The sequence below is a fragment of the Caballeronia sp. NCF2 genome (assembly GCF_023631205.1).
GTDB lineage: Bacteria > Pseudomonadota > Gammaproteobacteria > Burkholderiales > Burkholderiaceae > Caballeronia > Caballeronia zhejiangensis.
Map to the genome: position 1 here is coordinate 1 of NZ_JALQDN010000016.1, position 41,282 is coordinate 41,282.

The 41,282-nt window shown below is 64.7% G+C and carries 42 protein-coding genes; 22 read left to right on the forward strand and 20 right to left on the reverse strand.

All coding sequences use genetic code 11. From position 1 onward, the window contains the following. Positions 1–315 precede the first annotated feature (315 nt). Positions 316–1,701 (forward strand): glycosyltransferase family 9 protein, encoded by a 1,386-nt coding sequence (locus NCS02_RS07560; protein ID WP_250522964.1) that lies wholly within the window; start codon positions 316–318, stop codon positions 1,699–1,701. Positions 1,702–1,705: 4 nt separating this feature from the next. Here NCS02_RS07560 and NCS02_RS07565 read toward each other — a convergent pair whose 3' ends face one another. Together NCS02_RS07565 and NCS02_RS07570 are read right to left on the reverse strand one after the other, a co-directional pair. After that, positions 1,706–2,212 carry a CBS domain-containing protein gene (locus tag NCS02_RS07565; protein ID WP_008349614.1) on the reverse strand — a complete coding sequence of 169 codons (507 nt, stop codon included), beginning with the start codon at positions 2,210–2,212 and terminating at the stop codon, positions 1,706–1,708. Positions 2,213–2,273: 61 nt separating this feature from the next. Then, positions 2,274–2,585, reverse strand: a complete 312-nt coding sequence (locus tag NCS02_RS07570) for a TFIIB-type zinc ribbon-containing protein (protein WP_008349612.1) — start codon at positions 2,583–2,585, stop codon at positions 2,274–2,276. A 244-nt stretch (positions 2,586–2,829) separates the two neighbouring features. Between NCS02_RS07570 and NCS02_RS07575 the strand changes: the two genes are divergently transcribed. From NCS02_RS07575 to NCS02_RS07585, 3 genes are all read left to right on the forward strand, one after another. Continuing rightward, positions 2,830–3,528, forward strand: coding sequence for a carbonic anhydrase (locus NCS02_RS07575; RefSeq protein ID WP_008349610.1), 699 nt, complete (start codon positions 2,830–2,832; stop codon positions 3,526–3,528). An 84-nt stretch (positions 3,529–3,612) separates the two neighbouring features. Continuing rightward, entirely contained in the window at positions 3,613–3,837 is a 225-nt protein-coding gene (locus NCS02_RS07580) for an FmdB family zinc ribbon protein (protein WP_250518200.1), read from the forward strand. 203 nt (positions 3,838–4,040) lie between these two features. Further along, the gene (locus NCS02_RS07585; protein ID WP_008349606.1) at positions 4,041–4,316 is read left to right on the forward strand and encodes a DUF1488 family protein; all 276 of its coding nucleotides are present in this window, start codon (positions 4,041–4,043) and stop codon (positions 4,314–4,316) included. 39 nt (positions 4,317–4,355) lie between these two features. Here the strand turns inward: NCS02_RS07585 and NCS02_RS07590 are convergent, their stop codons facing one another. Both NCS02_RS07590 and NCS02_RS07595 read right to left on the reverse strand, forming a co-directional pair. After that, positions 4,356–4,811 (reverse strand): response regulator, encoded by a 456-nt coding sequence (locus tag NCS02_RS07590; RefSeq protein ID WP_008349604.1) that lies wholly within the window; start codon positions 4,809–4,811, stop codon positions 4,356–4,358. Positions 4,812–4,879: 68 nt separating this feature from the next. Continuing rightward, entirely contained in the window at positions 4,880–5,362 is a 483-nt protein-coding gene (locus NCS02_RS07595) for an ElaB/YgaM/YqjD family protein (protein ID WP_250434724.1), read from the reverse strand. 323 nt (positions 5,363–5,685) lie between these two features. On the opposite strand from NCS02_RS07595, the gene NCS02_RS07600 reads away from it, so the two are divergent. Further along, a complete protein-coding gene (locus NCS02_RS07600; protein ID WP_175983158.1) occupies positions 5,686–6,633 on the forward strand; it encodes a DMT family transporter in 948 nt (315 codons plus the stop codon). A gap of 4 nt (positions 6,634–6,637) precedes the next feature. On the opposite strand, the gene NCS02_RS07605 is transcribed toward NCS02_RS07600, so the two are convergent. The 3 genes from NCS02_RS07605 to NCS02_RS07615 all read right to left on the reverse strand — a co-directional run bounded on the left by NCS02_RS07605 (position 6,638) and on the right by NCS02_RS07615 (position 7,872). Next, complete coding sequence (locus NCS02_RS07605; protein WP_250518201.1) at positions 6,638–7,171, reverse strand: cupin domain-containing protein; 534 nt, start codon at positions 7,169–7,171, stop codon at positions 6,638–6,640. 68 nt (positions 7,172–7,239) lie between these two features. Next, positions 7,240–7,491: a hypothetical protein gene (locus tag NCS02_RS07610; RefSeq protein ID WP_250522965.1), complete on the reverse strand. Its 252-nt coding sequence runs from the start codon at positions 7,489–7,491 to the stop codon at positions 7,240–7,242. A 30-nt stretch (positions 7,492–7,521) separates the two neighbouring features. Beyond that, positions 7,522–7,872, reverse strand: a complete 351-nt coding sequence (locus tag NCS02_RS07615; protein WP_250518202.1) for a hypothetical protein — start codon at positions 7,870–7,872, stop codon at positions 7,522–7,524. A gap of 235 nt (positions 7,873–8,107) precedes the next feature. Between NCS02_RS07615 and NCS02_RS07620 the strand changes: the two genes are divergently transcribed. From NCS02_RS07620 to NCS02_RS07650, 7 genes are all read left to right on the forward strand, one after another. Next, entirely contained in the window at positions 8,108–9,025 is a 918-nt protein-coding gene (locus NCS02_RS07620) for a LysR family transcriptional regulator (protein ID WP_008349593.1), read from the forward strand. Between the two features lie 166 nt (positions 9,026–9,191). Then, a complete protein-coding gene (locus tag NCS02_RS07625) occupies positions 9,192–11,495 on the forward strand; it encodes a two-partner secretion domain-containing protein (RefSeq protein WP_250518203.1) in 2,304 nt (767 codons plus the stop codon). An 11-nt stretch (positions 11,496–11,506) separates the two neighbouring features. After that, the gene (locus NCS02_RS07630) at positions 11,507–13,234 is read left to right on the forward strand and encodes a ShlB/FhaC/HecB family hemolysin secretion/activation protein (protein ID WP_250522966.1); all 1,728 of its coding nucleotides are present in this window, start codon (positions 11,507–11,509) and stop codon (positions 13,232–13,234) included. An 8-nt stretch (positions 13,235–13,242) separates the two neighbouring features. Next, positions 13,243–13,890, forward strand: coding sequence for a FecR family protein (locus NCS02_RS07635; protein WP_250518205.1), 648 nt, complete (start codon positions 13,243–13,245; stop codon positions 13,888–13,890). Between the two features lie 10 nt (positions 13,891–13,900). Then, the gene (locus tag NCS02_RS07640; RefSeq protein ID WP_160297415.1) at positions 13,901–14,047 is read left to right on the forward strand and encodes a hypothetical protein; all 147 of its coding nucleotides are present in this window, start codon (positions 13,901–13,903) and stop codon (positions 14,045–14,047) included. After that, the gene (locus tag NCS02_RS07645; protein WP_250518206.1) at positions 14,044–16,272 is read left to right on the forward strand and encodes a CHASE2 domain-containing protein; all 2,229 of its coding nucleotides are present in this window, start codon (positions 14,044–14,046) and stop codon (positions 16,270–16,272) included. The genes NCS02_RS07640 and NCS02_RS07645 overlap by 4 nt, the downstream gene beginning before the upstream one ends. A 6-nt stretch (positions 16,273–16,278) precedes the next feature. Next, the gene (locus NCS02_RS07650; RefSeq protein ID WP_008349584.1) at positions 16,279–17,064 is read left to right on the forward strand and encodes a 3',5'-cyclic-nucleotide phosphodiesterase; all 786 of its coding nucleotides are present in this window, start codon (positions 16,279–16,281) and stop codon (positions 17,062–17,064) included. Between the two features lie 3 nt (positions 17,065–17,067). Here the strand turns inward: NCS02_RS07650 and tehA are convergent, their stop codons facing one another. The 3 genes from tehA to NCS02_RS07665 all read right to left on the reverse strand — a co-directional run bounded on the left by tehA (position 17,068) and on the right by NCS02_RS07665 (position 18,757). Further along, positions 17,068–18,102: a dicarboxylate transporter/tellurite-resistance protein TehA gene (tehA, locus tag NCS02_RS07655; RefSeq protein ID WP_250434733.1), complete on the reverse strand. Its 1,035-nt coding sequence runs from the start codon at positions 18,100–18,102 to the stop codon at positions 17,068–17,070. A gap of 98 nt (positions 18,103–18,200) precedes the next feature. Continuing rightward, the gene (locus NCS02_RS07660; RefSeq protein ID WP_250518207.1) at positions 18,201–18,470 is read right to left on the reverse strand and encodes a hypothetical protein; all 270 of its coding nucleotides are present in this window, start codon (positions 18,468–18,470) and stop codon (positions 18,201–18,203) included. A gap of 143 nt (positions 18,471–18,613) precedes the next feature. After that, complete coding sequence (locus NCS02_RS07665; protein ID WP_250518208.1) at positions 18,614–18,757, reverse strand: alpha/beta fold hydrolase; 144 nt, start codon at positions 18,755–18,757, stop codon at positions 18,614–18,616. A gap of 115 nt (positions 18,758–18,872) precedes the next feature. Here NCS02_RS07665 and NCS02_RS07670 point away from each other — a divergent pair, with 115 nt between their 5' ends. Continuing rightward, positions 18,873–19,193, forward strand: a complete 321-nt coding sequence (locus tag NCS02_RS07670) for a hypothetical protein (protein WP_034474202.1) — start codon at positions 18,873–18,875, stop codon at positions 19,191–19,193. Positions 19,194–19,197: 4 nt separating this feature from the next. On the opposite strand, the gene NCS02_RS07675 is transcribed toward NCS02_RS07670, so the two are convergent. Beyond that, positions 19,198–20,679, reverse strand: coding sequence for an NCS1 family nucleobase:cation symporter-1 (locus NCS02_RS07675; RefSeq protein WP_033537166.1), 1,482 nt, complete (start codon positions 20,677–20,679; stop codon positions 19,198–19,200). Between the two features lie 162 nt (positions 20,680–20,841). On the opposite strand from NCS02_RS07675, the gene NCS02_RS07680 reads away from it, so the two are divergent. The 5 genes from NCS02_RS07680 (at position 20,842) to NCS02_RS07700 (ending at position 25,308) form a co-directional block, all read left to right on the forward strand. Then, positions 20,842–21,012, forward strand: a complete 171-nt coding sequence (locus NCS02_RS07680) for a hypothetical protein (RefSeq protein ID WP_160172930.1) — start codon at positions 20,842–20,844, stop codon at positions 21,010–21,012. Between the two features lie 77 nt (positions 21,013–21,089). Further along, positions 21,090–22,001 (forward strand): YihY/virulence factor BrkB family protein, encoded by a 912-nt coding sequence (locus NCS02_RS07685; protein WP_008349578.1) that lies wholly within the window; start codon positions 21,090–21,092, stop codon positions 21,999–22,001. Positions 22,002–22,068: 67 nt separating this feature from the next. Next, positions 22,069–22,941, forward strand: coding sequence for a DMT family transporter (locus tag NCS02_RS07690; RefSeq protein WP_250439766.1), 873 nt, complete (start codon positions 22,069–22,071; stop codon positions 22,939–22,941). A 494-nt stretch (positions 22,942–23,435) separates the two neighbouring features. After that, positions 23,436–24,197, forward strand: a complete 762-nt coding sequence (locus tag NCS02_RS07695; RefSeq protein ID WP_250522967.1) for a hypothetical protein — start codon at positions 23,436–23,438, stop codon at positions 24,195–24,197. Positions 24,198–24,231: 34 nt separating this feature from the next. Then, positions 24,232–25,308, forward strand: coding sequence for a GGDEF domain-containing protein (locus tag NCS02_RS07700; protein WP_034474195.1), 1,077 nt, complete (start codon positions 24,232–24,234; stop codon positions 25,306–25,308). A 9-nt stretch (positions 25,309–25,317) separates the two neighbouring features. Here the strand turns inward: NCS02_RS07700 and NCS02_RS07705 are convergent, their stop codons facing one another. Next, entirely contained in the window at positions 25,318–26,229 is a 912-nt protein-coding gene (locus NCS02_RS07705; RefSeq protein WP_033537178.1) for a recombination-associated protein RdgC, read from the reverse strand. Positions 26,230–26,282: 53 nt separating this feature from the next. Beyond that, the gene (locus tag NCS02_RS07710; protein ID WP_250518210.1) at positions 26,283–27,221 is read right to left on the reverse strand and encodes a DMT family transporter; all 939 of its coding nucleotides are present in this window, start codon (positions 27,219–27,221) and stop codon (positions 26,283–26,285) included. Between the two features lie 112 nt (positions 27,222–27,333). On the opposite strand from NCS02_RS07710, the gene NCS02_RS07715 reads away from it, so the two are divergent. Then, entirely contained in the window at positions 27,334–27,804 is a 471-nt protein-coding gene (locus tag NCS02_RS07715; RefSeq protein WP_250518211.1) for an Lrp/AsnC family transcriptional regulator, read from the forward strand. Between the two features lie 86 nt (positions 27,805–27,890). Further along, positions 27,891–28,211, forward strand: coding sequence for a hypothetical protein (locus NCS02_RS07720; protein WP_008349571.1), 321 nt, complete (start codon positions 27,891–27,893; stop codon positions 28,209–28,211). Positions 28,212–28,320: 109 nt separating this feature from the next. On the opposite strand, the gene NCS02_RS07725 is transcribed toward NCS02_RS07720, so the two are convergent. Further along, positions 28,321–28,476 (reverse strand): hypothetical protein, encoded by a 156-nt coding sequence (locus NCS02_RS07725; RefSeq protein WP_167354197.1) that lies wholly within the window; start codon positions 28,474–28,476, stop codon positions 28,321–28,323. Positions 28,477–28,663: 187 nt separating this feature from the next. Here NCS02_RS07725 and NCS02_RS07730 point away from each other — a divergent pair, with 187 nt between their 5' ends. Both NCS02_RS07730 and NCS02_RS07735 read left to right on the forward strand, forming a co-directional pair. Beyond that, positions 28,664–30,058 carry a selenium-binding family protein gene (locus NCS02_RS07730; RefSeq protein WP_034474191.1) on the forward strand — a complete coding sequence of 465 codons (1,395 nt, stop codon included), beginning with the start codon at positions 28,664–28,666 and terminating at the stop codon, positions 30,056–30,058. 20 nt (positions 30,059–30,078) lie between these two features. Beyond that, on the forward strand, positions 30,079–30,702 hold the full coding sequence (locus tag NCS02_RS07735) for a hypothetical protein (RefSeq protein WP_250518212.1): 624 nt from the start codon (positions 30,079–30,081) through the stop codon (positions 30,700–30,702). Positions 30,703–30,783: 81 nt separating this feature from the next. Here the strand turns inward: NCS02_RS07735 and NCS02_RS07740 are convergent, their stop codons facing one another. The 6 genes from NCS02_RS07740 to pcaF form a co-directional block, all read right to left on the reverse strand. Then, positions 30,784–32,283, reverse strand: a complete 1,500-nt coding sequence (locus tag NCS02_RS07740) for an efflux transporter outer membrane subunit (RefSeq protein ID WP_250518213.1) — start codon at positions 32,281–32,283, stop codon at positions 30,784–30,786. Continuing rightward, a complete protein-coding gene (locus tag NCS02_RS07745) occupies positions 32,283–33,491 on the reverse strand; it encodes an efflux RND transporter periplasmic adaptor subunit (protein ID WP_008349563.1) in 1,209 nt (402 codons plus the stop codon). Before NCS02_RS07745 ends, NCS02_RS07740 begins: the two co-directional genes overlap by 1 nt. Before the next feature lie 27 nt (positions 33,492–33,518). Beyond that, on the reverse strand, positions 33,519–36,707 hold the full coding sequence (locus NCS02_RS07750; protein ID WP_250519523.1) for an efflux RND transporter permease subunit: 3,189 nt from the start codon (positions 36,705–36,707) through the stop codon (positions 33,519–33,521). Between the two features lie 254 nt (positions 36,708–36,961). Continuing rightward, a complete protein-coding gene (gene paaK, locus NCS02_RS07755; RefSeq protein ID WP_008349558.1) occupies positions 36,962–38,302 on the reverse strand; it encodes a phenylacetate--CoA ligase PaaK in 1,341 nt (446 codons plus the stop codon). Positions 38,303–38,335: 33 nt separating this feature from the next. Continuing rightward, complete coding sequence (locus NCS02_RS07760; protein ID WP_250522968.1) at positions 38,336–39,850, reverse strand: 3-hydroxyacyl-CoA dehydrogenase; 1,515 nt, start codon at positions 39,848–39,850, stop codon at positions 38,336–38,338. Positions 39,851–39,863: 13 nt separating this feature from the next. Next, positions 39,864–41,066 (reverse strand): 3-oxoadipyl-CoA thiolase, encoded by a 1,203-nt coding sequence (gene pcaF, locus NCS02_RS07765; RefSeq protein WP_250518215.1) that lies wholly within the window; start codon positions 41,064–41,066, stop codon positions 39,864–39,866. Positions 41,067–41,282: the final 216 nt, after the last annotated feature.

The following is a 41,282-nucleotide window of genomic DNA, read 5'->3' on the forward strand; positions in this document are numbered from 1 at the left end:
CGTGAGAGCAAAATCCTTGGATAGATACGACATCTGTATTTAGCCGGTGGTACGACATTTCAATTTTGCTTTGACATTTGATGTTACGCCGAATTGGAATGTCGTGTTTCGGTCATCGCGCCGGGACCGACTCGAGCGAGTTTCCCCGCCGGCACGCCACCTATAATCGAACGAGACGCGCCGCTATTTTTCAAAAATTGTCGGATTATCAACGCATTAATCAAGAATCCGAAATTTTTGTGAAAAGGCTTGCCGCCTGCGCGCCCGACGCTTCGGCGCACGCAATAATGCCGCCACCTGACTCGGCAAGCTCCCATGATCGACAGTTACCAACAGTTCCATTCCAGCCTGTATGCAGGCGAAATCGAGGCATGTTTCCGTTTTCTCGATGGTCGCTTCGCCGCCGACGGACACACCTCGGAGTACCTGCACGCGCGCGCGCTCGCGCATCTGCGAGGGGGCGATTTTCTGCGCGCCGTCGATATCGGCTGCGAGCTCACGCGCCGATCGAACACCTTCGGCTTCCAGCTTCACAGCCTGTGCGACGCGTGCGCGCATCTCGGATTGAAGGAAGTCGCGCTCAGCATGATCGAGTACGTGGGATGCAAGCCCGATGTCGCACCGATCTTCGCATTCCTGTGGCGCGTCTACGGCTGGCATTATCTCGGCTGCGACGACCGGGTTCTGGAACTGAGCGCGCAAGACGTCGACGAACATTCCGCCTATGTGCTCGGACATCATCAGGGACGCAGCGCGATGCGCCTGAACGGCATCGCGAGCGGCGTCGAACTGTTGCATCGCTATTGGTCATCGCACGAAGCGCGCCGCGTGCTGTTTCCCGATGTCGATATCGAGCATTACTGGTGCGGACAGCGGGTCCTGCCGGCGCATCTGACGATGACGTCGATCGCGTCGGGCCACGGCGATCAAGTGAACTGGGTGCGCTACGCCGGCGCGCTTCAGGCGCTGGGCGTGCAGATCGCCTACGCCGACGGCTCGGACCGGAACTATCGCTTCGCGATGCCCGACGCCGAATCCGCCCGAGACGCCGAAGCCATGCGCGCGGCCGGCTTCGCCGTCGCAACGGACGGCGCGCTGTGGACCGATCCTTTCGCGCTCTTTACCGCGCTTTTCCCGGTGCTTGGTTATGCGTCGTCGGCACGCTATATCGAGCCCGCCGATCCTTGCGCCGCCGATGCAATCGTCGATGAGATCCGCCAGCGCGCGCAGGGCCGGCGCTGCGTCGGCATTTTCTGGTCGTCGTGCGAATCGGCGAACAATTTCGCCAGCCGCAGCCTCGCCCTGCCTGATCTCGTCCCGCTTTTCGACAGCACGCCCGACATCCACTGGGTCGTCATGCAGCGCGGCTTCGAGCGCAAGCGCTGGCTGAACGCCCCGCGTTCGAACGACCTCGACCGCTTCACCACCCTCGCCTCCGACGTCACGCTAACGCAAAGCGTGAGCATCATCGACAGGCTCGATGCGTTCGTCGGCAATGATGGCGCGCTGTCGCACATCGCGGGGGCGCTCGGCAAGCCGTGCTACTTGTTTCTCAATCAGGTCGCGGAATGGCGTTACAAGCGCGATCCGCATGTCACGCCCTGGTATGCCTCGATGCGCCTGGTTCGCGCCCGCGGCCTCGGCGACTGGAACGATGTCGTGCGCAACCTGCAGGCGCTTCTGACGGCGCAAGCGCGCTGACGCGCTACACGATACGCAGTGCGAGTGTCTGCGGAATCTCGCTACGCCGCGTGAGCGCGCACGTCGGTGCATCGTGGCGCGGGCCGCGCACATAGCTTTCGAGCTGGTCGATGGCGAACTGCTGCTCTTCGATCAGATGCCGCACCATATCGCCGATCGAAATCATCCCGACGAGCCGGCCGCCCTCGATCACCGGCAGATGGCGAATCCGCTGCCGCGTCATTAGCGTCATGCATTCGTCGGCGCTCGTTCCGAGGCTGACCGACATCACCGGCGCGGTCATGATCTCGCATACGGTGGTCGTCCGCGAGACTTTGTCCTGCAGGATCACCTTGCGCGCATAGTCGCGTTCGGTGACGATGCCGCACACCGCGTCGCCCACCACGACGACGAGCGCGCCCACTTCCGCCCGCGACATCAGCGCGATCGCTTCGTACACGCTCGCTTCCGCGTCGATGGTGTGAACCGTCGTGTCGCGCTTTGCCTTCAGGACTTGCTTCACCGTTGACATTTGCCGTTCTCCTTGCTGTTTTTGCCGCCGAATTACTGCCGATGCGCGTGACGCTCGCCGATCAGTCGAAGTCGAACAGATCGCCGAGAAAGGATTTTTTGCGCCGCGCATGTTCGCGCTTGCCGCGCGAATCGCCGTAGTGGTAACCGTCCTGCCGATGCGTGCGGCGCTCGCGATCGTGTCCGCGCTCGTCCCATTCGTCGCGCCCGGACGCTTGCGCCTCCGCGAGCGACGCCTGCGCCGCGCGCCGGATGATCTGATCGAGCTCGCCGCGGTCGAGCCACACGCCGCGACAGTGCGGGCAATAGTCGATTTCGATGCCCTCGCGCACGGTCATCAGTAGTTCGGTCGCGGGACATACCGGGCATTTCATGTCGGTTCCTTTCTGATTGCTTTCAATGAAAACAATCTAGCGGAATGGTACGCGTCGAAAAATAGGAGATTTTGAGCGCGTCACTTCGAGAAAACCGAACCGGATGACGCCCTCGCACCGAATTGGTGCGCCCGTGAAGGTCTTGAATCGGAGCGACTTGCGATCCATCTCAAAACCCCGCAAGCTTTCGCCTTGACGTGACGCGCACGCACGCGCGTCGGAACCGCACAACAAAGGCGACACCATGTCCGACAAATCGATGAGCGAAGAACGCCACGGCGCCGAAACCGGCGACCTGCTGTACCTGCTGCAAGGCGCCGACGACTTCAGCCGTTTCGTGTTCCCCGACAGCGAAGCGCTGTTCAAGAGCCTCGCGCGCCAGCAGGCGCCGCATACGCTCTTCATTACCTGCGCGGACTCGCGCGTATCGCCGGAAATGATCACGCAGACGCGCCCCGGCGAGCTTTTCGTGTGCCGCAACATCGGCAACATCGTGCCGGCTTATGGCGAGATGCTCGGCGGCGTGTCGGCGGTGGTGGAATTCGCGGTGCTCGCGCTCAACGTCCGGCAGATCGTGATTTGCGGCCACTCGGATTGCGGCGCGATGAAAGGTCTCGCGTCAGGCGCGGCCATCGCCGATGAAATGCCGACGGTTCACGCATGGCTGCGCAACGCCGAAGCCGCGCGCAGCGTCGTGATGGCGCGCAAGCTGGAAGAAGAACGCATCGTCCAGGCGATGGTCGAGGAGAACATCCGCCTGCAACTGACGCATCTGCGCACGCATCCGGCGGTCGCGGGGCGGCTCGCGCTCGGCAAGCTGCAGGTGCAGGGCTGGGTGTACGACATCGGGCGCGGCAAGGTGTCGATCTACGACGAGGCCGACAGCAAGTTCGAGTCGCTCGAAGAAGCGCGTCTGCGCCTGTTGCGCAAGGACGGGCGTTGACATCGGCACGCCCGGCTTCGCGGCGAGGCGTTGCATAGCGCTTGCTACCGTGATCGATGCCCTCTTTCTCCGAGTGAAAACGTCATGCCTGTCTACGATTACCAATGCGCGGATTGCGGCGCGTTCGAAGCCGTCCGCCGCATCGCCGAGCGCGACGATCCCGCGGCCTGTCCACAATGCGGCGCGACCGCTGCGCGCGTGACGATCGGCGCGCCGAGCGTGGGCGGTTCGAGCGCATCCGCCGGCGCCGCCGAAGAAGCCGGCAGTTACGGCATGAGGCATCGCGGCGGCTGCCTCTGCTGCGGATAGGGCGCTTTGTACCGCGCGGGCACGGTCATTGCAAAGTCACCTCCCGTACGCCCCGCGCAGCGCGGGCGTATCATGCAAGACGACGGTGCGCGGCGCGCAAGGCCGCACGCAGTCGTAGGCATCGACATCGCGAGCGCGTCGTTGCAAGTCTCGCGATGATCGCGCTCAACCGTGTTCCGAACGAAAAACAGGAGGTGATAAGGATGACGATAGAGTTCAGCGGGCGCCGTCATGTCGTGGCGGCAGCGCGTGTCGCGTTCGAGGCGAAGGTGGACGGCCGCGAGGTGTGGTGCAGCATTTCCCTCGATGCGCTCAACGATCACTTCGGCAATAGCGGGACGTCGTCGCACGATCTCCTCTCCGCGTTCGAAGGCGGACGCGTGCAAATCGAAGACGCCGCCCGGCGCGCGCTCGAGCGCAACGGCGGCCAGTCGGTCGAACTGGAAACCAACGATTTCAAGGCATCGCGAGCGGTTTAGGTCTCAAGCGGCGGGCGGCGGCGCAGTGCACCGCCCGCATCAGTGGACGTAGAAACACTTCAATACGTCGAACATCCACCAGACCGGGCACGGCGTTCTGCAAAAGCCGTCGTAGCCCGCGGCGTGCAATGCATCGCGCGGATCCTGCTTGGCATCGGCGGCGAGCGCAATCAGCAACTCCACTTCGCCCTCCGTCCGATCGACGGTCAGCGCTTCGCGCAGCGTGCGCGCCGGCGCGTGGTCGTGCGCGTCGCCGATGAGCGTATCCACGAACAACACCTGCGGCCGCCAGTTGCGGATGAATTGCGACGCGGCCGCCGCATCGCCGATCTGCACGGCCTCGAAACCGCGCATCGCGAGGAGCAGCGCGAACGAATCGCCGACGTTCGATTCCGAATGCACGATCAAGACGCGCCGCGGACTGGCGAGCGCCATCGTCAGCGGATTCCAGATTTCGCACCGGTCGGTGCAGAGGTCGTACGATCGTTCTTCCATGTCGGTCCGGCACGGCGATAAGCCTCTGCCGATATCAGCAACCCAGCAAGGTTGAGGCCCGCCGCGCTTCAGCGTGCGGCCAGCAGACCGACGATGAGCCCGCCGACCGCCGCCAGCGCAATCGATTTCCAGGGATTGTCGTGCACGTAATCGTCCGTGCCCTCCTTAGCCTGCCTGTACTGCGTCGCGATGACGTCCTGCGCGCCCGCCAGCACGTCGCGCGCGCGCCGCGGCATCGGTCGCGACGGATGGTACTGACTGCCCTGTCCTGCGGCGTGCGTCGCGGCGGGCTGCGCGAGCACCGTCGGACTGTCGCCGCCTTCGAGCACATCGCCGTGCACGTGATACGGCGAATACCTTGCGGGCTTGTGCGCCTCGCCCGGCGTGAGCGGCGTCACGCTCGCGGCCTGTCCGTGCGCCATGCCGGGCGCGAGCGCCGCGTCCATCGCGCTCGCGACCGTGCGGCGCGAGAGCGGCGGATCGGCCGGATCGCCCCGGTCGCCGTTTTGCATCGACTGAATCGTGGATGCGTTGCCGTTTGCATTGTCCATGGCTTCTCTCCCGTTGACTGCGTCCATCGCGCTGCAAGAACCATCGTCCATCTTTCGATCATGCAAGAGTCGCACCGATCGGGCCTGCCAGCAACCTCGGCGTCGGCGGTCGGTCGAGCCGCGCGGCGCTTGGCAATTTTTCTCACATAACGGTGAGAAATGCTCGTTTGCGGCGGCATCGGCGCGCGCCTACGATGCGGGATTCCGGGAGCTGGGCGAGCGGGTGAATCGCGCCGCATCGTTCGTTTCACGCCGCGCCGAAACGTCGGCACGACGCACGCCGATACGATGGTTTCGCTCCCGACTTCTATCGCCAAGCCGCCATGAATCCCGTCAATCTCGCTCAACTATTCGTTCTCGCCGCGCTCTGGGGCGGCTCGTTCCTGTTCATCCGCGTCGGCGTGACCGATCTCGGCGTCGCGCCGCTGATGGCGTTGCGCGTGGGCATCGGCGCGCTGTTTCTGCTTCTGATGCTCGCGCTGCGCGGCAAGGCGCGGCCAGCCTTCTCGACGATGCGCGAACGCGCGTGGCCGCTCCTCGTCGTCGGCGTCCTCAATTCCGCCGCGCCGTTTTGTCTCTTCGCGTATGCCGAGCTGACGCTGTCGGCGGGCGTCACGTCGGTCATCAACGCGACGACGCCGCTCTGGGGCGCGATCGTCGCGTATCTGTGGTTGAGCGACCGGCTGACGCGCATGCGCGTGGCGGGACTTGCGATCGGCTTCGCGGGCGTGCTCGCGCTCGTCTGGGATCAGATGTTCGCGCACGACGCGAGCGCCGCCGCCTCCCCGATGGCGACCGCGCTGGCCGCACTCGCCGCGCTCGCCGCATCGGCTTCTTACGGCGTCGCCGCGAGTTACACGAAAAAGCATCTGATGGGCGTCGATTCGCTGACGGTCGCCGCCGGCACGATGAGCGCGGCGACGATCGTGCTTCTGCCCTTCGCGCTCTTTTTCTGGCCGGCCGGCGCCGTATCGTTGCACGCGTGGGGCGCGGTGCTCGGGCTGGGCGTCGCGTGCACGGGCCTCGCCTACATGATGTTCTTCCATCTGATCGCGGTCGCCGGGCCGGCACGCGCGATCACCGTCACGTTCCTGATTCCGATCTTCGGGATTCTGTGGGGCGCGCTCTTTCTCGCCGAGCGCGTGTCGATGGGCATGGCGGCCGCCTGCGCGATCGTGCTGGTCGGCACGGCACTCGCCACGGGCGTGATCAAGCGCGTGCCGCTCGTCGGCGCGCGCCGGTCTCAATGCGTGAAGGAAAGCAAAGCGTGATCGGCTAATGCCAGTGACGCGCGAGCGGCCCGTCCTCTCCGGCGACGGGATCGCTGCGCGGGAACGGCAGTTCTTCCATCGCGATGCGTTCCTGCTCGCTGATCGCTTCGCGGCGGATATCCCATTGCTGCCCCGGCGGATAAGCCCCGACGACCTGAAAGCGCCGTCCGGCCGTCAGCAGGCAATGGCCGGTGCCGGCAGGCAGGACGAGCGCGTCGCCGGCGCTGACCGCGATCACGCGGCCATGCGGGCCGCCGAGAATCAGTTCGGCGTCGCCCGATGCGACGCCGAGCGCCTCATGCGCGGTCGAATGGAAATGGTGATAGTCGAAGACACTGTCGCGCCACTGCGGCGGCCAGCCGTTCTGCGCGAAAAGCGATTCGAAGCGCTCGGCGCAATCGGTGGCTTTCGGGTCGATCGCGCCGCGCCACACCAGGACGGGCAGCCGCGTGTTATTTGGCACCCAGCCGTTCGGCGGCAGCATGAAATGCTCGCAGCGGGCGTGTTGCGACAGCAAGCTTGCAGTTTGCTCGGTCATGTTGCGCTTTCTCCGAAAGAGTCAGAGAAATCGCAGCAACGCACGTTCCAGTCGGAATGGACCGCGCGTCAGCGGCCGTGCCAGTGACCGCCGCCGCCGCTCGAGAAGCCGATGCCGAGCGACACCGATGGCGCCGCGTAGTAGGCCGGTCCATACGCATAGCCATAGGCAGGCGCGTAGCCATAAGCGGGCGCGGGCGCATAGCCATAAGGCGGCGCATAAACGCAGCCGCCGAGCCCCGCCGCCGCCACGAGCGCGACGGGCACGATCAGCGAGCGCGCGAGGCGCGACCGGGTTCGAGTTCGAGTTGAATTTTTCATGATGATGCCCCGTTGCCGCCGGCTTCCGGCTTACCAGTGCCGATAGCCGTAATAGCCGCCGTGATGCGCGTACCAGTCGCGGCGTCCCCAGTAGCGATAGCCATCCCAGTAGCGGTCGCCGTGCCAACCCACGACGATCGCCGGCGCGGGCGCAACCATGACCGGCGCGGGCTGATAGGCGAGGGGCGGAGGCGGCGGCGCGTACATGGGCGGCGGAGGCGGCGCATAGACGGGCGCGGGCGCGACGTACACCGGCGCTGCATAAACCGGCGCAACCGGAACCCCGAGATTGATGCCCAGGCTCACGCCCGCCACGGCGGCTTCGCAAGCGAGTCCCGCCGACAACGCGATACCGAACCCGACCAAGCCCTTGATGTTCATTTCGTCCTCGTCTGAGAAGGCCGACAAGCAGACCGCGATGCGATCCTGGATTCATATGCAGCCATGAATCCATCGTAGCCGCGCCGCGGGCGGGCTGCGTTACAACGCCTGTAACAGATGTGAATCCTGAAACGAATGTGCGAAAAGCCGATGCGACGCCGCTTCGCCCGCGCAGGTTGCGCGCTGTTGCGCCGACGTGGGATAGTTCCGGCTTCGTCAAACGGATGCCTGGACGATGGACTTGTTGCGGAGCATGAGAATCTTTGCGCGCGTGGCTGAAGCGGCCAGCTTCACCGTCGCGGCGCAGCAGATGGACATCACGACGGCGCAGGCCTCGCGCGCGGTCACCGAACTCGAAACGCATCTGCGCACGCGGCTTCTGAATCGCACGACGCGCCGCGTCGCCCTCACCGATGCCGGCAACCGTTATCTCACGCGCTGCAAGGAAGTGCTCGAACTCGTCGATCTCTCCGAGGCCGAGGCGAGCAACGCCCAGGTGTCGCCGACGGGCGTGCTGCGCATGCATGCCCCGATCACCTTCGGCCAGCACTACGTGGTGCCCGCGCTCACGCGCTATCTCGAGCAGCATCCGCAGGTGCGCGTCGAGCTTACGCTTTCGCAACATATCCCCGACATGCTCGACGAAGGCTTCGACGTCTTCCTGCAAGTCACCACGTCCGCACTGCCCGACTCCGCGCTCGTCTCCACGAAAATCTGCTCGATGCCGAGCGTGCTGTGCGCGTCGCCGGGCTATCTCAAACGGGCGGGCACGCCCCAGCGCATCGACGATCTGAAGAACCACGCGTGCCTGCAACTCGTGACGACGTTTTTCCCCGTCGACCGATGGGTCTTCGAAGGCCCGCGCGGCCACGTCGAAGTGGAGCTCGACCCGGGCCGCCTGCGCGTCAATTCCGCCGATGCGCTCGCGGTCGCGCTGTCGAACGGTCTCGGCATCGCGCCGCTGCCGATGCTCGCCGCGCTGCCGTGGCTCGACAGCGGCGCGCTCGTGCGCGTGCTGCCCGAGTGCGAACTTCAGACAATGACCATCTACGCGATGTACGCGTCCCGCCAGTATCTCGATGCGAAGATCCGCACGTGGGTCACGTTCCTGCGCGAGTTCGTCGAAGAGACGCTCGCGAGCCAGGCCGCGTGATCGTCGGATAAAACGCCGCGTTCCTAATACGAATGGCGAAGAAGAGCGCGTATGCGAAGGTTCTCTAAACGCGTAGTTGCAAGCATGCTTCGGAACACTAAACTGCTTGATGGTGCGCCTGCATCTCGTCACGACGATGCGCCGCAACAGAAAGGAGTCGGCCGACATGAACAAGACTCTGCGCGCGAGCACCGCGTTCCCCGCGCGATGGCTCTGCATCGCCACGCTCATCGTCATGGCGTGCATGTCCGCGCGCGCGGAACCGAGCGGCGCGCGCGTCGTCGCCGGTTCCGGCTCGGTGACGAGCGCGGGCGCCAGCACGATCATTCAGCAGAATAGCGGCCGCCTCGCCATCGACTGGAATTCGTTCAGCACGCGCCCTGGCGAAGCGGTCACGTTCAATCAGCCGGGCGCGAATTCGATCGCGCTGAACCGCGTCGTCGGACCGCGCCCGACGGCCTTCTTCGGCAAGCTCGACGCGAACGGCCAGGTGTTCATCGTCAATCCGAACGGCGTGATCTTCGGGCCGGGCGCGCAGGTGAACGTCGGTGGATTGCTGGCATCGACGCTCAATCTGTCGACAAGCGATTTCATGAGCGGCCACTACACCTTTTCGGGCGACGGGCGCTGGCATCGGCATCATCATCATCACGAGGACGGTGCGGCGGTCGTCAATCTCGGCACGCTCACGAGCGCGCCCGGCGGTTATGTCGCGCTGATCGGCGCGCGCGCGATCAACGCCGGCACGATCGACTCGCCCGGCGGTTTCGCGGCGCTCGCGGCGGGCGAGCGCATCGCGGTCACGCTCGGCGATCACAGCATGATCGGCTTGTCGGTGGAGCGCGGCGCGTTGCGTGCGCTCGCCGCCAATCACGGTCTGATTCAGGCCGATGGCGGTCAGGCCTGGCTCGTCGCGAGCGCCGAGGACGCGCTCCTCGCCAATGTCGTGAACAACACGGGCGTCATCCGCGCGAGAAGCGCCGTGAACCAGAACGGCGTGATCCGCCTCGTCGCGGACAAAGGCGTCGTGCAGGCCGGCGGCACGCTCGACGCATCCGCGCCGGATGGCGGCAACGGCGGCGCCATCGAAACGGCGGGCACGCAGGTGCGCGTCGCGCCGGACGCGCAGGTCACGACGGCGGCGGCATCGGGACAAACCGGAACGTGGCGCATTGCAAGCGACTTCGCCGCGCTCGTCGGCGGCGGCGATGCATTCGGACAGCGCTTCGGCACGATTCAGAGCGCGACGCTTTCGCGCGTGCTCGAATCGACCAATGTGTCGATCAGCGCCGCGTCGCCGGCGGGCTTTGCGCCGTTCGGCCTCGTGCTGATCGACGGCCCGGTCGCGTGGAGCGGCGTCAACACGCTTTCGCTCGCGGCGCAGAGCGCTATCCGCGTCGACGCGTCGATCAGCGCGCCGCGCGGCACGCTCGCGATGACGACCGCCGGCACCGCGACACAACAGGCGCCCATCCAGGCGGCCAATGTCGCCCTGCAAGGCGGCGCGGGCGCGTACCGGCTGACGAACGCGGGCAATCGCATCGGCACGCTGGCGGCGAACGCCGGTTCCGTCGACATCGCCGATAGCGCGCCGCTCACGATCGGCCGCGTCGCGGGTTTGTCGGGCGTTTCGGCGAGCGGCGCGGTCACGCTCACGGCGCCCGCGCTCACGCTCGCCGCGCCCATTGCGAGCCGCGCGAGCGGCACGGCGATCACGCTCGCCGCGGCGACCTTCGCGAACCGCGCGGGAGCGAACGCGCTTTCCGCGCCGAACGGCCGCTGGCTCGTCTACTCCGACGCACCCGAGGCCGACGCCTTCGGCGGACTGCAAAGCGGCAATCTCGCGCTCTGGGGCGATGCCTACACCGGCGGCGCCGATGCGCGCGCGGCATCGGCATCGGGCAACCGGTTCGCGTTCAATGCGCGGCAGCAGGTCACGTTGACGGCGATCAACATCGACGCGCCGTTCGAGACGCCGCGCACGCTCGGTCCGAACGACGTGACGATCGCGCTGCGCTACAACGGCGCGAACTACGGCAACGCATTCGCCGACAGCCCGGCGAACCACGAACCGTTCGTCTTCACGGTGACGAGCACCGGCGCGACGCCGGGCGCGGCGATCGGCACGTACGCGATCACGGTCACCGCGACGGGCGGCCCGACCGGGTACACGATCACGACGCAAGGCGGCACGCTGCGCATCGCGGGCACGCCGCCGCCTGCGCCGCCGTCCGTCCCCGTACAGCCGGTGATGCCGCAAGAACCGGAAACGCCCGTCACGACCGTCGCGGCGCTGCCCGGCATTCTCGATTCCGTGCGTACCGACGCGGCCAATCCCGCGCCGCTCTACAACGCGACGCCGGGCCGTCAGCCGGAGTCCGCGCCGCTCGTGCAGCAGCGCACCGATTCGACGAGCGACGGCAGCCGTCTGCCGGACGACGCATGGCCCGGTCACGTATGCCGCATGTGAGGCCCAGGCGCGTGCGACGCTTCGGGCCCCGCGAACGACGCCACAGCGTCGCGTCTCGCCGGCTCGCCGTGCTCATCGCGACGCTCGTCGCGGCGACGGCGCGCGACATGCGCGAAACGCACGCCCAGACGCTGCCGAACGCGGGCAGCATCCTGCGCGAACAGCAGCAGCAAGCGCCCGCGCCCGTCCCGCCTTCCGATCTGCGTCTGAACGTGACGCCCGCGCCCGAACCGCCGCCCGTCTCCGGCGAAACAGGAGGCATCCGCTTCGAAGTGAAAGGTTTCGCGTTCACCGGCAACACGCTTTTCCCGACGGCGGAACTGCTCGACGCCGTGCGGCCGTTCATCGGTGCGGGGCGTTCGCTCGACGATCTCGAAAGCGCCGCCGATCGCGTGAGCGCGTTCTATCGGCGGCACGGCTATCTGGTCGCGCGCGCCTATGTGCCGCCGCAGCAGATCGATGACGGCATCGTGCGTATCGCGGTGAGCGAGGGACGTTACGGTCGCATCGACATCGACAACCAGTCGCGCACGCGCGACCCCGTCATCGCGCGATTTTTCGGCGCGCTCAAACCGGGCGATGTGATCGACGAGCGCGCCCTCACCCGCGCCACGTTGCTCGCGCAGGACGCGGCCGGCACGACGGGCGCGAACGCGACGATCTCGCCGGGCCTTCTTCCCGGCACCTCCGACATGACGCTCGCCGTGCCGACCGCGCGGCCCGTTTCCGGCAGCGTGCAGGCCGACAACTACGGCCAGACGACGACCGGCACCGCGCGTCTCATCGGCGCGCTGCAATGGAACAATCCGCTCGGCATCGGCGATCAGTTGGGCGCGCGGCTGCTCGGCTCGATCACCGGGCAGTTCTACGGCAACATCGGCTACACGGTGCCGGTCGGCGGCAGCGGGTTCGCGTGGGGCGTCGGCTACACGCGCTCGACGTATTCGGTCGGCGGTCAGTTCGACGAACTCGACGCCTACGGCAGCGCCAATGTCTTCTCGACGTTCCTGAGCTACGCGCTGCTGCGCGCGCCGTCGGCGAACGTATTCGCGACGCTCGGCTACGACCACAAGCTGCTGTCGGATCATCTCGGCGCGTTCGATTCCGTCAGCGACAAGACGAGCGATGTCGGCCGGCTCGGGCTCTCGGGCAATCTGACGCTCGAAAAGAGCATCACGACGTTCGACACGGCTATCCAGCAAGGCAACCTGCGCTATAAGACGCCGCAGCCGGAACAGATCGCCGCCCAGATCGCCGGTGCGTTCACGAAGTTCGTGTTCGCCGTGACGCACACGCAGGTGATCGGCGATCAGGCCAACGGCACGCAGCTCTACCTTTCGCTCAACGGCCAGGCGACTTCGCGCAATCTCGATTCGTCCGAGCAGATCTCGCTCGGCGGCCCGTATGCCGTGCGCGCCTATGCGACCGGCGACGCGCCCGTCGACGAAGCGTATATCGCGACCATCGAACTACGGCAGACGATCAGGCAATCGCTCGTGCCGGTGCTCGTGACGCTATCGGGCTTCATCGATACCGCCGATGGGAAGATCGTCGCGCATCCGGTCGCGCCGGGCAGCGATCACGTCCGGCTTTCCGGGCTGGGCGTCGGCGCGACGTTCGCCGCGCCGCACGACTTTCTGCTGTCGATGTCGTACGCGCACACGCTCGGCTACGTGCCTTCGACGCTCGGCACCGGACACGCGAACCGCTTCTGGATCGCGCTCACGAAGTCCTTCTGAGACCGAACATGACGCGCGCCCGACACCTTCTTCTCTTCCTCTTCCTGGCGATGACCGCGCGCGCGGCGTGCGCCGAAGCGGTCGCGACGATCACCGCGCTCGTCGGCAATGTCGCGATTCAATCGGCGGGCGGCGCGCAACGCGTGGCGGCGGTCGGCGGCGACATCGACAACGGCGACACCGTGCAGACCGGCGTCGGCTCTGAAATCGTGATGATCTTCACCGACAAGCAGCGCGTGTATCTGAAGCCCGGCTCGGTGTTTCGCGTCGACGATTTTCATTACGCGGTGAACGCGCCGCAGGAAGACCGCAGCTTTCTGTCGCTCGTGAAAGGCGGATTGCGCGCGCTCGACGGGCTCGTCGCGAAGGAAGGCAAGCCGGAGAACTATCGCGTGAAGACGCCGACGTCGACCATCGGCATACGCGGCACCGAATATTCGGTCACCGATTGCGCGAATCTCGAACCGGGCGCGAACGCGGATTGCAAGGGCGATCAGATCGTCGTCTACGATGGTCAGATCGTCGTCATCAATCAGGTCGACAGGCAGATCGTGCGCGCGGGCGAAGGCGCGATCGTCGTGAGTCCGCGGCTGCCGTTCGGCGTGCTGCCGGCATCGCGCGTGACGCCGGTGGTGCCGTCGGCGGCGTGCCGTTAGCGAGCCCACGATGAGCGAAAACACGAGCCGCGATACGGACGTCATGCGCGCAGCGCAGTTGCACGCGGCGCTCATGTCTTTCGGCGTCGATGCGCACGCGCGCGTGCTGGCGGCGCGGCTCGTCGTCGCGAACGAGCAGATCCGGGCCGCGCAATGAGGGTGCGAGAACCGCTCGCGTTCACGTTCAAACGCTCGGGCGCGCGCTGGGCGCTCGGGCTCGCGATCGTCGTCGCGCTCGCGGGACATGCGCTGTCGCGCTACGACATCCGCTTCATCGATTCGCTCGACGCGATGATCTACGACGCGAAAGTGCGTCTCTTCATGCCGCGCACGACGGACGCGCGCATCGCGATTCTCGATGTCGACGAGAAAAGCCTCGCCGAACTGGGCCGCTGGCCGTGGGATCGCGCGCGCATGGCGGCGCTCGTCGATACGCTGTTTTCGCGCGAGCGCATCGCGGTGCTCGGCTTCGACATGGTGTTCGCGGAAGCCGACGCGAGTTCGGGCCTTGCCGTGCTCGACGAACTCGCGCGCGGCCCGCTCGCCGAGGACGCCGCGTACCGCAAGACGCTCGATGCGCTTGCTCCGCGCCTCGATTACGACCGCCGTTTCGCCGATGCCCTTGCCGGTCATCCCGTCGTGCTCGGCTTTTACTTTTCGAATCGCGATGCATCGAGCGGCGCGATTCCATCGCCCTTGATGAGCGCGCGCGCGTTCGGCACGCATCCGCTCATGCTCTTCGACTGGACGAGCTACGGCGGCAATCTGCCCGCGCTGCAACAGGCGGCGAAGCGCGCCGGATACTTCAATCCCGTGATCGATTTCGACGGCTCCGTGCGCCGCGTGCCGCTCATCGCGGCCTATCGCGACGGCGTGTACGGCGCGCTGTCGCTCGACGTGATCCGCGCGCTGTTCGGCGACGCCGCGGTGACGCCGGTCTTCGACGACGCAACCGATCCCGCCGCGCCGCTCGCGGGACTCGCGCTCACGACGCCGCGCGGCACGCGCACGATTCCTGTCGATGAAAACGGCGCGGCGCTCGTGCCCTATCGCGGCCCGACCGGCAGCTTCCCGTATTACTCCATCGCCGACGTGCTCGGAGAGCGCATTCCCGCCAACGCGCTCGCGGGCAAGATCGCGCTCGTCGGCACGACGGCGCCGGGCCTGATGGATCAGCGCACGACGCCCGTCGGCGAGGTTTATCCGGGCGTCGAGGTGAACGCGAATCTGATCGGCGGCATGCTCGACGATACGATCCGCTTCGAACCCCCGTTCGCGTCGGCGTTGCAGGCGTCGATGCTGGCGCTCATCGGACTCGCGATGATCTTCCTCTGGCCGTGGCACATGCCCGCGCGCGCGACGATCTTCACCGCGATGTTGCTCGCGCTCGTCGTCGCGGCGGATCTCTTCGCGTTCGCGCGGCTTCGCTGGTCGATCCCGGTGGCGTCGCCGCTGCTCGCCGCGCTCGCGCTCTACGTGCTCAACATGTCGTACGGCTACTTCGTCGAGGCGCGCGCGAAACGCCATTTCACCGCGCTGTTCGGGCAATACGTGCCGCCCGAGCTCGTCGAGGAAATGAGCCGTCATCCGGAGGACTACAGCATGGCCGGGCGGCGCGCCGAGTTGACCGTGCTGTTCTGCGACGTGCTCGGCTTCACGGCCATCGCGGAGACGCTGGAGCCGGAAGCGCTCGCGCGTCTGATGAACGAGTATCTCGGCACGATGACCGAAGTGATCCGCGCGCATCGCGGCACCCTCGACAAGTACATCGGCGATGCGATCATGGGTTTCTGGGGTGCGCCCGTCGACGATCCGGATCACGCGCGCAACGCCGTCGCGGCGGCGCTCGGCATGCGCGCGGCGCTCGTCGAGCTGAACCGCACGCTCACGGCGCGCGGCTGGCCGACGCTGTGGATCGGCATCGGCATCAATACGGGGCCGATGACCGTCGGCGACATGGGCTCGCACGTGCGCCGCGCCTACACCGTGATGGGCGATGCCGTGAATGTCGCGGCGCGGCTCGAAGGCCTCACGCGGCGCTTCGATATCGACATCATCGTGGGCGAAGCGACGCGCGAACGGGTGACGGATATCGCGTTCCGCGAGATCGATCGCGTGCGCGTGAAAGGACGCGTCGCGCCGATTGCGGTGTTCGAGCCGCAGCCCCCGCACGAACACGGCGATGCGCTCACGCGCTGGCACGCGGCGCTCGCGCACTATCGCGCGCGCGAGTGGGACGAAGCGCAAACGCTACTCGCGACGCTCGCGGCGCAGTATCCTGAGCGACAGGTGTACGCGATGTATCGCAGGCGCATCGATGCGCTGCGCGGCATTGCGTTGCCCGAGGACTGGGATTGCGTTAGCGAATTCGACACGAAATGAATCATCATGAACGTTCGGGTACTCGGCTGTAGCGGCGCGATCAGGAGCGGCGGCGACGATGCGGGCGATCGCGGCGGCACGACGGCGCTGCTCGTCGACGGCGACATCATGATCGATGCCGGCACGGGCGTCGCCGTGCTTACCGACGACGAACTCGCGCGTATCGATCATGTGTTTCTCACGCACTCGCATCTGGATCACATTGCGTATCTGCCGCTCATGATCGATGCCGTAGGCGACGCGCGCGATAGGCCGCTCGTCGTTCACGCGAGCCGCGCGACGCTCGACATACTTCAGGCGCACATCTTCAACAATCTGATCTGGCCGGACTTCACGCGCATTCCTTCGCCCGATGCGCCGGGCGTGCGCTTCGAAGCGCTGGAGGTCGGCGAATGCTTCATGCTGAACGGGCGCACCGTGACGGCATTGCCCGCGCGGCATACGGTGCCGTCGATGGGGCTGGCGGTGTCGAACGCAACGGCGTGCATCGCGTTCAGCGGCGATACGACGAGCAATCCCGAGTTCTGGGCCGCCGTGTGCGCGTTGCCGGGACTGCGCCATGTGATCGTCGAGACCGCGTATCCGGATGCGCAGATCGCGTTGGCGCGTGCGGCGCATCACTATTGCCCGAAGCTCATCGCCGATGATCTGCGTGGCCGCGCGATGAAAGCCGAATTGCTGATTTCGCATCTGAAACCGCCGCACGGAGCGCAGATTCTGGAAGAACTGCGCGCCGCGTTGCCCGATGTGTCGCTGCGTGCGTTGCGCGCGGGCGAAGTGCTGACGTTGTGATGTTCAACGCGAACCCGCTGCCGCACGACGCTCGATGCTGATCGGCGTGACGTTCGCCGGCGCCGATGTAACCGCGGCCGGCAGCAACTCGCCTCGCACGATCGCCCGCACCGTTCCCGCGATCATGAGACCGATCACCACGTTGGCCACGACGAACGCAGCCGGTGCGATCCACGTCATCGGGCCGGCGGCGCCGCGTTCGAGCATGCGAATAGCCATCGTCGGCAATGCGGCGGCACCGAAGCTGAAGGCCCAGTACGAAGGCGTGAACGCGCGTTGGCGAATCCAGGGCACGAGGCGCGCGAGCATCAGCGCCTGATAGAGACCGTAGCCGAGCAGCATGTATGCGAACGTATCGGGTACGCCGTGCGTGATCGCGAGATACGACACGCCTCCGACGACCGGCGGCGCAAGCTGGATGCCGAGCGTAGGGCGCAATGCTTCGGGCAGCGGTTCATGCACGGCGGCGCGATGCAGCACGATCGATTCGATCGCGAGCCACGAGAACACGCCCGCGCCGAACAGCAACATGCCGATTTGCGTGAAACCGAGCCCGGCCGCCGCCGTCGCCGCGACGAAGCTGGGCGCGACCGTCGGAAGGTAGATGGCGGGCGTCGTCAGCTCGGGCTTGCGGCCGCCCTGCCAGAACCGGCCATGCAGATACGCGCCGAGCGCGAGCGAACTCGCGACGCCGATCGCGAAGAGCGCGATCGCGAGCGGCCGCGAATAAGGCTGCACGGCTTGTGCGACGAGCATCGCCGATACCGGCACGAGCGCCGCGAACGAAGACTGCACCGGATGACGCATTTCCGCGATGGCCGCATCGCGCTGGACGAGCCACTTGCGCCCGTATGCGACGAGCACCGCGATCCAGACGACGAGCGCGCCCGCCGTCAGCCATGCGGGCACCGCATCGGGAATCGCCCACACGCGAGCCGCCGCGCGCCATGCGCCCGCGAGCGCGAGCCCGCCGACCGCGATGCCGAAGAACGCAGCCGGCATCGGCGCGCGATTGTTCGTACCATTGTTGCTGTTCATTGCCCTTCTCCTTGATTTGCGTCGTTGGAGAAAGGTTAGTGGCGACGGCCTTCCGCGCGAATGCCGCAGCGTCTCATTGCGCTGCGCGCGCGTCTCAATCAGTCGCCGCCGCGCAGCTTCACCGCGATTTCGTGCCAGTCCTCTACCGCTTGTTTCAGCTCGCGGCACAGTCTCGGATCGAGCGCATCGAGACGCGACCACAGACGATCGAGCGTCTTCTCACGGGCTTCGTACACGGCGACCGCCGCGACTCTGCTCGCGCCCGACAGACGCGCCTCGGCATCGGCGCATTCCATGTAGAGATGCGCGAGATGCGGATCGGCAAGTTCGACGGGACGCAGGTGAACGGCAGTGAAGCGTGACTTCATGGTGGTTTCCCCGGCTCTTCTTGTTATCGGCGCGCGCTTTCGCATCGCGGTTGCGCGACAGTATGAAGGGCCGGGAAATGCGCCGACAAGCTAAAACGCGTGCGTTCTGTGCGCTATGAAGCGATAGACGTGTTCGGCGTCGCTCACCTCGCGACGAACGCATCGATATGCCGCGCGAGCTCGCTCGGATACCGGAACATCAGCGCGTGTCCCGCGTCGCTGACCACATCGAGCGTCGCGCGCGGAATCTTCTGTTCGAGACGGCGCGCGTTGGTATCGGCAAGCACATCGTCGTTCGCGCCCGCGATGAAAAGAAAACGCGACGCGCCAACGGCAGCGGGGAATAATAGGCGGCGAATTGCGCGCGTTCAACAAGAGCTTAAGAACAAGGAGTTAAAGCAGATGAATCGATTCTTCCGCTTGTGCCTTCTTCCCGCCGCTGCATTCGCGCTCGTCGCGTGCAGCACGCCTGTCGAGTTTTCGGCGAGCGCGAATCCGCCTTCATGGAATAACGACGGCGATGCCGATTTCAGCGGCATGGACAACGCGATGTCCGCATGCAAGGGCGCCGCGAAAAGAGCCGGCGCGGGCCGTTGCACGCAGGTGCGCGCCTACGAGGCGTGCATGAAGGACAAGGGCTACATCACCGTGCTCGGGCCGGAGAATCCGCCGAACTGCGGCCAGCCCGATTGGGAACAGGACGTACGAAAGTGGCTCGAATAAAGCGCTATTTTCGGTTTGCCATGCGCATGAAGAGCACGTACAGGAGCGCGCCCGCCACCGCGCCGATCAGCCAGCCGAGATTGTTCGGCGGCAGGAGCTTGAAGAACTGCGTCGACAGTTCCCAGCCGACCGAGATCACGCCCGATACGATCAGCGCCGCGAGCCCGACCTTGTTCCATCCGCCGTCGTAATAGAAGCGTCCGCCGGGCTGCATCGAATACAGTTCGGCGGTCCTCACCTGCTGGCGCTTCACGAGGTAATAGTCGGACATCATCACGCCGTACATCGGCGCGAGCACGGCGCCGAACACGGACACGAAGATCGTGATCGCCTTCGGGCTGTCGACGAAGATCCACGGACACACGAGCACCGCGAGTATCGACGCGATCAGGCCGCCCTTCTTGAAGTCCACATGCTTCGGAAACAGATTGGCGATGTCGTACGCGGGCGACACGAAGTTCGCGACGATATTGATGCCCATCGTCGCGATGACGAAGGTGACGCTGCCGATCGCCACCCACACCTTGTTCTCGATGCGCGATACGATTTCGACCGGGTCCATGATCATCGTGCCGAACACTTTCTCGCTGCCCGCCGTGACGATCACCGTGATGATTGCAAACGCAACGAAGTTGAACGGCAGCCCGAGGAAGTTGCCGATCTTCATCTGCCGCTCGCTTTTCGCGAAGCGCGAGAAGTCGCCGAAATTCAGAAGCAGCGCGGCGAAATAGCTCACGACGAGCAGGATCGCGTTGATCATCGCGTGAAGTTGCTCGTCGCCGGTCAGCACCTTGCCCGAGAGCGTGAGATTCAGGCTGCCGAGACCCGCGCGATAGAGAATCCATCCCATCAGCACGAACATCACGACATACACGGCCGGCCCGCAAAAATCGATGAACTTGCGGATGATCTCCATGCCGCGCTGAAAGATGACGAGCTGCAGCAGCCACATGAAGAGGAAGCTGACCCAGCCGAGCATGTCGAGCCTGAGAAAGCTCGTATCGCGCCACGCGGCGACAGACGGCACGAAGAGCAGCAGCAAGGTCGCGACGGCCTTCGACGCGAAATACGTCTGCACGCCGTACCACACGATGCCGACCACGCCGCGAATCAGCGCGGCGAGATTCGCGCCCATCACGCCCATCGAGACGCGCGCCATCACCGGGAAAGGAATGCCGTGTCTCAAGCTCGGCTTGCCGACCCAGTTCATCAGCACATACACGATGAGAATGCCGATGGTCAGCGCGAGCAGCACCTGCCAGCCCGAGATGCCGAGCAGAAAGAGACTCGCGGCGAAGGTGTAGCCGCCGACGCTGTGCACGTCCGACATCCACATCGCGAAGATGCTGTAGCCGTTCCAGGTGCGCTTCGCGCGCGGCACGGGCGCGAGGTCGTGGTTGTAGAGGCGCTCGTCGGCGTTGACGATTTCGGCATCGGCACCGAGCGCGGCGGCGTCGGCGGCGGAGGTTGCGTGGGATGCGGCCATCATGTCCTCCAGTGCCTTCGGCGGGCTCGAGTTATGAACCTAGATTAATGCATCAAAAAGCGAAAATGAAACGGCGTGCGCGTTGCGTTGCGACGCATTAAAGTCGTCCGTGCGCCTGCCGTTATGCTGGCCATGAGAAAAAAACGCCTTCACTCCCGGGATATGAACAACGCCTTCGCCGCCGCAGCCGAGGCGCTCGCGCTCTTCTGCCGGCTACGTAACGTCGATGCCGCCGACCTGAGCGCGTGCGAAGTCGATGTCTTCCTCAATCTCGCATTCGAGGAAGCCGCGCAGCAAGCAGCCGCACGCATCGAGGCGCGCCGAACAGGCTGAAGCGTGCGGACCTTCGCTACGGGTGCGGATCTTGCTCGTCCACAAAGGATGGCCAGCGATCGCGCCGCGGAGGTTCCATGTCGAAGATTCTCGGCCCTGTGCTGGGCCCGCAGGTGAGAAGCGTGGCGCGTCATCCGTTCGGCTTTGCGATGCGCACGTTCAAGGCTTTTCGCGCCAATCAGGGCCTGCTGCTCGCGGGCGCGGTCGCGTATTACGCGCTGCTTTCCATCGTCCCGCTGCTGATCCTGATTGTGATCGTGCTGTCGAAATTCGTCGGGCAACAGCAATTGCTCGACACGCTCGCGCATCTGCTCGAATGGCTCGTGCCGGGCCAGGCGCACGCCGTCGTGGGCGAGCTCGCGAATTTTCTTGCGCATCGCGCGGTGCTCGGCTGGCTGCTGCTCGTCACGATGATCTTCTTCAGTTCGCTTGCCTTCACGGTGCTCGAGAACGCGATGTCGGTGATCTTCGTGCATCGCGTCGCGGTCAGGCGGCGGCATTTTCTGCTCTCGGCGCTCCTGCCTTACTGCTACATCCTGTTTCTCGGCGTCGGCATGCTGATCGTCACGCTCGTGTCGAACGGCCTTCAGGCGATGGGCAGCAACAGCGTCGACCTGCTCGGCGTCGAGGTGTCGCTCAGGGGCGTGTCGCGGCTTTTGCTGTATCTGCTCGGCGTCGCGGGCGAGATCTTCGTGCTGACGTCGATCTATCTCGTGATGCCTGTCGGCCGGCCTTCGCTGCGGCTCGCGCTGCTCGGCAGCGTGACGGCCGCCGTGCTCTGGGAAATCACGCGGCATGTGCTCGTCTGGTACTTCGCGACGCTCTCGCAGGTGAGCGTCGTTTACGGATCGCTGACGACGTCGATCGTCGTGCTCTTCAGCCTCGAAGCGCTCGCGACGCTGCTTCTATTCGGCGCGCAGGTCATCTCCGAATTCGAGCGCTTCGGCTCCGAGGCCGATGCGCCGCCGCAGCCCTTCACCACCGGTTGAACGCGCCGCAGCATGTCTTCGCGACGCGCGTGCGCTACAGTGATGCGCCCTCATTCCAGCGCCGCCGATGTCGACACCCACACGCTCGCACGGCACGCGCATCGCGCTCTTCACCGTCGTCGCGATGATCGCGTTCGCCGGCAACTCGCTGCTGTGCCGCCTCGCGCTCAGGGGCGCGCGCATCGACGCGGCGAGTTTCACGCTCGTACGCGTCGCGTCGGCGGCGCTCGTGCTGTGGATCATCCTGCTCGCGCGCGGCGCGCCCGGCGACGACACGCGACGCGCCGGAAGCTGGGTATCGGCATTCGCGCTGATCGCGTATGCGGCGGCGTTCTCCTTCGCGTACGTTCGGCTCGCGGCGGGCACCGGCGCGCTGCTGCTCTTCGGCGCGGTGCAGGCGACGATGATCGGCTACGGCATCGCGACCGGCGAGCGTCTCGCCGCGGCGCAATGGCTCGGCCTGCTGCTCGCGCTCGCCGGTCTCGTGTGGCTCGTGCTGCCGGGACTCGCGGCGCCCGATCCCGCGTCGTCCGCACTGATGATCGCGGCGGGCATCGGTTGGGGCGTCTATTCATTGCGCGGACGGGGCCAGTCCGATCCCGTCGCCGCGACGGCCGGCAATTTCCTGCGCGCGCTGCCGTTCGCGATCGCGGTGTCGGCGCTCGCGCTCGCGTTTGCGGGTACGGACGCGGATGTCTCGGGCCTGGCCTACGCGATGACCTCGGGTGCGTTGACCTCGGGGCTCGGCTATGTCGTCTGGTACGCGGCGTTGAAAGGATTGAAGCCCGCGACGGCGGCCACGGTGCAATTGAGCGTGCCGCTCATCACGGCGGCGGGCGGCGTGCTGCTGCTCGGCGAAACGCTGACGATGCGGCTCGCGGCCAGCGCGGTCGCGATTCTCGGCGGCATCGCGCTCGTCGTGTCGTCGAAGCCCCGATGACGAACTGTGGCGCGCGTTCCACACGCAAACGGGTGCCATGCGCGTATGTGCGGCACCTCACATACGCGCGGGAACTTCCTCTGAAGAATGATGCATGCACCGCACTTCAAATCGGGGCAGGAACGGGAAATGCTGACGTACTGGCCGAAGTTGCTTCGCCGTCGCGACACGCAATGAGGTGAAATCGCCGTGCAACGGTGCGCCGGACCGCGCCACGGCAGGCGCGCCGCGCATCGGGCGCAATGATCCGCAGCGTCGTTCCAACGCCTCCTCGCCGCCCCTGATTGTGGCGATATGTGGCGCGAGTTACATTGTTTGGCAAAAAAGGGCCGGCGGCAGATGCTGAACCGGCGACCGGCTGTTACGTCCGACGAAGCCGCATCGCGTTTGATTGTTCATATGATGGGACGCGCGAGGTGAAGCATCGGGCCGGACGCGCGCTATAAGTCCGCGCTGGTCCGCTGTCTGACGAATAGGTTCTGGAGAGCGCTGTCATGCCTCAGCACGCAAAGCTACCCGAAGAGAGCATCGCGGAACGCGCAAGTCCTGCGAATGATCCCACTGTCACTCACTTGCCCGAGACTGCAATCGATTACGACGACGAACCCGGCCCCATGCGCGCGCCGCTGCGCTTCGGGCGTCTCGCGCTGTGGATGGCGTCGGCGAGCGCGCTTGGCATCGGCGTGCTCGGCACGGTCGCGTACGGCATGTGGTTCAACCACGATCAGCGCGTCTATGCCGAGGCGATGGCGAGCGCGCGCCGCACGCTCGGCATCGATCAGCCGGTGATTACCGCGCAGACGCAATCGGGCGGCGCCGTCGAAACGCCCTTGACCGCCGCGCCCGGCAGCGCGATTCCGTACTCGTCGAACGACGGTCCGACGGCCGCGCCCATCGACACGGCATCGCTCGCGGACAACGCACCCGCCGCCGATCCCGCCGACGAAACCACCGTCGCCAACGCTGGCGCTGACGGCTCGGGCGCGGCCGCCGCCGCGGCGCTCGCGACGGCTTCCGCGCAACCTCTGGCGCAACAGGTGCAACGCCGCGGCACGCCGTCCGCGACGCAGCGTGCGGCCGTCGATCGGAGCAATCGCGCCGATCAGTACGCGCAGGCACGCAGGCATCAGGCGCGCGCGAACGCAAGGCAGCAGTCCGAAGGCGGACTGTTCGCGCGCGTGGGCGCGTTCTTGCATCGAGTGAGCTATCGACACAATGTTCCGACCCGTCAGCGAGAGGAGTATTCACGTCCCTGAGGAGACGCTGGCGAGCCGTGCGCGGCACGCGATCATGCGCTTGCGCCTGCGCGTGCCCGGCCCCGCGCCGCTCGCTGGCGCGGCCTTGCTGTGTCTGCTGATCGGGCTGCTGTTCCTGGCGTTGCAGGTGCGCGCGATCTTTTCGGCGCAACTGCAGCAGGAGTACGTCGGGCTCGTGCTCGAAGCGGTCGAGCGCGCCGATACCGCCCGCGCGACCGCGCTTTCCCTGCAGAACACGCCCGCGAGCGATACGCAGCGCCAGGCTGCGTATCGCGAGGCGCGCATCGAATTGGCCGGGCGGCTCGCGGCGCTGCATGCGCTGGTGTCGTCGAGTCCGATGTCGGCGCCGTCGCTGCCTTCCGCCGTGCTCTCGCCTTCCGCCGCGCTCGGCGAGGCCAGCTCCGCGCTCGATTCGGCCTACGCCTGGTGGCGCGCGGAGCGCGATCGCACGAGCGCGGACGTGCGCGAGCGCATCCTGAGCGTGTCGCATACGCTGATCGCGTTGTCGGCGATCGTATTCGGCGTGCTCATCACCGCGCTCGGCATGTATGCAAAACGCAATCGGCAGCTTCTCGGCATTTCCAATGAATTCGAGCAGGCGTCGTTGCACGATCCGATGACGGGCCTGCCCAACCGGCGCAAGCTCTTCGCGGCGCTGGAAGAAGCGGCGAATGCGCTCGCGAGCGGCGCGCGCGGGGCGTCGCGCATCGCGGTGCTGTATATCGATCTCGATGGCTTCAAGCGCGTCAACGACACCCACGGCCACCGCATCGGCGATGAGTTTCTGATTGCGGTGTCGCGGCGTTTTCGTCAGGCGGTGCGCGGCGGCGATCTGGTCGCGCGTATCGGCGGCGACGAATTCGCGTTGCTCGTGCGCGAGTTTTCGAGCGATGGCGAGCTCGCGGTGATCGCGCAGAGAATCATCGCGTGCGTCGCGGAAACCGACGCGCAGATGGGCTTGTCGATCGTGCGCGCGAGCGTCGGCATCGCGAGTTTTCCGGATCGTGTCGACGATTACTGGCGGCTCGTCGCCGCTGCCGACGACACGATGTACACCGTCAAGCGCAACGGCAAGAACGGCTACGCGTTCGCGTCGGCGCCGTCCGCCTGACGCTCGTTCCTACGCGGCGGCGCGCAGGTCTTCTTCGCCGCCCAGCGCCTCGGTCAGCGCCGACAGCATGCGCGCGAGTTCGCCTGTCATCAGGATGAAGTCGGATTCGAAGCGCTCGTCGTCGTTCGACGCGGTCGGATCGGCGGCTTCCTTGATGACGTCGAGCGCGCTCACGCGCTTCAATGTGAGCGATGGCGTCAGCACGTACGACACGCGGTCGTCCCACGTCATCGCGAGACGCATGCACTGCTTGCCCGCTTCGATATGGCGGCGCATGTCTTCCGTTTCGAGCGCGTGACCGACGTAGCGGACGGTCGCGTTGCCTTCGCCGGTCGAGCGCAGTTCCGTATCGCGATCGAGCGTGAAGCCCGCGGGCGCGTCGCCGGAAAGCAGCCATTCGGTCATCGCCGAAACGGGCGAGCGCGCCGTGCGGACGCTCGCGAGCGGCAGATCGGTGACGGACTTCACCAGCAAGCCGATGATGTCGTCGCACAGCGTCGCCGACGACGAATCGATCGCGAGCCAGCCGTTCACCGGATCGATCCACACGCGCGTATCGCGGCGGATGCTGAAGGCGCGCGGCAGGAGTTCGTCGGTGATCTGTTCCTTGAGCTCTTTCATCTGCTTGCGGCCGGGTTTGAAGCCCTGCTGCTCTTCGAGCTCGGCGGCGCGTTCCTTCACGAACTGCGTGACGACGGATGCGGGCAGCAGCTTCTTTTCCGCGCGATAGACGATGAGCATCTGACGGTTCGCCGTGTAGACGAGATCATCGTCGCCGCGCGGCGAGACCCAGCCGCGCCGCTCGTTCTCGATGCTCGACGCCGCGGTGAACGCGAGCGGCGCGAGCCATTGCTGCATCTGCTGCGGCGTGACGGACCAGTGTGCGGGAAGACGGTGAAGCTGAAGATTCTTGAACCACATGGCGCGGGATTTCGATGTAGTCGGAAAGGGGCGCCATTCTATACGAGTGCGCGTCAGTCGTTCGCGCGCCATTTTTGCGGCACGATCCGCCATTGCAGATTCACGCCCGCCGCGGCGAGCAGGATCAGCGCCGCGCCGGCCACTTGCAGCCACGCGAGCCGTTGCCCGAACGCGAGCCAGTCGACGACGATCGCCACCACCGGATAGATGAACGACAGCGCGCCCGTCGTCGCGGTCGGCAGCTTCTGGATCGCGCCGTACAGCAACACGTACATCAGTCCCGTGTTGACGACGCCGAGCACGACGAGATCGGTCCAGCCGCCGATCGTCGCGGGCATCGCATCGAAGCGCGCGAACGGCGCGAGCATCGCGATGCCGAACAACACATGCAGCATCGCGATCAGATGCGGCGGCGTGCCCGCGAGGCGCTTCGTGACGATCGACGATATCGCGTACAGAAAAGCCGCGCCGAGCGCATACGCAATGCCTTCGAGATACTGCCCCGGCATCGCGAGCACGAACGGCTCGACCCGCACCACCATCACAAGGCCGATGAACGCGACGCCGAGCCACGCGATCGTCGATACCGACACGCGCTCGCGCAACACGAGCGCGCCCAACGCGACCAGCATGAAGGGCTGCGTGTTGTAAACGGTCGTCGCCATCGAGATCGACGCGCGCGAATACGCGGCGAAAAGCAACAGCCAGTTGCCGACGATCGCCACGCTGCCGAGCGCGACGAGGCCGATCATGCGCCACGAGAAATAGCGCCTCTTCAAGAAGCCGAGCGCCGCGCACACGGCGATGAGCGTCGCGCCTCCGAACACGCAGCGGAAGAACACCACGTTCCAGGGCGTCTGCCCCGACGACACCACGAGCCAGCCGATCGTGCCCGACATCAGCATCGCGAGCGACATCTCGATCGCGCCGCGACGCAGTTCATTCGCACGCGATGCGCCGCCAAGCCGCGCATCGATTCTTTCGCTATTCATTTCGCGCCCGTCATGCAAGTTTCGATGGCTTCAAGTCTATCGATGCGCATCGCTCGAAACCATGCCTAAAATTAGGCTCACGCATCTTTCGACCTTTGAATCGAAGGCCATCATGGGAAAACACCTGAGCAACCCGCCGCAAGCGGGCATCGACGCAATCGATCGCGAACTCATCGCCGTGCTTGCGAGCGATGGACGCATCGCCGTGAGCGAGCTTGCGAAGCGCGTCGGCCTGTCGGCGCCGAGCACCGCCGAGCGCATGCGGCGCCTCGAGACGCAAGGCGTGATTCGCGGCTTCACCGTCGATATCGATCCGCGCGCGCTCGGCTACACGCTGCAGGCGATCGTGCGCGTGCAGCCGCTGCCGGGGCAATTGCATCTCGTCGAAGAAGCGATAAGGCGCATTCCCGAGTTCGTCGAATGCGACAAGGTGACGGGCGACGATTGCTTCGTATGCCGCCTCTATCTGCGCTCGATCGAGCATCTCGACGACATCCTTTCGCGCGTCACCGAGCGCGCCGCGACGAGCACGGCCATCATCAAGGCAACGCCGATCGAAAGACGCCTGCCGCCGCTCTGCTGATCGCTGCGCGTTTTTACCTGCAGAAGAACGGGGTTACACTTGAGTCGCCTAAAACCGCATCACAGCTATGCGCGCGAGGAGCGAACATGAGTGACTTCGACGCCAACCGCACCTTCCGCGGACTTCCGCTGACACCCGAGCAAGATGCCGAAGTGCGGCATTACATCAAGAAGAAAAAGCAGCGCGACGAGCCGTGGGACACGCCGGAACTCGAGGCGATGCTGCAGGACATGCTGGAGCCGCCAGGCGACGAAGACGGCCCCGCCGACGACGAAACCGACGAGGAAACGCGTTCGGCGGCAGAGCGCGCGTCCGCGTTCATCGACGAAGGCATGGACCCGATCGAGAACAGCGAGGAATGGCACGCCGCAATGGAGGCCGAAGCGATGAAAGGGCCACGACGCTAAGGCGTTTCTCGCGCCGCGCAAAAAAGAAAGCGCCGGTCGATGCCGGCGCTTCATCCCTCCACTTCGCGCTTCACATTTCGCGCTTCACACTTCGCATCTCACTGCACGTTCAATGCCTGTGCCGCCAGTCGCGCGGCGGATGCGTATCCAGCCAACGTGCTTTCGGAGTATGGATATGCGGATGCCGGTGATGCATCACGATAACCACCGCGACGCATAGCACCAGGACGAGTCCCGCCATCAGGCTGATCATTGGCTCGGCCATCGCTACCTCCTTTCTTCGACAGGCGATGCCTGTATTTTAGGCGCTGTTTCGCGCGACGAATCACGCCCCGCGCGCACATGCTTCGCATGAAAGCAGCTAAGTCATCGAAAGCATGACGTGTTCCCATGTCCTATAGTGCTTTAGCACGTTTGGTTTGAAGATCCACGAAATCAACCGGGAGACGCAGATGGCGACGTGGAAACCCGATCCGAGCTTCTATCCTTCCCCGCGGCTCGCAGCGAAAGCGCCGCGCGAAACGCTGGCTTATGTCGCGACGTTCGATCCCGAGCGCAAGTCGCCGGACAAGATCGCCGTCGTCGATGTCGATCCGGATTCGCCGGACTATACGAAGATCGTCGGCGAAATCGCGATGCCCGATGTCGGCGACGAGTTGCATCACTTCGGTTGGAACGCATGCTCGTCGTGCCTGTGCCCGAATGCGCCGCATCCGCACATGGAGCGGCGCTATCTCGTCGTGCCGGGGCTGCGTTCGTCGCGCGTGCATATCATCGACACGAAGCCCGATCCGAAGAAGCCGGTGATCGTGAAGACGATCGAGCCCGCGGAACTCGCGGAAAAGACCGGCTATACGCGGCCGCATACCGTGCATTGCGGGCCGGGCGGCATCTATATCACCGCGCTCGGCAACGCCGAAGGCAAGGCGCCCGGCGGCGTGCTGATGCTCGATCAGCAGAGCTTCGATCCGCTCGGCCGATGGGAAGTCGATCGCGGACCGCAACAGCTCGCGTACGACGGCTGGTGGCATCTCGGCTACGACACGATGGTCACGAGCGAATGGGGCACGCCCGACACCTTCGAGGAAGGCCTCGTGCCCGATCTGCTGCTCGGCGCGAAGTACGGGCGCAAGCTGCATTTCTGGGACTTCACGAAGCGCAAGCACATTCAGGAGATCGATTTCGGCGACGAATATCAGCTCGTCTTCGAACTGCGTCCCGCGCACGATCCGACCAAGGCATATGGTTTCGTGAACTGCGTGATCAGTCTGAAGGATCTGTCGTCGTCGATCTGGACCTGGTATCGCGACAAGGACAAGTGGGCGGTGAAAAAGATCATCGACATTCCCGCCGAACCCGCCGATGCCGACAAGCTGCCGCCGTTATTGAAGGGCTTCAATGCGGTGCCGCCGCTCGTCTCCGATATCGATCTGTCGATGGACGACCGCTTTCTGTACGTGTCGTGCTGGGGCACCGGCGACATGCTGCAATACGACGTCTCCGATCCCTTCGCGCCGAAACTGACGGGCAAGGTGCGTATCGGCGGCGTGGTCGCGCGCGCGACGCATCCGGGCGCGAAGAACGGCGCGCTGAATGGCGGCCCGCAGATGGTCGAAGTGAGCCGCGACGGCCGCCGCGTCTACTTCACGAATTCGCTGTACGGCGCGGTCGATGCGCAGTTCTATCCCGAAGGCATCGACGGCTGGATGGTGAAGCTCGATGCCGATCCCAACGGCGGCCTCGCCGTCGACGACAAGTTTTTCATCGACTGGCCCAAGGGACATCGGCCGCATCAGATCCGGCTGCAAGGGGGCGATTGCTCGTCGGATTCGTACTGCTATCCCTGATCCGCCGCGAGACACTTCGCATGGACGCCGCATCGCCCGCGCTCCTCCTCACCGCCGCGGGCCTCGGCGCGTTTCACGGTCTCAATCCCGCGATGGGATGGCTCTTCGCCGTCGCGCTCGGCCTGTATGCGCGAAGCCGCCGCGTCGCGCTCGTATCGCTCGTGCCGATCGCGCTCGGCCACGCGGCGTCGGTCGCGCTCGTGCTCGCGGGCGCGCTCACGCTCGGCGCGGCGATCGGCCATGACCTGCTCGCACGCGGCTGCGGGGCGCTGCTGATCGGCTGGGGCGTGTGGAGCGCGTGGCGCGGGCATCGCGGACGCCCGACCGTCGGCATGCGTACCGGGCTGGCCGGTCTCGCGTTATGGTCCTTCATGATGTCGAGCGCGCACGGCGCAGGTTTGATGCTGGTGCCGGCGCTCTTGCCGTTGTGCACGGGCGCGATGCCAAAGACGGCTTTCGAAGCCAGCGCACTCGCGTTGACCGTGCATACCGGCGCGATGCTCGCCGTCATCGCGACGATCGCCATGTTCGCCATGTCCCTTCAGGAACGCGGCGGACTCGGCTTTCTACGCAGCGGATGGATCAACGTCGACTGGATCTGGAGCGCGGCATTGATCGCGTGCGGCATATTTCTATTCGTCTGACGCGGAGTGCTGCGCGCCGAATTGCATTTTGCATACGTTATGCACGATGGCATTTTGCATGCATCGCGCATAGCACAGAATTCAATCGCGGCGCGACACTTCCTCCGGACTCGGCAATTCGGCGGTGGTCCACCCTCCGCCCAGCGCCTTCACGAGAGCGACGCTCGCCGCCATGCGGCGCCGCTCGATACGCACCGCCGTGCGTTGATCCGACAGCACGATTGCCTGCGTCACCACCACGCTCAGATACGTGATCGCGCCGTTCTCGTAGCGATTGCTGACCTTGCCGAGCGCGCGCTGGGCGGCATCGACGGCATCGCGTTGTGCTTCGCTTTCGCGGCGCAGCACTTCCAGCGCATTCAGGTTGTCTTCCACTTGCCCGAACGCGGTCAGCACGGTTTGCCGATAATCGGCGACCTTCTCGTCGTAGTCAGCGCGCGCCGCATCGCGAGCCGCCGCGCGACCGCCGAAGTCCAGCACCGTGAATGCGAGCTGTGGCCCGAGCGACCAGAATCGGCTCGGCGCTTCGAGCCATGAGCTGAAGCGCGTCGCCTCGAGACCGCCCGTCGCGGCGAGCAGAAGGTTCGGAAAGAACGCCGCCGTCGCCACGCCGACGCGCGCATTCGCCTCGGCCACGCGCCGCTCCGCCGCCGCGATATCCGGCCTGCGCTCGAGCAACGCGGATGGCACGCCGGGCGGCAGCACCGCGAGCGCCGCCGACGGATGCGGCGAATGCGCTTCGTTGAGCGGCGCGACATCGAGCGTAAAACTCGACGGACTCTCGCCGACGAGAATCGCGATCGCATTGACGAGGCTCGTTCGCGTGGTCTCCAGATCGATGAATTGTGCCTGCGTCGCGCGCAGTTGCTCTTCGGCCTGCGCGACATCCGATTCCGCCGCGACGCCGCCCGCAAAACGATCGCGTGTGAGCGCGAGCGCCTTCTCATAGGCTTGCAGCGTCGCCTGCAACAGCCGTTCTTCTTCGACGATGCCGCGCAAATCGAAGTAGTCGGTCGCGAGTTCGGCCTGCATCGACAGAATCGCGCTGTGCAGATCCGCGGCGCTCGCCTGCGCTTCTGCGCGGCCACCTTCGACAGCACGCGAGATGCGGCCCCAGAGATCCGGCTCCCACGAGATCTGTGCGTCGATCAGATAGTCGGGCACGGTCACGCCCGCGCTCGATTTGTACAAGACGTTCGACGATACCCGCGACTGATTGAATGCGGCATTCGCCGTGATGGTCGGAAAGTACGCCGAACGCGCCTGCGCGGCCGCTGCACGCGCTCCACGAAAACGCGCGGCGGCCGCGGCCACGGTCTGATTCGCTGTCGCGACACGTTCTTCGAGCGCGTTCAATTGCGGATCGCCATAGACTTCCCACCACGGCGCGCGCGGCTTCGCATCGGCGGGCTGTGCAGGCTTCCAGTCTTGCGATGCCGACGCAGGCGCATCGAGCGGCATCTGCGACTTGTACGCAGCAGGCGTAGAAGTTTCGGGCCGCACGTAATCCGGCCCGACGGCGCAGCCGCCCAATGCCGCGATAGTTAGCGATGCAACTAATTCGAGCGATGCGCGCCTCATCACGACTCGCTTCCTTCAGCCTTCGCTGCACCACCGCTCGCGGCGTCGCTCGAACCCGCGCGGCCGATACGCACCGCCGCGCCATCGATGATCGAATCGGGCGGATTGACGATCACGCGCTCATCGCCATTCAATCCGGAGACGATCGACACACGCGTGCCGTAGTCGGTGCCGAGCGTGATCGGCAGAAGCTTCACGCGGTTGTTCGCATCGACGCTCGCGGCATGCACGCCATCCGGACGGAACAACAGCGCATTGCCGGGCAGCGTGTATGAAGGACTCGCGCTCGTGAGACGAAAGCGCACTTGCGCATACGCGCCCGCAAGCAATTCGCCCGCCGGATTCTTCACATCGACTTCGACGCGCATCGTGCGCGCGACGGGATCGACCGCGCCCGCGGTACGCACCGTGACGCCGTCGAACTTGCGATTGCGCTCTTCGTTGAGCAGCAACTCCGCGGGCAAACCCACCGTGATCATCCGCGCATACGCTTGCGGCACATCGACGAACACACGCAACGTCGACGCATCCTGAATGTGGAAGAGCTCGCGGCCGGCGGCGCCGCTGCCGGCGTCGATCAACTGACCGACATCGGTGTTGCGCGCGGTGACGACGCCATCGAAGGGTGCATAGATCTTCTGGAACGACACGAGTTGTTCGAGCCGCGACACGTTCGCCTGCGCCGCGTTCAGCGCCGCTTCCTTCGCGAGCATGTCGCCGTTCTTTTCATCGGTCTCCTGGCGCGACACCGAGTTGTTCTTCAGCATCTGCGCCCAGCGCTCAGCGGTCGTCTTCGCAAGCAGATAGTTCGCGCGCGCGGTTTGCGCATCGGCACGCGCCTGACGAAGCTGATCGTTGATTTCGGGCGCATCGATCTCCGCGAGCAACTGGCCCTTCTTCACCTTCGTGCCGATATCGACGGTCCAGCGCTTCAGATACCCATTGGTGCGCGCGAAGATCGGCGCATCGGAGAACGCGCGGATATCGCCTGCGAGCACGAGATCCTGCGAGGCCTTCATGCGCGTCGGCTTGATGACCTCGACCGTCTGCAAGCCGTGCTCGTTCGCATCGCGTTCGAGTTCCGCGTGCGCAGCGCGGCGCGACAGGATTCCCTGCGCGATGAGCGCGACGACGACCACGAGCGCGATCACGAGCCATAAGCGCCCTCGCCGCCTGTTGCCCGATCGTTGCGACAACTGCTCTTCCATTCTTGCTCCGCCCGCTGTTCGATTGTTTTATTGCGCCGCTTTCCGTGCCGCCGCGCCCGGTCCCTTGCCGCGTGCTTCCATGCGCCGATAGACGATCGAAAACACGACCGGCACGAAGAACAGCGTTGCGATGGTGCCGACCATCAGGCCGCCGATCACCGCCCGCCCGAGCGGCGCATTCTGCTCGCCGCCTTCACCGAGCCCGATCGCCATCGGCACCATGCCGATCATCATCGCGAGCGCGGTCATCAGCACCGGCCTGAAACGCGTATAGCCCGCTTCCAGCGCGGAGCGCACTGCGTCGCCATGTTCGGCGAGCGCGGCGCGCGCGAAGCTCACCACGAGAATGCTGTTTGCCGTCGCGATGCCTATGCACATGATCGCGCCGGTCAATGCGGGAATCGACAACGTCGTATGCGTCAGGAACAACATCCACACGATGCCCGCGAGCGCGCCCGGCAATGCGGTGATGATGATGAACGGATCGAGCCACGACTGGAAGTTCACGACGATCAGCAAGTACACCAGCACGACCGCGAGAATGAGGCCGAATGCGAGACCCGAAAACGATCCGTTCATCGTCTCGACCTGGCCGCGCATTTCGATCGTCGAGCCTTTGGGCAATTCGCCGCGCGCTTCGTCGATGATGCGTTGCACGTCGTCCGCCACTGCGCCGAGATCGCGCCGCTCGGTGGTCGCATAGAGATTGATGGTGGTCTGCGCGTTGTAGTGATAGACGACCGCATCGCGCGCGCTGCGCGAAAGCGTTGCGAGCGCGCCGAGAATATTGGTCTTGCCGCTCGACGATGTCACCGGAATGTTCGCCACCGATTGCAGCGAGTTCATGTCGTATTGCGGCGCCGTCGTGATGACGTTATAGCTCACGCCATTCACCGGATTGAGCCAGAACGTGGGCGTCGTCTGCTGACTGCCCGACAGCGTGATGAGCAGGTTGTTCGCGACATCGCGCTGCGTGAAGCCCGCTTGCAACGCCTTCGTGCGATCGACCTCGACGTTGATCGCAGGCAGATCGGATGGCTGCTGGATGCGCGCATCGACGAGACCCGGCACGCGGCGAATCTTTTCCAGCATGCGATTCGCCAGCGCGCGATTGCCGCGCACATCGCGTCCGGTGATCGCTATATCGATCGGCGCGGGCACGCCGAAGTTGAGGATCTGACTCACGATATCGGCGGGCAGGAATGAAAACGTCACGCCGGGAAACTCCTGCGGCAGGCGCTTTCGCAACTCGTGGATATAGCCTTCTGTCGGCGCGTGATCTTCGTTGAGGCTGATGAGCACGTCGGCATCGGCGGAACTGACCGTGCCCGTGTTGTTGTACGAGAGATTGATACCCGATACCGGCAAGCCCATGTTGTCGATGATCGAGCGAATCTCGCCGCGCGGAATCAGTTGCCTGATGCGTGCATCGACGCGATCCGTCAGCGCCGCCGTTTCCTCGATGCGCGTGCCCGTCTTCGCGCGCATATGCAGCGCGATCACGCCTGAATCGATCGACGGAAAGAAGTCGCGCCCGAGGAACGGCGCAAGCCCGAGCGACAGCAGGCAGCACAGCAAAAACAACGAAGCGAAGCGGCCCGGTTGCGCGAGCTGCGTTTCGAGAACGCGTCGATAGCGATGGCGCACGGACTCGAAATGACGCTCGAATGCGAGATGAATCCGCACGAACGGATTGCGCGAGCCTTTCATCGATTCGACATCGCCGCCCATGTGCTCGTGATGACGCAACAGATACTTCGCAAGCGTCGGGATCAGCGTGCGCGAGAAGAAGTACGACGCGAGCATCGCGAACACGACGGCTTCGGCCATCGGCACGAACAGGTAATGCGCGACGCCCGTCAGCAGGAACATGGGAATGAACACGATGCAGATAGAGAGCGTCGACACGAGCGTCGGCACGGCGATCTGCTGCGCGCCATCGAGAATCGCATGCTCCAGTTCCTTGCCCTGCTCCAGATTCTGGCTGATGTTTTCGATTGCAACTGTCGCGTCGTCGACGAGGATACCGACCGCGAGCGCGAGGCCGCCGAGCGTCATGATGTTGATCGTCTGCCCGATCGCGGAGAGCGCGACGATCGACGTCAGCATCGAAAGCGGTATCGAGATCGCGATGATGAGCGTCGCACGCCAGCTTCCCAGAAACAGCAGCACCATCAGCGCAGTCAGGCCCGCTGCGATCACCGCTTCACGCAGCACGCCCGACACCGACGCGCGCACGAAGAGCGATTGATCCGCAACGGGCTCGATCTTCAGCGACTCGGGCACCATGCCGCGCAAGGTGGGCAACAGGTTCTTCACGCGCGCGACGATATCGAGCGTCGATGCATTGCCGCTCTTGTTGATCGTGAGTAAGGAAGCGCGGGTGCCGTCCACCCGCACGATATTGGTTTGCGGCTGGAAGCCGTCGCGCACATGCGCGACGTCCTTGATATAGATCGTGCCGCCAGGACCGGTGCGGATCGGTATGTCGTTGAGTCCTTCGATCGAGCCCGGACTCGCGTTCAGGCCGACCGAGTATTCCGTTGCGCCGATCTTCGTCGTGCCCGTCGGCAGAATCAGATTCTGCGCGCTGATTGCATTGACCACGTCGGTCGGCGCGAGGTTCTTCGCCTGCAGCTTGCGCGAATCGATATCGACCATGATCTGCCGCTGCTTGCCGCCATAAGGCAATGGCACCGAAGCGCCTTGCACGGTCGCGAGCTGCGTCTTCAGAAAGCTATTGCCGAAGTCGTAGAGCTGCTGTTCGCTGAGTTCCGACGACGACAACGCGAGCCGCAGAATCGGCACCGTCGATGCATTGAAGCGCAAGATATTCGGCGGCGTGATGCCGGGCGGCAGCGAGCGCAATTGCGTTTGCGAGAGCGCGGTAATCTCGGCGATAGCTTCATCGACATTCGCATTAGGCTGAAAGTAGATGCGAATGACCGCAATGCCCGGCAGCGATTCCGACTCGATGTGCTCGATGTCGTTGACCGCCACCGACAACCCGCGCTCGTAATTGAGCGTGATGCGGCGCTCCATTTGATCGGGCGGCAGGCCCGTATAAGACCAGATGACGCTGACAACGGGAATATCGATATTCGGAAAGATATCGGTCGGCGTCCGCACGATGACGAGCGGACCGATGATCAGCAAGAGCAACGACAGGACGATGAATGTGTACGGGCGCTTCAGCGCGAGTCTGACAATCCACATCTAGGTTTCGCCTGCCCCGTTCGTTGTTCGTTATTCGAATGCTATGCGACGACACTGCGCCCGAAAACGCAAATGCACTCGATACGATGACACAACTGAAGCTTACAAAACAATTTGCGCAAACGGTTGCGAGGGTTTTTTCGGAATGATTTCTGCAGAAGAATGCGGGGCCGCACCGAAAACGGAACGCGCGTTCCAATTGTTGGAAATGAATTGCGCCTCGCAGAGCGCGAGGCGCTTGGCGATGCGGAAAGTTATGCCGCTACGGGACGAAGATCGAGTACGCGCTTGGCCTTGCCGGTTGCCGTCGTCGGCAGTTCGCCGGAATCGAGCACGCGCACTTGCGTCGATACGCCGACCATCGTCTTGACGCGATGCTGAAGTTCGCGCGAGAGACCGGCGCGGTCGCTCTCGTTCAGCGTTGCGCAGACTTCCGGGCGTGCTTCGACTGAGACGGACAGCGAATCCATGTGGCCGTCGCGCGACACGCACAACTGATACTGGCCGCTCAGGCGCGGAATCGCAAGGATCAACTCTTCGATCTGGCTCGGGAACACATTGACGCCGCGAATGATGAGCATGTCATCCGAGCGGCCCGTGATCTTCGCGAGGCGACGCATCGAGCGCGCGCTCGGCGGCAGCAACGAAGTGAGATCGCGCGTGCGGTAACGGATCATCGGCATCGCTTCCTTCGTGAGCGAAGTGAAGACCAGTTCGCCCGTGCTGCCTTCCGGAAGCACTTCGCCCGTCACGGGATCGATAATCTCGGGATAGAAATGATCTTCCCAGATCGTCGGGCCATCCTTCGTCTCGATGCATTCACACGCAACGCCCGGCCCCATGATTTCCGAGAGGCCGTAGATGTCGAGTGCCTGTATGCCCGCACGCGTTTCGATCTCGCTGCGCAATCCCTGGCTCCATGGCTCGGCGCCGAAGATGCCGATCTTGAGCGACGTGTTCGCCGGGTCCATGCCCTGTCGTGTCATTTCATCGAGCAGATTCAGCATGTACGACGGCGTGACGAGAATGATCTTCGGCGCGAAATCGCGGATCAGTTGAACCTGCTTTTCGGTCTGACCGCCTGACATCGGCACCACCATGCAGCCCAGACGTTCGGCGCCGTAGTGAATGCCGAGACCGCCGGTGAAGAGACCATAGCCGAACGCATTGTGCAGCGTGTCGCCTCTGCGCCCACCAGCAGCTCTGATTGAACGCGCCGTGACGTTGGCCCACGTGTCGATGTCTTTCGCGGTATAGCCGACCACCGTCGGCTTGCCCGTCGTGCCGCTCGATGCATGCACGCGCACGACCTGATCGCGCGGCACGGCGAAGAGCCCGAAGGGATAGTTGTCGCGTAGGTCGGTTTTCGTCGTGGTCGGAAAACGCGCGAGATCGGATAGCTCGCGCAGGTCGTCTGGATGCACGCCCGCAGCGTCGAAAGCACGGCGATAGTGTGCGACGTTTTCATAGGCGTGACGCAACGTCCACTTCAGGCGTTCGAGTTGCAGTGCCTGAAGCTCGTCCCGGCTCGCGCGCTCGATCGGTTCCAGTTCGCTTTGCTGTGCAATGGATTGAACCACGGTTGTCTCCTGCATGAATGCTCGATGAATGAATGATGCGTCTTCGCTTCAGTGAAAGCGCTGGCCCGAATAACGCAACGCCGCGATGAGCGGCGATGCGCGATAACGGTCTTCGCCGTAATGCGCAGCGAGATGAAGCAGCACGTCGTGAACGCGGCCGATGCCGATGCGTTCGCCCCACGCGAGCGGTCCGAGCGGATAGTTCACGCCCTTCTCCATCGCGAGGTCGAGATCGGCGCTCGTGCAAACGCCTTGATTCACGGCGTCGGCCGCTTCGTTGACGAGCATCGCGACGGTTCGCATCACGGTCATGCCGGCGACATCGTTCAATGGCACGACTGCATAACCGGCTTGCGCCAATGCGCCGGCTGCCGCAGCGTAGGCTTCGCCGGAGCATTGACGCGCGTGCGTGAGCGCCACGCTTTGCGCGTTCGCATAGTCGAGCGCGAGATCGATCAGCACGATGTTCTCGATGCCAAGCGCATGCGCGCGTTCCGTCGCCGTGCGTCCATCGGTAAGGAAAAGATACGCATCATCGATTTGTGCGATCAGCCCGGGCATGTCGTTTCTAGCGACGCTCGCCGGCGCGATGCGCGCTTGCAGGCGTTCGTATAAAGGCACGCTTTCTCCGGGCACGATCTTCGAAGGCGTATGAGCATTCGTTTCGATGCGCGCGACAGGCTTCGCGGCATCAGCGCCATAGTCATAAAAGCCACGGCCGGTCTTGCGACCAAGAAAGCCCGCGTTCACCAATTCCTGTTGAATCAGCGAAGGCGTGAAGCGCGGATCGTTGAAGTACGCGTTGAACACCGATTGCGTCACGGCGAAATTCACGTCGTGGCCGATCAAGTCCATCAACTCGAATGGACCCATTCTGAAGCCGCCCGAATCGCGCATGACGGCATCGATGGAAGCGGCGTCAGCGCCCTGCTCGTTGAGCACGCGCAAGCCTTCCGCATAGAACGGCCGAGCCACGCGATTGACGATGAATCCCGGCGTCGATTTTGCATGTACCGGCGTCTTGCCCCATGCCGCGGCTGTGGCATACACGGTTTGTGCGACCACATCGGATGTTGCGAGTCCGTGCACGACTTCGACGAGGGCCATGAGCGGTGCCGGATTGAAGAAGTGCATCCCGACCACGCGCGACGGATGCTTCAAGGGCGCCGCGATCGCGGTGATCGAAATGGATGACGTGTTCGTCGCGAGCATGCACTCGTGCGTCACGATGCTTTCGAGCTCGATGAACAGCGCGCGCTTGAGCTCGAGACGTTCCGCAATGGCTTCGATGACAAGCGATGCCGTGCGCAAGTCAGCGAGACTCGTAACGACGCGCACGCGATCGATTGCTTGCTGTCCTGCGGACTCTTCGAGGTTCTTCTTGTCGATCAGGCGCTGCACGTTCGCCGCGATTGCATTGCGCGCCTTGTCGAGCGCTTTCGCATCGAGATCGTAAAGCAGCACGGTGTGCCCCGCGAGCGCTGCGACCTGGGCAATGCCTGCGCCCATCGCGCCGGCGCCGATCACGCCGACGATCGCCGATGTCTGAATGGCCTGTGTCATGTCCCCAGGTCCCTCAGATGCGCTCGATTGCGATCGCGATGCCCTGACCCACGCCGATGCACATCGTGCATAGCGCATAGCGCCCGTTGCGGCGCTCGAGTTCGTACATTGCGGTGGTGACGAGGCGCGCACCCGATGCGCCGAGCGGATGACCGAGCGCGATGGCGCCGCCATTCGGATTCACGCGCGGATCGTCCTCGGCAAGGCCCAGTTGACGAAGCACCGCGATGCCTTGCGATGCGAAGGCCTCGTTGAGTTCGATGACGTCGAACTGATCGAGCGTGAGGCCTGTACGTGCAAACAGCTTCTTCGTCGCGGGCGCGGGGCCGATGCCCATGATGCGCGGCTCGACACCCGCCGTCGCCATGCCGATGATGCGCGCGCGCGGCGTGAGTCCATGGCGCCTCGCAGCATCCTCGTTCGCGATGATGAGCGCGCATGCGCCATCGTTCACGCCCGATGCGTTGCCCGCGGTCACGCTGCCGTCGGGACGCACGACGCCCTTCAGCTTCGCGAGCGATTCGAGCGAGGTCTCGCGCGGATGCTCGTCGCGATCGATCGCAATCGCTTCGCCCTTCTTTTGCGGCACATTCACCGCGACGATTTCCTGTGCGAGCGTGCCATCGGCCTGTGCGCGTGCCGCACGCTGCTGGCTGCGCAGCGCGAAGCGATCTTGCGCATCGCGCGAAATGTTGAAATCGACCGCGACGTTCTCCGCGGTCTCCGGCATCGAGTCGACGCCATATCGCACACGCATCGCGCGATTGATGAAACGCCAGCCGATGGTCGTATCGAAGATATCAGCCGAACGCGAGAATGCGCTCGATGCTTTACCCATCACGAAAGGCGCACGCGTCATGCTCTCGACCCCGCCGGCAACATACAGCGAACCGTCGCCGGCCTTGATCGCGCGCGCGGCACTGCCGACCGCGTCCATGCCCGAGCCGCACAGACGGTTGATCGTCGAGCCCGGCACGTCGATAGGCAAACCCGCGAGCAAGCTCGACATGCGCGCGACGTTGCGGTTATCTTCGCCAGCCTGATTCGCGCAGCCGTAGATCACATCGTCGATCTGCGTCCAGTCCACCGACGCGTTGCGCTTCATGAGCGCGGTGATGGGCACGGCGCCGAGATCGTCGGCGCGGACGTCCTTGAAAACGCCGCCGTAGCGGCCGAATGGAGTACGAATCGCGTCGCAAATGAAGGCTTCAGTCATGACAAGTCTCGATGTGGAGAATGATCGATCGCAGCGAAGCCGCGCAATAGTTGCATTGCTAACGACTTCGGCGCTTGAATAGATTTGGAATCGCTTCGGCTTCACGCGCATCGTTGCGATGCGCGACTTTCTAATGAATCGGGACGTCGCTTACCGCTCGTCGAAGCTCACAACCACGCGCTCGCTCACCGGATGGCACTGGCAGGTCAGCACGAA

Excerpts from the sequence above, each read along its gene's own strand:
- NCS02_RS07560 (WP_250522964.1), top strand. The coding sequence starts at position 316 with ATGATCGACAGTTACCAACAGTTCCATTCCAGCCTGTATGCAGGCGAA.
- NCS02_RS07565 (WP_008349614.1), bottom strand. The coding sequence starts at position 2,212 with ATGTCAACGGTGAAGCAAGTCCTGAAGGCAAAGCGCGACACGACGGTT.
- NCS02_RS07570 (WP_008349612.1), bottom strand. The coding sequence starts at position 2,585 with ATGAAATGCCCGGTATGTCCCGCGACCGAACTACTGATGACCGTGCGC.
- NCS02_RS07575 (WP_008349610.1), top strand. The coding sequence starts at position 2,830 with ATGTCCGACAAATCGATGAGCGAAGAACGCCACGGCGCCGAAACCGGC.
- NCS02_RS07580 (WP_250518200.1), top strand. The coding sequence starts at position 3,613 with ATGCCTGTCTACGATTACCAATGCGCGGATTGCGGCGCGTTCGAAGCC.
- NCS02_RS07585 (WP_008349606.1), top strand. The coding sequence starts at position 4,041 with ATGACGATAGAGTTCAGCGGGCGCCGTCATGTCGTGGCGGCAGCGCGT.
- NCS02_RS07590 (WP_008349604.1), bottom strand. The coding sequence starts at position 4,811 with ATGGAAGAACGATCGTACGACCTCTGCACCGACCGGTGCGAAATCTGG.
- NCS02_RS07595 (WP_250434724.1), bottom strand. The coding sequence starts at position 5,362 with ATGGACAATGCAAACGGCAACGCATCCACGATTCAGTCGATGCAAAAC.
- NCS02_RS07600 (WP_175983158.1), top strand. The coding sequence starts at position 5,686 with ATGAATCCCGTCAATCTCGCTCAACTATTCGTTCTCGCCGCGCTCTGG.
- NCS02_RS07605 (WP_250518201.1), bottom strand. The coding sequence starts at position 7,171 with ATGACCGAGCAAACTGCAAGCTTGCTGTCGCAACACGCCCGCTGCGAG.
- NCS02_RS07610 (WP_250522965.1), bottom strand. The coding sequence starts at position 7,491 with ATGAAAAATTCAACTCGAACTCGAACCCGGTCGCGCCTCGCGCGCTCG.
- NCS02_RS07615 (WP_250518202.1), bottom strand. The coding sequence starts at position 7,872 with ATGAACATCAAGGGCTTGGTCGGGTTCGGTATCGCGTTGTCGGCGGGA.
- NCS02_RS07620 (WP_008349593.1), top strand. The coding sequence starts at position 8,108 with ATGGACTTGTTGCGGAGCATGAGAATCTTTGCGCGCGTGGCTGAAGCG.
- NCS02_RS07625 (WP_250518203.1), top strand. The coding sequence starts at position 9,192 with ATGAACAAGACTCTGCGCGCGAGCACCGCGTTCCCCGCGCGATGGCTC.
- NCS02_RS07635 (WP_250518205.1), top strand. The coding sequence starts at position 13,243 with ATGACGCGCGCCCGACACCTTCTTCTCTTCCTCTTCCTGGCGATGACC.
- NCS02_RS07640 (WP_160297415.1), top strand. The coding sequence starts at position 13,901 with ATGAGCGAAAACACGAGCCGCGATACGGACGTCATGCGCGCAGCGCAG.
- NCS02_RS07645 (WP_250518206.1), top strand. The coding sequence starts at position 14,044 with ATGAGGGTGCGAGAACCGCTCGCGTTCACGTTCAAACGCTCGGGCGCG.
- NCS02_RS07650 (WP_008349584.1), top strand. The coding sequence starts at position 16,279 with ATGAACGTTCGGGTACTCGGCTGTAGCGGCGCGATCAGGAGCGGCGGC.
- tehA (WP_250434733.1), bottom strand. The coding sequence starts at position 18,102 with ATGAACAGCAACAATGGTACGAACAATCGCGCGCCGATGCCGGCTGCG.
- NCS02_RS07660 (WP_250518207.1), bottom strand. The coding sequence starts at position 18,470 with ATGAAGTCACGCTTCACTGCCGTTCACCTGCGTCCCGTCGAACTTGCC.
- NCS02_RS07670 (WP_034474202.1), top strand. The coding sequence starts at position 18,873 with ATGAATCGATTCTTCCGCTTGTGCCTTCTTCCCGCCGCTGCATTCGCG.
- NCS02_RS07675 (WP_033537166.1), bottom strand. The coding sequence starts at position 20,679 with ATGGCCGCATCCCACGCAACCTCCGCCGCCGACGCCGCCGCGCTCGGT.
- NCS02_RS07680 (WP_160172930.1), top strand. The coding sequence starts at position 20,842 with ATGAACAACGCCTTCGCCGCCGCAGCCGAGGCGCTCGCGCTCTTCTGC.
- NCS02_RS07685 (WP_008349578.1), top strand. The coding sequence starts at position 21,090 with ATGTCGAAGATTCTCGGCCCTGTGCTGGGCCCGCAGGTGAGAAGCGTG.
- NCS02_RS07690 (WP_250439766.1), top strand. The coding sequence starts at position 22,069 with ATGTCGACACCCACACGCTCGCACGGCACGCGCATCGCGCTCTTCACC.
- NCS02_RS07695 (WP_250522967.1), top strand. The coding sequence starts at position 23,436 with ATGCCTCAGCACGCAAAGCTACCCGAAGAGAGCATCGCGGAACGCGCA.
- NCS02_RS07700 (WP_034474195.1), top strand. The coding sequence starts at position 24,232 with ATGCGCTTGCGCCTGCGCGTGCCCGGCCCCGCGCCGCTCGCTGGCGCG.
- NCS02_RS07705 (WP_033537178.1), bottom strand. The coding sequence starts at position 26,229 with ATGTGGTTCAAGAATCTTCAGCTTCACCGTCTTCCCGCACACTGGTCC.
- NCS02_RS07710 (WP_250518210.1), bottom strand. The coding sequence starts at position 27,221 with ATGAATAGCGAAAGAATCGATGCGCGGCTTGGCGGCGCATCGCGTGCG.
- NCS02_RS07715 (WP_250518211.1), top strand. The coding sequence starts at position 27,334 with ATGGGAAAACACCTGAGCAACCCGCCGCAAGCGGGCATCGACGCAATC.
- NCS02_RS07720 (WP_008349571.1), top strand. The coding sequence starts at position 27,891 with ATGAGTGACTTCGACGCCAACCGCACCTTCCGCGGACTTCCGCTGACA.
- NCS02_RS07725 (WP_167354197.1), bottom strand. The coding sequence starts at position 28,476 with ATGGCCGAGCCAATGATCAGCCTGATGGCGGGACTCGTCCTGGTGCTA.
- NCS02_RS07730 (WP_034474191.1), top strand. The coding sequence starts at position 28,664 with ATGGCGACGTGGAAACCCGATCCGAGCTTCTATCCTTCCCCGCGGCTC.
- NCS02_RS07735 (WP_250518212.1), top strand. The coding sequence starts at position 30,079 with ATGGACGCCGCATCGCCCGCGCTCCTCCTCACCGCCGCGGGCCTCGGC.
- NCS02_RS07740 (WP_250518213.1), bottom strand. The coding sequence starts at position 32,283 with ATGAGGCGCGCATCGCTCGAATTAGTTGCATCGCTAACTATCGCGGCA.
- NCS02_RS07745 (WP_008349563.1), bottom strand. The coding sequence starts at position 33,491 with ATGGAAGAGCAGTTGTCGCAACGATCGGGCAACAGGCGGCGAGGGCGC.
- NCS02_RS07750 (WP_250519523.1), bottom strand. The coding sequence starts at position 36,707 with ATGTGGATTGTCAGACTCGCGCTGAAGCGCCCGTACACATTCATCGTC.
- paaK (WP_008349558.1), bottom strand. The coding sequence starts at position 38,302 with ATGCAGGAGACAACCGTGGTTCAATCCATTGCACAGCAAAGCGAACTG.
- NCS02_RS07760 (WP_250522968.1), bottom strand. The coding sequence starts at position 39,850 with ATGACACAGGCCATTCAGACATCGGCGATCGTCGGCGTGATCGGCGCC.
- pcaF (WP_250518215.1), bottom strand. The coding sequence starts at position 41,066 with ATGACTGAAGCCTTCATTTGCGACGCGATTCGTACTCCATTCGGCCGC.